The following is a 57,671-nucleotide window of genomic DNA, read 5'->3' as shown; positions in this document are numbered from 1 at the left end:
AAACCAGAAAAAAAAGGTTTACTATAATGCTAAGGGACAAATGGTTTATGGTAGACAGAAAATTAACAATCATTGGTATAATTTTGATGTGAAAACAGGTGCTTTAAAATAAAATAGTAATTTAACCGAAATAATATTTTGGGCGCTTAAAAAATGGATTTCCAGGTAATTTAAAAAGGTCATTTAAATAGTAAATAAGGGATTGAAGCAAAATTAATACTTTGCTCCAATCCCTTATTTTATTAGGACAAACTACAATAACATCGGATTTATTTCGATTGTTAGGATATTTTTAGTAACTATTTGATTTTTAAGGGAGCAAGCTGTTCCTCAATTTCACTAAGAGATGCATCAGCTTGAATAAGCGCAGCAGCTGTGTAGGCTCCTTCGATAAAAGCTGTGTCATATAGATGGACGTTTTTGTCTGACATGTCGATTGCTAGTTCTAGGTTCATCTTTGAGCTGCCAATATCATAGAATGCAAGTAGTTCAGATGCTTCGTTTTCCTCGATAGCAGCTAAAATTTTTTCCATGCTAGTTCCGATGTCGTTGTCATTGGTTCCACCAGCATCCGTCAAAGAAATATCTGGGCCCGCTTGAATAAGCAGTTTAGGCAATCCTTGTGCGACTTCAGGAACGTGAGATACAAGAATAATTCCTAATTTTTTCATAATGTTCCCTCCGTTTCCAACAGTGCAGTGAATAAATAACCACTTGAAACAGCTCCTGGATCTAGATGACCGATCGAACGCTCACCTAAATACGAGGCACGGCCCTTTCGTGCTAACATGTCTTTAGTTGAAGCGATAGCGTCATCGATTACTTGTTGAGTGATGGTATCATTTTGTGCAACCGGTGACCAGACATCGATCATGGTTTTATCGCCTTCAGTTGCCCCTCCACGTTTTTTAATCCCTGCTAGTGCCACATCTATAAGTTGGTTGATGTCTTGTGTATCACTGCTTTTTTTTGCCATTTCTAAGAAAGCAGTTCCGTATAAGGGTCCTGAAGCTCCGCCAACTTTGCTAATCAGGCCCATCGCAATAGTTTTAAGGACAGTTTTTAAATCAGGATCTTGAAGTTGGGCTAGGCCCTGTTTAACACCTTCAACACCGCGCATCATATTGTTTCCATGATCACCGTCGCCGATTGGAGTATCTAACTCGCTAAGGTAATCTTTATTTTGTTCTATCTTGAGATAGAATTTATTCATCCATTCTTGTGTGTTTTCAGCTGTCAGCATATTATCTCTCCTTTACCAGGCAATTGTTTCAACAGGATAGTTAAGGTACTTCAACCACGTGCTGTCTGCCAATTCAAAAACTGTCAGTGAAATTCCAGCCATCTCAATCGAGGTCATATAATTTCCAACTTTCATAAAAACAGGTTTGATATTCTGAGTCTCAAGTTGGTCTAATAAATCATGGCTGAAGATATATTGTTCCATTAATGGAGTTGCCCCCATTCCATTGATTAAAACAGCATATTGATGTTTTGGATCTAAATGCTGCTCCTGATTGATTTTAGCTAATAATTCTGAGACCAATTTTTTTGAGCTTTTGATCTTCTCTCGACGATATCCCGGTTCACTATGAATGCCGACACCATATTCAATTTCGTCATCGGCCAATGTAAAACCTGGTTTGCCGACTTCAGGAACTGTTGCAGCTGAAAGAGCAACAGCAATTGTACTGATGTGAGGTAAGGCTGCTTTGGCGAGCTTCTCAATTTCATCTAAACTGGCTCCTTGATCTGCTGCCGCGCCTACCAGCTTGTGCATTAGAACAGTACCTGCAACTCCTCGACGTCCCTGTGTGTAGAGGCTGTCTTCAACAGCAATGTCATCATTAACAATAATCGACTTAATTTTAATGTCGTCTAATTCCGCCATATCTTTGGCCATATCAAAGTTCATAACATCGCCTGAATAATTTTTAATGACAAGAAAAACTCCTTTTCCATGATCTGCTGCTTTAATAGCAGCATATATTTGGTCTGGAGTCGGGGAAGTGAAAACTTGTCCCGCAACGGCGGCACTTAACATACCCTTTCCTACGAAGCCAGCATGTGAAGGCTCATGACCGCTGCCGCCGCCACTGACGATTCCCACCTTACCTATCATAGAGTCTTTGTCACTCCTGACCATCGCTTCTGATCCAGGGATTCTTTCAAGATATTGCGGGTACGCTCTAACCAATCCGTCTACCATTTCTGGAACAGCATTTTGAGGCTCATTAATGATCTTTTTCACTGATTTCACGTTCCTTTCCATTACAATCTCAATTCTATCTGAATACGATTACATTGTAAAAGAATGTTACTTGAAAATATGAATCCATAAAAATATTTTAGTAGAGTGAGTGCTTTGAGATTATATTTGCATTCATCCAAAAAGCAAGTACTTGCTTTTTGGAGAGGAGAGAGTATAAACTAGCTGATATAGAAAAGTGAGGGGTTTTTATGATGAATATATTAGATAACGAAATACTTAATAGGATCGACAAGACACAAATGAAAATAAAAGAAAGTAATTTAGATGCATATGTAGTTACCGATCCAGAAGATATATGGTATTTGACCAACATTAATTATAGCCCTGAACAGAGGCCATTCCTGTTTCTACTGTTTCCTGATCAAAAACCGTTATTTATTGTTCCAAAACTAGAAGAAACGCACGTTGAAGTTCCATACTTTACCTATAATATCGATACCTACTTTGATGTGACATCAGAAAAAGGACATAATTGGTATGAGGTGCTTGCAAATGTGCTTGAAGGAAAAAAGAGGGTTGGTATTGAAAATAATGCACAGCTTTTTATTACACAGGAAGAACCAAATATTAATTGGATTTCAAAAACTATAATAAAAGAATTACGCGCAGTCAAAAGCGCTTATGAATTAAACAAAATAAAATTTACTGCTAAACAATGTAGCGATGTTCTCTGTCAGACCTTGGATATGGTTAAAACAGGTACAGCGATTGCGGAAGCTTATATGCTGCCGTACAAGATGAAACAAGACATTATTCAAAATAATTTCAGTATAACTAATAGAATAACTAATTGTGTGTGGAATGCTGATTATAGCTATATGCCGCATAGTATTCCAGACTTAGATTCAATTGTAAAAGCTGGACCTAATATTGATATCTCTATTTTTAGGATAGCCGGTTATGCAGCGGAATGTGAAAGAACATTTTTTACAGAGGAACCAACAAGTGAAGAAGCAGAACATTTCCAGCAGATGATGGCTGCTAGAAAATTGATGCTAAGCATGATTCACCCAGGAGTTGAAGCGGCTGAGATTGAAAGGAAAGTTCTGAATTGTTTGAAGGAGTATGGAGTGAACGATAAGGTTCTTCATCGCCCAGGGCATGGTATAGGACTCAATAATCATGAAGAACCAACCTTATCATTGGGAAACAGCACTAAACTTAAAGAAAACATGGTGATCTCAGTAGAACCCGGAATCTATTTCAATAACCATGGGGGATATCGTCATTCTGATACTGTCAGGGTGACCAAAGATGGATATGAATTTTATACGAAAGCTCCGGATAAATTGGATGATTTAATATTGAAATAGGATTAGTGTTTCTAGTTCTTCAGTACTGACAGTTAGTTAGAAATAGAGATGAAAAAAACGGCTGGTGCAATTTTTATTGCTAATAGGCTGTTTTTTTAGTAACAGTGAAGAAAGAATTTTAGAAAAAAAGAATGTGAAAAAAGCTCAGTGATAAATCAAATAATATAAAATCTTTAATATTTACTAAGAAATCTGCATTTTTAAAGAAAAATTTGCGAAGTTTGTGTAATGGCGCTATATTTTTAAGGGTGGAGAGATTTATTAATTTATGCTCAAAGCAAGATGGGGCTAATTATATTTAAGAAACAAAATAACTGCTTGTCTCCCTTGGAGAATGAGTAAAAGATCTGGTTCTAAAATGCCCGTCAGTATTAATACTCTAATGAGCCACTGGACTGTCAGATAACAGAGTGACTTCTTGCCTAGTAAAATGGAGGATACTATGGGAAAAGAAAGTACAAGAATTAAACTAATCAAAGCCTTTACCCAATTGCTGGTTGAAAATGGGTATCAGGCGGCTACTACAAGCAAGACGGCAAAACTTGCAGGGGTTAACGAAGGATCCATCTTTAGGATTTTTAAAAATAAACGTGGGTTACTGCAGGCTTTAATTGATCAGTGTATGCAAGATATAAAGTTATTGCAGCATGCCGATATTGCAAAAATGACAATTGAAGAATGCCTCCAAAAAAGTGCTCAGCAATATCAGGCGTTCATGATAAAGCATCAAGCACTAGTGGTAGTTGGAGTAAAGGAATCACTGGAATTAAGAGAAGTGGGCGAAGCAATCGAGAAAGTGTCAGCACATTTCAAGGAGGTAATTGAAAAAATTTTGATGGAGAAAGCAGAATCCGGCTGTCTTTCTAAAAAGATAAACCCTAAAATTCAAGCAAATAATTTTATATGGTTGAACTTTGGTTATTTTATAACAAATAAGAGGTTTAATTATACTGAATCGAGAGGAATTGAAGAAAACGAGGATATGATTTTGAAGGAACATGTTCTTGAGTATATAAAGGGAATAGTTTAAGATAGTCAGCGACAGGAAAGAGGCTGGAACAAAAATGTTCCAGCCTCTTGTACTACCTTGCAATAGTCGTATTAATATATTTTAGCGGTCCACTCTTTTCGCTGTATTCACATTTTTTGAAATCTTAAAATGCAGTTGGTGTTAATTCAGTGGGTATTTGTGAAACGACGTTTCAATAAAAATTTATAAGCAAAAGTAAACTTCTTTTTCTCTTAGTTTAAAAAAACAATTTGCTGGCAGCCATAACAACAAGCATAAGAATGCATGAACAAATAAAGGCTGCGGCGAAGGCATTGCGGCCACGGTGGATTATAGTGTCAAAATTAACGTTCATCCCTAAAGCTGCCATCGCCATGCCTAGGACGATATAGGCAAGTTTGACCAACAGAGCTAATACACTGGTTGGTATAGGAAGAAAAGATCCAAGAATACTGGTGAGAATGAATCCGGCCATAAACCAAGGTATGGGTAACTTGGCTTTAGCTCCCTCAGAGTTAGACTGTGGATGTTTTTTTTGATACCAAATACCGATCAGTAAAGCAACAGGAGCTAGTAGCAGAACTCTTGAGAGCTTAGTAATGATGGCAGCATCCAGTCCCACTGGCCCCGCTGCGCTGCCGGCTGCAACTGCATGCGCTATCTCGTGCAAGGAGCCGCCGGTGAAAACGCCAAATTGAGTTGGAGTCATATGCAAAAACGGTTTTAAACCGATTTCGATTAATGTAAAAATAGTTCCAAGTATCGCTACAGTTGCGACTGCCAGTACTTCGTTTTCTTGCTGCTGTTTTTCTTTGTCTTTAGAAACCTTAATTTGAGGCGAAACGCCCATAACGGCAGCCGCTCCGCAGACACCTGACCCAGTCGCAGTTAAGATAGCCAGCTCACGTTCGACCCCCATCTTTCTTGAAACCCAATAAGTTAGGAAAATCATTCCAGTTACTATACATATTGCTAGCAAAATCGATTTAACGCCAGCTTGTGCTAATTGAACAAGGTTTAGTTTAAAACCAAGTAGAATAATACCTAAGCGCAAAAATTTATTTGAAATAAAGCCTGATTCGGATCTGGCTTGTTTAATTAGAGTTGGCTGAATTTGCAGAATAATTCCTAACAGCATCGATAATACCAAAGCACCAACAAGAGATAAATAAGGCAATTGTGCTAAAAATGATCCGATAATAGCACAAATAAGTGTTATGAAAAATGAAATCCAAAAGCCGGATTTTCTTAATTTGTTAATGATTGACAAAACGTAACCTCCTTGAAGTAATAATTAGAGTATAACTAATTTTTTGAATAAGAAAAAATAATGATTTATTATTGAATTATAATTTATACTTATATAAAAGGAGGAGTGACTTTGTTAGATCAATTATATTTAACTTTTTTAGTTTTGACGCGAACGCATTCATATACCAAGACCGCTGAAAAGTTGTATATTTCCCAACCTGCTGTAACACAGCAGATTCAGCGTTTAGAGGAAAAATTAGGCTTGAAGCTTGTTCATTATCATCGGCCTAATTTAAAAATTACGCCAGCTGGAGAAGAGTTAGCAGACTTTTTGCAAAGAACTAGCGTGCAATCACAACAGTTACTTGAACGGATTCAGACACCGAATAAGTTTCAAGAAGTTAATTTCAGTACAACTCGTTCACTTAGTGAGTTTTTAGCGCCACAATTGATAGAGGAGATTGCAGCGCGCGGTGAATTTAGAAAAATAAGCTGTCATGTTGGAAATACAGAACAAGCGCTAACAGCAGTAAGAACTGGGAAAAGTCAATTTGCATTGGTTGAAGGCAATTTTGATAAGAAAAAATTTGGATATAAGATAATTAGATCAGAGCCTTTCATAGCTGTTGTTTCAAAGAAACATCCGTTAACAAGGTATAAAAGTCTCACATGGAGTGATCTTGTGAAGACGCCTCTTCTTGTTAGGGAAGAAGGATCAGGTTCGCGCGAAATACTAGCAAGCCTTGCACGAGCAGAGAATGTTAGTTTGAGTGATTTTGAACATTTGATAGTTATTTCTGAGCCACTTTTAATTAAACGCTTGTTGTTAGACGGAATTGGTATAAGTTTTCTATATCGTTCACTGGTAGCAGATCAATTGAAAAATAGTCAGTTAGTGGAGTTGCCAATGCTTGACAATGGACAGACAGCGCACGATTTATACCTAATATATGCAAGAGACAGTTACTTCAAGAAGGATTATGAAGAGTGGATAAGCGTATTAAAATAAGCAAAATATATTTAAAAGAACTCGGTCAAAAGTTAAATTTGATCGAGTTCTCTTATTAGTTCCGTTTAAACTTTGGATTACGCATAGAAAAAAATACTGTATTTGTAATCTCACTTTAGTATTCAAGTTTTACCGACTTATGACATCTTTTGCCTGTTATCGTAAGACTTTAAAATTATAGATTATTTGCAGAGTAGTTCGTAACACTAAAGATTACCCTTTCAGGTTCAATTGTATTTTTTTATTGATCTCCAATAGAATGGTAGGAATAAACATTGCCATGAGACTAATAGTCCATTGAAAAGGGGACAGTTGTACTAGACCAAATGAACTTTGTAATGGTGGGATCAATGCAACCAGAACAATGATTGCTGCAGCAATCAGCAAAGCAATATTCAAAGCATGGTTTGACTTGATTGACGCTAATGTTAAAGGTTCACGGGTTTTAATCGGGTAGATATCGATCATAGAGCCCATGGACAATGTTAAGAACAACATTGTCGCGCCAACTGGAGAGTTATTGTCAGTCAAAATGAAACGCCCAAGAGCGTATATTGATAAGGTTAGAACCGTATAGATCATTGAACGGATAAACATACGTGAGCCGACACCGTTACTGAAAATACTTTGATTACTTGGAATAGGTGATTGACGCATAGCACCTGCTTCTCCTTGTTCACGTGAAAGATAAAATCCTGGGATCCCGTCAGCTAAAACATTTATCAGTAATAATTGTTCTGCGATCAGTGGGACACCCCATCCGAAAAGAACACTGCCAACCATTAGAAAGATTTGTGCAAAATTAACACTGACCAAAAACTCGATGGCTTTTAAAACGTTTTGATATATTGTACGTCCAGAAGAAACGGCCGCGATAATCGTTGCAAAGTTATCATCAGTTAGGATCAAATCTGAGGCTCCCTTTGCGACCTCGGTCCCCGTGATGCCCATAGCTATTCCTACATCTGCGGCTTTAAGAGCAGGTGCATCGTTAACACCGTCACCAGTCATGGCAACAACTTTACCCTGTTGTTGCCAAGCTTTGACAATTCTAATTTTATCTTCAGGCGAAACTCTTGCAAAAACACTAGCTTTGTCTATTTTCTGGTTCAGTGTTTTGTCGTCCCATTTTGTCAGATCTGCTCCACTTACAGCAAGATCTCCTTTTTGATAAATTCCAATTTGAGTAGCAATCGCACGTGCCGTTGTTTTGTGATCACCAGTAATCATGATGGTCTTAATACCAGCGCTTTTGGCTTGACGAACAGCTTTTTTTGCTTCCGGACGTGGAGGATCGATTAATCCGATAATACCGGCAAAGGTCAGCTTCTCTTCGAGATCTTCAATGGGCTTTTGAGGCTCTTCTTCAAATTCACGATACGCGACACCTAAAACACGCAAGGCGTCATTTGCAAATTCGTCATGGATTTTATTTATTTTCTGTTTGTCGGAGTCGGGGAGAGTAATTGGAAGTTTATCTAGAGCACCTTTTACGATTAAGAGAAAATGTCCATTTTTTAATTTGTGCAGAGTAGACATTGTTTTTCTTTCTGATGAAAAAGGCCTTTCGGAAATTCGAGGCGCATCTTGTTCAAAATGCTCGCGTGAAAGATGATGCTGGTGCAGTAGTCGAATGATAGCAAGCTCGGTTGCATCGCCTTCAATATGATCTTCCTCGACAACAGCGTTGGTATCCAACGCGAAAAGACGCATTAATTTGGTTGCTGAATCACTAAGTGGGTGCTTGACTTTTATATTTTCAGGTCTGTTATTAAATGACCAGAGGCGCGTAATTGTCATTTTATTTTGTGTTAATGTTCCTGTTTTATCAGATGCAATAACGTCGACGCTTCCGAGAGTTTCAACTGAATTCAACCTGCGAATAATTGCATTGCGCTTCGCCATGTTCTGAACACCGACTGAAAGACTGATCGTGACAATGACGGGTAAAGTTTCTGGGACTGCAGCAACTGCCAAAGAGACACCAATCATTAAATTATCCATCACATTGCCTAACTCATGCAATGTGCTGAGAAAGAAAATAAAAATACCGCTGACGATAGCAATAAAAGTCATGATAAGAGAAAGACGAGAGAGCCGCCGCTGTAAGACTGTCTTATGCCTCTTAGTAGAATTAAGCAGGTCTGCAATTTTTCCAATTTCAGTTTTCATTCCGACTGCTGAGACGATCATGGTTCCAGTTCCGTGTGTAACTAAAGTTCCTGAAAAAGCTTTGTTTACTTGATCACCAATGGAATCGGGAACTGTTTCTGGAGCTTTTGTCGTCTTTTCAACTGGCTCACTTTCTCCTGTCAGTATTGCTTCATCAATGTTTAAAGCATTCAGTTTTTTTAATTCTCCATCTGCGGGTACTTGGTCCCCAGCATTTAAAGTAATAATGTCACCAACGACAACATCGGAAATAGCAATTTTCTGCGTTGTCCCCCCACGAATGACGTTCGCAGTAGGCTCACTCATGTCTCTAAGTGCAGCTAACGATTTTTCGGCACTGTGTTCTTGATACAAGCCAATCAGGACATTTAAAACAACGATTGATCCGATCACAATTGGTTTAGTCCAGCCTCCGTCATATGAAATTGCCATATATGCCGACAATGCCACTGCAAACAACAGAATAAGTGAAGTTATCTCGGTCAATTGAAGGAAAAGTTTTTTCAAAATACTTTCTTTTTTGGCATCTTGTAAAATATTTCTTCCGAATTTTTCACGGTTTTCTGAAACTTGTGCAGAGGTGAGCCCCTTTTCTAGATTTTCCGTTTGTTTTGGTTCAGGAGTTGCCATTTTCTCACTTCCCTATCTTTTTTATAGTAGTTTTTAAATTTTGAGAAAAATACGACTAGAAACAATATGCTCAAATTTAGTGTAACAAAAAATGTATTTTTTTTTAAATATATGAACTTTTGACAATATAATTCTTATGTCAGAGAAATCTTTCGGTATTTTTAAATGATATGAAATTCAACAATTTAAGCGCTTAAAAAAATAGAATAACGTTTAGAAAAAGAGTATTATGGCGGTGTAGATAGTAAGCATTATACAAGTGGGAGTGATGATAGAATGATCCAGAGGAAGATAGAAACAGATGCTGTTGCTTCCAGCAAGGGAAAAGAACTTTTTGAATTGCTGGGATCTTCTATGCAAGGCCTGACTGAAGCAGAAGTGGAGAGGCGTTTAGATTATTTCGGACCTAACGAAATACAGCAGACTAAGAAACGATCGCAACTACGAATTTTTGCGAAAAATTTTGTTAGTTTAATGGCTCTTTTATTATGGGTCAGTGGAGCAATCGCGCTTTTTGCGGGAATGCCAGAACTTGGCATTGCCATTTGGCTCGTGAATATCATTAACGGACTCTTCAGTTTTTGGCAGGAATACGCTGCCCAAAAAGCGACAAACTCATTGAAAAAAATGTTACCGACATACACGACCGTAATCAGAAATAATAATAGTCAGCAGATAGATGCAAAAAAGCTTGTTCCAGGGGATATTTTCCTAGTTCAAGCAGGAAATAGCATTTCAGCTGATGCAAGAATTCTTTCGTCTGAAGCCTTAGAGATTGATGAATCAGCTTTAACTGGAGAATCTGAAACTGTAAGCAAGAGTAAAAATTATCTAAAAACAGAGGGACAGTTCGGACAAAATAACATTATTTATGCTGGAACGACTGTTGCAAGAGGAACGGCGACCGTCATAGCTTTTCATACAGGAATGGCTACAGAGTTCGGGAAGATCACCAACTTGACACAAAAACAGGGAAAGTCGAAATCGCCACTGCAGGTGGAATTAAACCGTTTGACTAAGCAAATATCAGTGATAGCAATTATAATCGGGTTGATTTTTTTTCTGGCGGCTGTTTTTTTTGTGCATTACCCGTGGAATAAATCGTTCGTTTTTGCATTGGGAATGATTGTAGCTTTTATACCAGAAGGGCTATTGCCGACTGTTACACTATCATTAGCACAAGGCGTGCAGCGAATGTCCAAAAAACATGCGCTTGTTAAAGAATTAAGCAGTGTTGAAACATTAGGTGAAACAAGTGTCATTGCTTCGGATAAGACTGGAACTCTAACACAGAATCAGATGACAATTAATCATTTGTGGCTCTTAGATGATAATTTTAAAGTTACTGGCGAAGGATATAGTAATAATGGACAGATTCAAAAGGAAAAACAAAAAGTCGATATTGAGAAGCATCCAGATCTGAAATTATTATTAACTATCTCCGCATTAAATAATGATTCGAAATTGGAGAAGACTGTAGACGAGAAAACAAAAGTCATTGGAACACCAACTGAAGCGGCCCATATAATAGTCGCTGAAAAAGCTGGTATCGAAATTGAGCGGCTTGTTGAAGAACAACCGCGTCTTAAAGAATTGCCGTTCGATTCAAACCGGAAGTTAATGACGACAATTCATTCGGTTAATGGCAAGAAAATTGCCTATGTGAAAGGTGCTCTGAGCAGCATTATGCAGCGCGCAAATAAAATTCGTGTTAATGGGGAAGTCCATGTCTTAAACAATGAAGACCGCAAATTAATTGAGGCAGCGAACAAACATTATGCATCAATGGGGCTCCGTTCATTGGCACTCGCATATCATGAATTGACGGAACATGAGGTGCAAATGAATGATCAGACGGTTATTGAAAATAATCTGGTTTTTATTGGCTTAACGGTTATGGCAGATCCACCCCGACCAGAAGTTTATGCTGCAATAAAGAAATGCCATGATGCAAAGATTCGTGTCATTATGGTAACAGGTGATAGCGCACTGACAGCTAAGAGTGTGGCTCTTAAGATCGGAATGGTCAGTGAAAAGGTACGAGTGATAACAGGTGAAGAACTTGAAAAAATGGATGATCAAACTTTGCGTGATGAGATCAAACAAGAAGTTATTTTTGCGCGCGTTGCACCTGAACACAAGTATCGAATAGTTAAGGCGTGCCAAGCCAATGGTGATATTGTTGCATCGACCGGTGACGGAGTAAACGATGCTCCTGCTCTGAAGCAGGCTGACATAGGTATTGCGATGGGGGTTACGGGGACAGATGTTGCTAAAGATGCAGCTGACATGATATTGACTGATGATAATTTTGCTTCGATCGTTGCAGCTGTTGAAGAAGGTCGGACAGTCTATAGCAACATTCAAAAATTTTTACTGTATATTCTAAATTCAAATGTTCCTGAAGCAATTCCATCTGTTTTGTTTCTTTTTTCACGAGGAATGATCCCGCTGCCGTTGACGGTCATGCAAATTTTAACCGTTGATCTAGGGACCGATATGCTGCCAGCATTAGGACTGGGAGCTGAAAAAAGCGAACCAGGCGTCATGGAACAGCCGCCACGTGCACGAGATAGCCATTTGCTTTCACATTCAGTTATTTGGAAGGCTTTCGCATGGTATGGAGCCGGCGCGGCATTGATTTCAACATTTGCATATTTTTTTGTAAATTATTTACATGGGTATACGATTTCAAATCTTGCGGAACACGGTGCAGTTTATGTTCAAGCGACAACAATGACTTTAGCAGCAATTGTATTTTGCCAAGTGGCTGCAGCAATCAACTGCCGAACGAAGAAAACGTCCGTTTTGACAATTGGTTTTTTCAGTAATAGACATATTATTTGGGGGATTGTCAGCGAAATTATTTTATTAGCGTTGTTGATATATGTTCCAGTTTTGCAAGGGTTGTTCAACACGATTTCTATTGGTTTTGTTGAGTGGATCTTTTTAGTTTCAATTCCAATTCCGCTCGTTTTGATTGAAGAGACGAGAAAGTATTTTGTCCGGCGTAAGGTGAAGAAAGAGGAAAACGTTAATATTTGAGGTGCTTTGTATTCAAATGTGTTTTACTAAAAGATAGAAGTAATAGATGTGTTGGAAATCTGGAATACTTGAGTGAAAATATATTTAGTCAGATTTTTTGGGTGTGTCAATGCAGATCTGCTTTTGAATTTATGGGCCGTGGTGAAATTTTGTTTTGCCATAGCCCATTTTTATATCGAACAAAAATTTAATTTACAAAATCATAAATTGTAGTGTAATATTGATAAAGTTGAGCTTAGTCAACAAGATGGAGTATGGTATATCCTTGAAAACCTCCATAAAAAAACAAAGGAGATCTACACATGAAAAACATACATCATTCACGCACTTCAAATGAGCTTGCGGGCGTAACGGAATTAGGTAGTAATGAAACACATTATTCCAGTGATTACGATCCGTCAGTCCTCGAAACATTTGTCAACAAACATCCCCAAAATGATTATTTGGTGACCTTTGATGGTTACGAATTTACAAGTTTGTGTCCTAAAACGGGGCAGCCAGATTTTGCTAACGTCTTTATTTCATATATTCCTACAGAAAAAATGGTTGAAAGTAAAAGTCTTAAATTATATCTTTTTAGTTTCAGAAATCACGGAGATTTTCATGAAGACTGCATGAATATTATTCTCGATGACTTATATAAACTGATGAATCCAAAATACATTGAAGTTTTGGGACTATTTACGCCTCGTGGGGGGATTTCAATCTATCCTTTTGTAAACCGTGTTAACCCAGACTTTGAGACTGAAGAATTACGCAACTTAGCATTTCAGCGAAAGCTAAATTTTTTAGGTAACATTCAAAATTATGGGCGCGCAATTCGCTAGGGGGGGCGTTTTTATTATGGGACAAGTAGTTTTATTATCTGGTGGAATGGACTCTGCCACGTGCCTAGCACTTGCTATCAAAAAATATGGAGTTGAGCACGTTATTACGTTGGCTTTTACATATGGTCAAAAACATGACTTAGAGATTATCAATGCACGTCAAGTCGCACGCTTTTTTGGTGTCAAATTGTTGGAAGCGGCTGTTGATCGTAAAATATTTACCGGCTCAGATTCTACATTGCTTAAGGGCAATGGAGCTATTGAAGAAAAAAGTTATTCTGAGATTATGCGAGAAAAAGGTGCCAAAATTGTTGATACTTATGTTCCCTTTCGAAATGGTCTAATGCTCTCACAAGCTGCTGCACTTGCATATAGCAGTCATCTGGATGAGGTTGCATATGGAGCTCACGCTGATGATGCGGCAGGGAATGCTTATCCAGATTGTTCACCAGCTTTTTATGAGTCGATGCGTGCTGCAATTGTTGCTGGAACAGATGGAAAGGTAACAATGACTGCGCCCTTGATAGAGCTGACTAAAGCCGGCGTTGTTAGCCTTGGTCACCAGCTTGGAGTACCGTTTGAGTTGACTCGTTCATGCTATGAGGGCCGTGAGTATGCTTGTGGAAAATGTGGAACTTGTCGAGATAGGATTAGTGCTTTTAAACAAAACGGTTTGAAAGACCCAATTAAATATGAACAAACTCCTGATTGGAATGCTTAGAACTTATTCAAAATACGAAAAGGAAATTCAATAAAATGGAAAATAAGAATATTAAATTACTAACAATTAATGCGGTTTTAGCAGCTATTTATGTTTTGCTAACAATGCTTTTTGCCAGTTTTTCTTTTGGGGCTATTCAAATTAGAATTGCAACTGCTCTCTACCAACTGGTTGCGTACGATAAAAAGTATTTTTGGGGAATGGTTTTAGGTGTAACGATTGCCAATCTTTTGTTTAGTCCTCTTGGACTGCTAGATATTTTGGTTGGATGGGGTGTCACGGGCCTCGGACTGGCTCTCGCTATTTTGATCAATAGGAAAGTCAAGAAACTAGCTGTTCGTTCTCTGGTTGTGGGACTATGTGTGTCCTTTGGAATGATTTTTGTTGCTCTAGAATTGGTTTATGTTTCAAAAGCACCATTTCTGATTACTTACGTTTATCTGATAGCCGGACAAGCAGTTTCACAAATTATCGGTTATGTGCTGTTCGGTATTATTAATACTAAGATCAGCTTAAAACGTTTAATTGAGCAATAATGACAATTTAAAGAAATTTTACAATTAAAGACATTGGTGAAAATGAGTTTTCGAAGTTAAACGAATAATGTTTAAAAAGACGGAATTAAGGGAAATAAATTTCTTGATTCCTTTTTTCTAACTAATTTTTCAAGCTTGCATAATGTTCTGTATTCAGTTTAAAATTGAATTAGTATTTAGAAAACGTTTCCGTTGAAAACGAAGGGAATGATGTAAGATGGTCATGGATGCACTAGGGATGTCTGAAGCGCTCCGGGATGGTAAAATCGACCGATTAGAACTTATCAAGGAAAGTTATCAAAAAATAGATCAGCTAAATGGTAAATTGAACGCTGTAATTCAAAGACGTGATGAGCGTGCACTACGAGAAGCAGAAAAATTTGTTGATAAAGGACAGCCCTTTGCAGGTATTCCATTGTTATTAAAGGGACTCGGGCAAAATCTTGCAGGGGAGCCGGATACTAATGGAGCACGTCTGTTGAAAAATAATTATGCACAAGAAACAGATAACTTTGTTAATCGTCTTCAAAAAGCTGGTTTTATTGTTATTGGTCAGACCAATGTCCCAGAGTTTGGCTTTAAAAACATTACTGATCCCACTTTATATGGAGCAGCACATAATCCATGGAATTTGCAATATTCGCCTGGTGGATCATCGGGTGGATCAGCTAGCGCAGTAGCTGCCGGAATTGTTCCAATAGCTGCGGGAAATGATGGTGGAGGTTCAATAAGAATACCTGCTTCTTTCTCGGGATTGATTGGTTTGAAACCCACTCGGGGACGCGTTCCGGTTGGGCCGACATCTTGGCGTGGGTGGCAAGGTGCAGCAATCAACTTTGCATTAACTAAGTCAATACGAGATACAGCTGCTTTATTAGATGCTTTGCAGATTGTTCAACCAGCAGCACCCTTTCAAACTCCATTATTCAAGCCTGGATTTTTGGCACGAATTGAGCAACCCTTTAAACGAAAACTAAGAGTGGCGTACAGTATTGAATCACCTGTTGGCTCAACTGTAAGCCAGGAGGCTAAAGCAGCTGTTTTAGAAGTAGTCACTTTTTTGAATAGTCTGGGAATTCAAACCAATGAAATCGAAAATCCCTTAAACGGTCCTGAATTGATGCAAAGTTACTACATTGTCAATGCTGGAGAAACGGCAAGCATGTTTCAAAAAATTGAGCAGAAAATAGGACGTAAAGTAACATCTGCAGATATGGAGCTTACAACGTGGGCTATTTACCAAGCGGGATTGCTGTTGAGTGCAAAAGATTATAGTAAGACATTAAGTTTATGGGATGAGGCCAGCGCTGTAATGGATCGATTGTATGAGAGTTATGATGCATATTTGACACCGACAACGGCTTATATAGCACCCAAAATCAATGCAGAGTTAATTACAGTGAAAAGTTTAAAAAAAATGCGGCACGTGACAGAATTAAATAAAGACGAACGGCTAAACTTGATCTCTGAGTTTTTCGAAAGAAGTTTAAAGTTGACACCATTTACTCAACAAGCAAATATGACTGGACAGCCTGCGATCAGCTTACCGACCTTTGTGTCTAAAAAAGGACTGCCGTTGGGAGTTCAATTTATTGGCCGTAAAGGGGATGAAGCTACTTTAATGCAGTTGGGACGGTTATTTGAAAGAAACCATATGTTTAAAATGTTAGACGAATGAATGCTAAAAAAAATATTTAGTATGGAATATCCCATACTAAATTGGAAATAATATATTAAAGGCTGGGTTAAAAGATATTTTGATCCAGCCATTTTAAGCGTGAAGCTTTTTAGCGCGAGCAATGAACGCTATTTGGAATTACTGAGATTGCGGGAAATTTACTAATTTTTACTGCAACCCCTAGTTACGATGTTAATTAAATTCGTGAAAGTTTGCTTAGAGTCTTCACAAGGTTTGTGTAACCTCTTCTGGCTGTTTAGGATTTTCTTTAATAAAACATTCCAAAAACCACCAGTTGAAAAGGTCATAATATAGTTTATTTCAGTTTGGGTGCCTTGTATATGCCAAGAAACTTGAAACATGGTATAAATTTTTGCTGATTGGGGTGTCCACATAATCAATAAACGATTGCATAAATTGCTTTTTATCAGCAAACGCAGGTTTTCTTTTTCAGGCCACCAAAAATTAAAAAAGTTTTTAAGATAGTTTCAAAAGAAGTGTTTGATATTTCAATTTTTTCTAATTATTTCAGATAACGGTTGATTGTATTATGGCAATAATAGTCAACTAGATTATCCTTACTTTTAAAAGAACGGTAAAAAGTACGTCTGGCTAGTTGGGCTTCGGCAGCAATTGCTGAAAATAAATATTTGAAAGATATGTATGATGGGAATAGGAATCTTAGTGAAGCATCTCAGAAAATCGCAAAAAAAAATGCAGTGCTAAGTCAGGAAGCTCTAAGCAGTTTTATGACTGTTGTTAAAAATAATACAGAGATGTCATCAATGGAATCTCAGTAGATGGAAAAAGCTATGCTTGAGATAGTCGTTGGACAGTCTAAAATAACGCAGACTACTGGACTCTTTGCTCAAAGCGAAGAATTAAAAACAGCATTCCAGTATATCCAACATACAAAAAATGCTAAAATAACACATACATTTAGTGAGACATACATCTTTGCAGCAACTTTTGTGCTGCTCTGCTCACCGATTGCGTTATGGTCAGAGGAGAGAAAAATCCAAAAAACTAATTTTATATAAACGGATTTACATTGTAAAAAGTTTTTTGAGAGATTTGCCAATCGTCGAAAGTTGAGAGTGTCACCTAGAAATCGCACATATATTTTTGAATTGGTTGTGAGTAACTTAGAGGTAAACGGGAAAACTTGGACAGTGGAACAAGTTGATTCATATAATTTTAGATCAATAGAGAAATTGGATCAAAAATTAACTTTTGATCCAATTTCTCTATTGATTACACATAAACACGTTCCATAAAGTAAAATTCTTCGTCTAACCTCGAATTAATTACTCATAGCAAAAAAACATGTTATATTCATAATTTCATACTAGTACTCAATTTTTATCGACTTAGGGAAAATGCTCTGTTTTAGGGTCAATCAAGTCGCTAAATGATATTTTCTAAAAATTTATTTTCCTATTTTATCAGTCTGACTAAATGTATTTTAATAAAAAACTCTGTACTAGTTCAACTCAAAGTGTACCTGTTTTCCTTCTATCCGGAGGCTTAGGTTTTTACTTGGGTCAGGATCAAAAAGGCCTAGATCGATAATAGTACTTTCGGGGGTCTTTTTAATTTGCTTTAAGCGTGAATGTAGCCCTTTTTTAATTTCTTTAAAAGTTTGTGAATAGTAAGTTGCTTTTTTTGCTGCAACTGACAGGGTAAACCCTTCATTTTGAAAAAAATTTATAGTGTATATTTGAAAAACGGCATCAAACCTAAATTGATTTTTTTTGCGTTCTCCACAAGCTTGAATATATCCCTTCTGGTTCCAGTAGCGTAATTTATTTTGAGGGACATCCGTGATAGATGCAAGTTCCGGAATGCCCAAATAGAATTTACTGTCTTCTAGTATTGTTTTTACGAAATCATGAAAATCAATTACCTCTGTCGGCTTTATCTGTTTATCCATAATAGCCTCCTTTGCTAAATATCTTTAATAACATTATAAATAAAAATAATAACATTGTAAACTAACTTTACATAAGTGTTATAAAAAGTTATAATTCAAAGTGCACTTTTGATAAGTGAGTATAGTAACGAAAGAAGGAATAAATTTGTCTGATGTAAAAGAAAATAAAAATAAAGAGTACAATCTTTTTTTGTTAGTGGCTATTTTGCTAATCGGTACTTTTTGTACGGTTTTGAATCAAACCATTTTAGCAACAGCTTTACCGACCTTAATGAAGGCTTTCGATGTTTCAACATCTACAGTTCAATGGCTGACGACTGGTTTTTTGATGGTCAATGGAGTTATGATACCTGTTTCAGCCTGGCTGTCGACACGTTTTAATACGAAGTGGTTATATATTGTAGCAATGAGTATTTTTGAAATTGGGACGATAACTGCATGGACAGCTCCAACATTTGGCTTTTTGCTTGCAGGACGGCTGATCCAGGCCGTCGGTGTCGGAATATCAATGCCTCTTCTGCAAAATATTATGCTCTCTGTTTTCCCAGCAAATAAACGTGGGGTCGCAATGGGTATGGCCGGAGTCGTTATTGGTGTAGCACCGGCTATCGGGCCGACCCTTTCTGGTTTTGTAATTGATACATGGCATTGGCGTGATTTGTTTGGGATGATTATCCCAATTGTTGCCATTGTAATCATAATGTCGTTCTTCTACATGAAGCCCGTGCTTAAGACAAGCAAGTCTAGTTTAGATTGGGTATCACTGACACTTTCAACAGTTGGTTTTGGCTCTCTTTTATATGGTTTCTCATCTGTTGGAGATAATGGGTGGACTTCTGCCATTGTGCTTTCAGCGTTAGCAATTGGTGCAGTATTTATTGTGTTATTTGTCTGGCGCCAGTTAAAGATTGAAAAACCATTTCTTGAGTTACGTGTTTTTTCATCAGCTGAGTTTACGATTGCCACAGTGTTAAGCTCAGTGGTGATGGTTGCAATGGTTGGAGTTGAAATGATAATTCCGATGTATTTGCAGATGATTCATGGAATGAGTGCTTTTCATTCAGGCCTGCTGCTTTTGCCAGGTGCACTTATGATGGCGGTTATGAGTCCTATTACAGGGAAAACTTTCGATCGTCTTGGCGCGCGTAGGCTAGCAATTTTGGGCCTGTTCCTTTTAACAATCGGAACAATACCGTTTGTTTTGATTACTAAGCAAACACCAACATTGTATATTGTTTTGTTATATGCACTGAGAATGTTTGGAATATCAATGGTAATGATGCCCGCAACTACAGCAGGAATGAACGCTTTGCCTATTGAACTTATATCTCATGGAACGGCTGTTAATAATACGGTTCGTCAAGTGGCAAGTTCAATTGGAACGGCGATTCTGGTCTCGGTTTTATCAAATACGACGAAGGGGCAAATGCCTGGAAAACATTTGTTGCATTCTGCACCCTTAGAATACAAAGTAAAGGCAATCAATGCAACGATGACGGGATATCATGCGGCATTTTGGATTGCAGTTGGTTTCAGTATTGTTGGTTTTGGACTGGCATTCTTTTTAAGTGATAAAAAAAGAACGAAGAAAGAAATTTTAAAGAATAAAAGGGGGGAAGCCTAATGATTATTTTTGCATTAATCTTTGGTGCGATCGCTATCTTCACAAGCTTTATTTATATTGAAAAAGTACTCCCCAGACTGCTATGTACATTTATTTCAGGAGTTATATTAGTCGGATCAATTGGGGGCATTGTTGGCAATTACTACGATCACTTTGGAATGCATAAAGTAACAGAAACAACTATACAAAAAATTTATTCAGCAGATACTACTGGTAAAATGAATATGATCCTTTTTCAACCCATTGGAACTGCGGGCAAAGAGAATGTTTACATTTTTACAAGACATGAAAATGCTAAAAAGGTTAGCCACACTAAGGCTAATGAGTATACTTCAAATAAAATCACACTTACTAAGGGCAGTGAAGCAACTTTAAAGACAACAAAGGTCCGTTGGCAATATAAATCTAATGCATATAAGTTCTGGTTTGGCATTGCCAACAATAATAATAAGTTGATAAAAAGGACGAATCGTTTTTATATTCCGAAGAATTGGTTTGTACTGTCAACGCAACAAGCTAAAGAATTGAAGAAAAAAATGTCTAGCAGCAGTTTTCAAGCTAAGGCTAAGGAAGAGGCAGCAGCCTATGTTGAAAGTAAAATAAAGGCTGCAATTGTGCAAGATCCGAGCCTGATGACTGATAAGAATAGACAAAAAAAATTGACTCAACAACTTGCAGCAGAATATCAAGCAAAATTGCTCAAGGAAACAGTTTCTAAAATAAAATAGTTTAGTATGTTGCAAAATAAATAGATAATAAAAAGCTTTGAGATCTAACTATTGTTGAAAATAGTTAGGTCTCAAAGTTTTTTTAATATGCTATATAATCATCTAATTTTTGAACATTACTGATAATAATGCGGCGATTGTTTTTGGAACTATTTCCAAATTCGATAACCTTTTCTTCTTTTAGTTTGCGCATCATCCGGCTAACGCTAGTATGATTAGCAATACCGCAAAAACCTGCGATATCTTCATTTGTAACATTAAAATCAATCATGATTTTCGAACTTTCGGGCAATGGTTGCCCAAATTTAAATGCCATATCACGCAAGAAACTAGCTAAAGCTCCCAGTTTGCCATTCATTGTTAAACGCTGTAAACGCGATGAACTTTCGGACAAACGGTGACGATAGTATTGTTTAACATAGTTTTGTAAGCGAAAATTTGAATTTACATATTTCCAAAATTTAACTCGATTTATTTGATAAAACGTTGCTTCGCTAGATTCAATTCTCACGTTGAAAGGTTGTTCGTCATACTGTAATGCTTCATCATGAAGCAGAGAGATCACATCTGGTTGGTTGATATATGAAATGTTAAATTCACGACCATCCTGCAAGATAACAGAGGTTTTTATGATGCCTTCTTTCAGGATAAAAACACTCGCAGCTTTCAAGCCGTGAAAGGTTAGGTAAGTGTGATAACTTTTTGTAATTGTGGAAATTTGTTTATTTTTCAGAAAACTTACTAGGTAATTTATATCTTTATTCGGCAAAAAAATAACCTCTCTTTCTAGTCTTTTGTAATAGCTATATTACCCTGTAGTTATATATTCCTCTCTTAATGTTTATTTGCGTTAACAAATGATAACGAAATAAGATACTATCCATTGATTATGGACTTTAGTATGAATGATTGTCAATGAAAACCTGAAACATAGGGACTATGATACTTTCTGTTAGCAAAATTAATTGAAAGAGGATGAATATTTGTGGTAGAGATTAATCTTCCATATGATCGAGGCTTTGTAACGGCTAAAATTGAAGATAAAAATTTTGCTGGATCCCTCGTATCAAAAGCAGCAACATATAAAGCTGAGTTTTCAGAAAACCAATTGGTAGAAAACTCATTAGATAACCCAATTGGAAGCCCAACGCTTGAAAGTCTTGCGCAGGGAAAGAAAAATATTGTAATTATCAGTTCAGATCATACTAGACCGGTGCCTTCACATATCATAACGCCTATCCTATTACGTCGTTTACGCAGTGCAGCACCAGAAGCAAGGATTCGAATCTTGATTGCGACTGGTTTTCATCGCCCATCAACCCATGAAGAATTGGTGAATAAGTATGGAAAAGAAATAGTTGAACATGAAGAGATTGTTATGCATATGTCCCAAAAAGATGAAGATATGGTGAAAATTGGAAAGCTGCCTTCCGGCGGGGATTTGATTATTAACAAAGTTGCCGAAGAAGCTGATTTATTAATTTCAGAAGGCTTTATTGAATCACACTTTTTTGCTGGCTTTTCTGGTGGACGCAAGTCTGTTTTACCAGGTATTTCTTCATACAAGACAATTATGGCAAATCATTCGGGTGAATTTATTAATGATGCCCATTCTAGAACAGGTAACCTGCACCACAATTTAATACATCAAGACATGGTTTATGCCGCAAAGACAGCAGGTTTAAAATTTATTCTAAATGTGGTTTTAGATGAAGACAAGCATATTATTGGTTCTTTTGCAGGCGATTTGGAAAAAGCACATAAAAAAGGAACCGATTTTGTTGGTGACCTTGCGGGTGTAAAAGCAATTAAAAGTGATATTGCGATTTCAACTAATGGCGGTTTCCCGCTCGATCAGAATATTTATCAAGCAGTTAAAGGTATGACTGCAGCAGAAGCAACAAATAAACAAAACGGTACGATCATAATGGTTGCAGGTTGTCGTGATGGTCATGGTGGTGAAGGATTTTACCATAATTTAGCAGATGTTGAAGATCCAAAAGAATTTTTAGATGCAGCAATCAATACACCACGCTTGGAAACTGTACCAGATCAATGGACCTCTCAAATTCTTGCTAGAATTTTGACGAACCATTATGTCATTATGGTTTCAGACCTAGTTGATCCTAAACTTGTGACGAATATGCATATGAAATTAGCAACATCGATTGATCAAGCTTTGGAAATGGCATTTGAACGTGAAGGAAAAGATGCTAAGGTAACCGTTATTCCAGACGGCCTTGGTGTAGTTGTAAAGGATAACTAATATGGAACAACAACAATTACTGAAAGTTTTGCAAGATGTTGCAAACCAAACTCTAACACCAGCGGCGGCAGTCGGAAAATTAGGTAATGATGGTTTTGAAGAATTAGATTATGCAAAAATCGATACGACACGAGCGCAAAGAACTGGATACCCAGAAGTTATTTATGGTTCAGGTAAGTCAGCTCAACAGATCATAGGTATCGTAAAAGCAATGAAAGAACGTCAAAAATCAATTCTAGCGACTCGAGTTGATTCTCAAAAAGCTGATGTGGTTACTCAAGCATTGCCTTTTTTAAAGTATGATGCTACTTCTCAAACTTTAACTTCCCAAGATAAAGAGAGTGTGAAGATCGGAAATATTGCGATCGTCACAGCTGGAACATCAGATATAAAAGTTGCAGAGGAAGCAGCCATTACTGCTGAAATTTTTGGTAATCAAGTTACGCGAATATATGATGTCGGTGTTGCTGGCATTCATCGTTTATTTGCAAAACTTGAGCTTATCAGACAAGCTAATGTGGTGATCGTAATTGCTGGAATGGAAGGCGCATTGACAAGTGTTGTTGGAGGGCTGGTAGATCATCCCGTTATCGCAGTACCAACCAGTATTGGGTACGGAAGCAATTTAGGCGGGATGACACCGCTGCTAACAATGCTTAACAGTTGTTCATCAGGAATAAGTGTCGTAAATATTGATAATGGTTTTGGCGCAGCCTATAACGCTAGTATGATCAATCGATTGATAAGTAAGGAGCATATATGAAAACCTTAGTTTTAGATGCTTTTTCTGGTATTAGTGGTGACATGTTTTTGGGAGCAATGTTTGATTTAGGTCTATCCCAAGCAGAATTTGAAGAACAATTGAATAAATTGAAGGTCAAAGGATACCAGATAACAATTAAGCGGACGGCACGTTCCAGTATTACAGGAACAGACTTTGATGTTGTTTTAGATGGAAACTTGCCTAAGGATCATGGCTTTGATGAACACGAACAACATCATCATCACGGTCGTAATTTCATGATGATCAAACAATTGATAATACAAAGCGAGTTAAAGACCGCAGTTAAAGAAAGAGCCATCAAGATGTTTGAACAAATTGCACTTGCTGAAGCGAAGGTGCATGGAAAGAAGCTGGAAGACGTTCATTTTCATGAGGTCGGGGCTTTGGACTCCATTGTCGATATTGTTGGTGCAGCAATTGCTTTTGATATGTTGCAGATCGATAAGCTGATTGTTAATAATTTGTCTGACGGTGTAGGAACAATCAAGATTGCGCATGGGGTAGTGCCAGTACCAGTACCTGCTGTTATGGAAATGCAGTTAAACACTGCGATTCCTATTCAGAAGAGATTTGACGTCCATACGGAATTGATAACTCCAACAGGAATGGCAATTGTCAAGTGTATGGCAAGTGAGTTCAATGCTTCTATTTTAAATAGTGTGCTTGAAAAAACGGGGTACGGATTTGGTAAACGAGAGACAGGAAGTCTAAATGCTTTGCGTGCCAGTTTATACAACTCTAAGCTTAGCCAGCAGCAGGTCGATAAAACGAATGATAGTGTATTGTTGTTAGAAACAAATTTAGATGATGCTACTGGGCAGCAATTATCACTTACGATTAAAAAAGCACTTGATTTAGGTGCTAAAGATGCTTGGGCAGAACCAATTATAATGAAAAAGGGCAGACCAGCTTATAAGTTATGTTTGTTGACAGCGCCAGAGCAGCAAGACTTTTTTGTTAAATTTTTGTTTAGCAATACCCCAGCGATAGGGCTACGGATTCAACTCATGCACCGAGAGATTATGGAAAGAAAAATTGAACAGGTGCAGACTGTGTATGGCAAAGTCGGAATAAAAAAGCTGAGTTATCACGGAGTAAGTAAAGTTTCTATCGAACATGACGATATCGTAAAACAGTCGCAGAAAACAAAAGAAAGTTCTGAGAAAATCAGATTGGCTGTTCTACAAGAAATTGAAAATAAGGGAGAGTAACATAATGACAACGTTTATAGAAAAAGAAGAAAAATTACAAGCTATTTTAACTGATTATCATAAAGTAATCGTAGGATTTTCTGGTGGAATTGATTCTACTGTTGTTTTGAAGGAAGCTGTCGATATTTTGGGCAAGGAAAATGTTTTAGCAGTTGTTGCAAATTCAGAACTTTTTTCTGATGAAGAATACAATAAAGCTGTGACTTTAGCTCAAGAATTGGATGTTAATGTACAAGGCATCGAATTAGATTATTTAGCTAATGAAAATATCAGTAATAACACACCTGAATCATGGTACTACATGAAGAAAATCTTTTATAAAGCACTTAACAAGATAGCAGCTGATTTTAATGCAGATGCTGTTTTAGATGGTATGATCATGGATGATAATAACGATTTTCGTCCTGGTTTAAGAGCTAGAGATGAAGAAAAGGCAGTATCTGTTTTGCAAACTGCCGACATTTACAAAATAGATGTCCGTGAGATAGCTAAGAAATTAGAATTGAACAACTGGAACAAGGTCGCTTCCTGTTCTGTTTCTTCTCGTTTCCCATATTATACGAAATTAACTAGTGAGAAGATCGAAAAGGTTATGGCTGCGGAAGCATACTTACGAGCTTTAGGTTTCCCTACAGTACGTGTTAGAGTTCATGGAACAGTAGCACGCGTTGAAGTGCCAGCAACTGCTTTTAATGACTTCATGCTTTCACGAAAAGAAATTAATAATAAACTTTTGAAGTTGGGTTATGAATTTGTGACACTTGACTTAAGTGGTTTTGAGAGTGGAAGAATGAATGAAGTTCTTTCAGAAAATACTAAGAAGAAAGTATTGGTGGGATAGTAAAAAATGGATTATTCATTATTAACTCGTTGTTTTGCAGAATTTTTCGGAACAGCAATAATGGTTGCGCTTGGTAATGGTTCTGTTGCGAATGTTGAACTAAAAGGAACGAAAGGCTTTCATGGTGGTTGGGTTTTAATTGGTTTTGGGTACGGAATAGGTGTTATGATTCCTGCTTTGATGTTTGCAACTGTTTCAGGTGCACAAATAAACCCCGCCTTCACGGTCGCTCTTGCTGTAACCGGTAGTTTCCCTTGGGGGGAAGTAATCCCTTATCTTGTTGCACAGCTTTTAGGAGCTATTTTTGGTCAATTAATGATAGTTATTGCCTATAAACCATACTATGAAAAAACAACAAATCCAGAAGCAATTTTGGGAACATTTTCGACAATCGATGCTGTTAACAGCAAATTTAACGGCTTTGTAAATGAATTTATAGGAACATTTCTTTTGGTCTTTGGCGCTTTAAGTATAACTGCAGATAAGGTTGATTCGCGCGCTGATTTCATCGGATTAGGTTTCTTAGTCATGTGTTTGGTTGTTTCATTCGGTGGTCCTACAGGCCCTGCACTGAATCCAGCACGTGATATTGGTCCAAGATTGCTGCATGCTGTTTTACCATTTAAGTACAAAGGAAGCTCACAATTTAGTTACAGCTGGGTTCCGATCGTTGCTCCAATTTTGGGAGCAGTTGTGGCAGCCGCAATTCATAAGGCTTTGTTCTGATAGTCAGTAAATAATAACCTAGTTGATAGATAGCATGATATTAAACGACAAAGATGGTTGCAATTAATTTTTACCCAATTTAAATATTTCATATTATAAGGGTAGAGAACTATATAAGTTCTTTACAAAAATAAAGCGGAATATCAAAAATCTTTTTTGATTTTTGATATTCTGCTTTTTTATTTGAATATAATGTTTTAGATCGTTAATAGCTAGGGGGGTGAGTCGCTTTTTGTTCTTGCCTCAAATGAAGATATACAGCGAAATTGGCTGGCTTTTTTGCTTTAGCAGGTAAAGAAAATCAATTTTATCAAATGGTCCAAATTGGAGAAATTTTTGACTGTCTTTTTTATAAAGCGGTTAATTGTGATAAAGTACTTATTAGTAGGTGTTACATTTGAACTGCTGAAAAAGGAAGATTATGCACTTTAAAGTTAAAAAAAATGTAATTAAAGGGGGAAACATCTAGTGTCACTTTTTATTGATAGAAACAAGTTCAAAAAATATATGTTAAATGAGGTTCCAGGGATTTTGTATGATGAAAAAAACGTTTTGCTTTCGTTAAACACCGTTAAGTCAGCGCCAAAGATGAATTGCATCTATGTGAGCCATGATTTTTTCTTTGCAGCACAATATCAGAGCAATTTTGATACTTTTGCTAAAGGATTTTCTTTAAATAAAAACCAAATTCAACATATGTACTTAAAAGACAAAATGATGTCAACGCAGTTAATTATTGAAACTAATGAAAAATTGAAAGATGGAAATCAAATTGTGTTGAAAATGAACCTGCCTAAATTAAATCGGACACCTTGGCATATCAAAAATCTCAAGAGAATTCGAACACAGTTGGAGATGGTTAAATAGGGGGAAAAAATTTGAAACGAATTGAAAAAGTATACAATCATCTTTTAAACGTTTGGCAGAAAGCTGATAAGGAGAGAATACTAAAACAGCAAGGAAGTTCAGCAACTGAATTGGCTCAAGCAATGGGGTTAACACGTTCGAATGTTTCACTTGAATTAAATAGACTAGTAAGAGCAGGAAAGGTTTTAAAAGTCAAAACTTTTCCGGTTCATTATCTTCCAGTAGAAAGTGTGGAAAAAAAACTGGCTGTTCATACGTTTAGTTATTTTGAAACTTCAAGTTTGAAAGAATTGCTAAAGACACAAGCAGATCAAAATGAAATTGGTCAGAGAGTGGAAGAGGGAAAATCCTCTGGTAGTCACAGTTTTTCACAAACAGCAGCTAGCAAAGCAAAAAATCCTTTATTAAAAATGATTGGATATAAAGGTAGTTTAAGAAAAGCAACCTCACAAGCTGAAGCCGCAATCATGTATCCACCACATGGATTGCATATGATGCTTTTAGGTCAAACAGGTGCTGGGAAAACATATTTTGCGAACAAGATATATGAATATGCCAGATATAAAAAGCTCCTAAAAGAAGATGCTCCGCTTATTTCCTTCAACTGTGCGGATTATTATAATAACCCGCAACTGCTCATGTCGACACTGTTTGGACATGCTAAGGGAGCTTACACTGGCGCGGCAGAAGCTGAAAAGGGTTTAGTCGAACAGGCTGATAATGGAGTATTGTTACTTGATGAAGTTCATCGGCTTCCTCCAGAAGGTCAGGAAATGTTATTCTATTTTATCGATAATGGAACTTTTAACAGACTGGGAGAGAATCAGAAACGTCGACGTGCAAATGTTTTGATTATCTGTGCGACAACAGAAGATCCGGATTCTTCAATGCTGAAGACTTTTTTGCGAAGGATTCCGATGACCATTTCAATTCCAGCGCTTGAAGAGCGCCCATTAAGCGAGCGGGTAGAGTTAGCAAAGTTTCTTTTTCAAAGGGAAGCTGAACGAATCAAAAAGAATTTGAGTGTTAGAATCGATGTTTTCATTGCCTTATTGACAGAAGTCAATTATGGCAATGTTGGTCAATTGAAGTCGCAAGTACAGTTGACCTGCGCACAAGCTTTTCTAAACAATATTGGTTCAAAAGATGATGTCAGTGTACAGTTGCGTGATTTACCTGAAGGATTGCGGCAAGTCTGGCTTTCAAATTCAGCGAAAGAACGAAGAAAAGCTAATATTTCTGAATATTTAGACACTAATACTGTTTTCTATGTGGATAAAACGCTGCAACCTGATGAAAAAGATAATATTTATGAATTGATTGAAAATAAAGTGAAGGCGCTGGCAGCCGAAGGGGTACCGGAAAATGATATTCAGCAATATATCATGGTGGATATGCATTTGCACATTAAGAATTTCTTCAAACAAAATGTTAGCGATGATAATTTATCCAAATTTGTTGATCGAAGGATTCCGCAGTTTGTTGAACATTTAAAACAAATTGCAGAAGAACAACTACACTGTCAATTTGATCGACGATTTGTTTACTATTTAAGTATGCATATTGATGCTTTCTTTAAACGCGGTAATAAAACAGATCTTCTGATGAAAAATGAAGTTAATAAAATAAAGCAAACACATGAACCAGAATATCGAGTAGCACAAATTTTTCAAAAAGAAATCAGCAAAACATTTGCTGTTAAGATGCCCGATATGGAAGTTATTTATTTAACAATGCTCCTAACTTCGATCAAATCAATGTCCGAAGGCAAGAAAGTTGGAATTTTGGTGGCCGCGCATGGTAATTCAACGGCTTCTTCAATGGTTAAAGTTGCAACTGATCTTTTAGGAGATGCCAACATTGCGGCTTTGAACATGCCCTTAACGGTTTCGCCAACTGAGATTTTAGATAGTCTTGCTGAATTAACCAAAAAACTTAATCAAGGCAAGGGTGTGTTGTTACTTGTTGATATGGGTTCATTGGCGATGTTTAATCACAGGTTAGAGAAAATGACAGGAGTTCCGCTTAGGACACTGCCTAATGTTACAACGTCACTTGTTTTGGATGCATTGCGCAAAGTAAATTACTTAGATATGGATCTTGGCACAATTTATGTTTCGATTAAACAGGACATGTCACAAATGATAGCGCAGCTGGCCCCGACTACATCTGGTCAAAAGAAAGCTATTGTTTCAATTTGCATGACAGGTAGTGGGACAGCCAAAAAGTTAAAACAGATTATAAGTGAGATCGTTTCTAAAACAACTTCAGAACAAATAAAAATTTTTACTATTTCTGCTTTGAAAATGGCTGAAGAAATCCCGAAAATCGCTAATGAATACGAAATAATAGCGGCTGTTGGAACTAAACAGCCCAGTGTGGCGATTCCTTATATTTCATTAGAGGATTTGATTGCTGGAAATGGTGAAAAACAACTGGTCGCATTAATGGATCCCAACGTTAAGTTGCCAGAGTCGACAATTGATAAGAACATAGTTGTTTCAAATATGTGTGAAGATGTTTTACGTACACATTTGGTATATCTTAATCCTTTTTTAGTGTGCCAAATGTTGGTTGATTGGTTGAATAAGTTACAAAATAAAATGCAGGAGGATTTCTCCAATAGCCGCCAGATAAAATGTATTGTTCATACAGCGTTTGCTCTTGAACGTGTTTTAAGAGAAAACACGGCAAAATACACTGAAGTACCCAGTTGTGCAGTGAAAGATGCGTTTCCGATAATAGAAGAAACTCTGAATTCAAGTATAAGTTCGCTTAAAATAAAGCTTCCAGAAGACGAACTTTATTTCATCACTGAAACTGTTTTAAATTATTAATAACCTGTATTAAAAGCAAAATAATTGTATTAAAACAAGCCGAATCTGTTCTGCTTTTTATAGAACAGGTTTGGCTTGTTTCAGTAAAAAGGGTTATCGAATTGGGATTCTTGTAAGGGTTTTAGATAATTGGCATGAGTTTTGCTATGTATAAAGTGTAAATGATTTTGGAGGAGGATTGATTATGGTAAAACTTATTATTTCAGGACATGGAGAAATTTCAACGGGAATTGTCAGTGCCGTTAATATGATTTTTGGCGAAAATGATAATGTTGTTGCAGTTCCTTTCAAAAAAGGAGAAGGATTGGAGGATATAAAAGAGCATTATGAAACTACGCTAAAAAAATTTCCAGCAGAAAGTGAGTTTCTTTTCTTGGTAGATCTTTTCGGTGGAAGCCCATACAATGCGGCCATTCAGTTAGCATATGGAAATGAGAACATCGATATTGCTACAGGGGTAAATCTGCCTATGGTTCTCGAAGCTTTGGGGATGGTTGAAACAAACTCTTTGAGAGAAATTATAAGGCATCTAAAGGAGGCAGTTCCAGAAAGTTTCAAAATTTTTTCAGAACAGACACAGAAATTAACGGATCAAGAAGATAATGAGGAGGATGATTTATTATGAAAATTACGGTAACTAGAATCGATGATAGATATATTCATGGGCAAGTTTTAACAAAGTGGATTAAGCTGCTTCCAGCAGAAAGAATAATTGTTGTTAGTGATGAAGTTGCAGAAGACCCTATGCGAAAAACATTGGTTTTGTCTGTTGCTCCCTCAAATGTGAAAGCGAATGCTGTTACACCTGAGAAAATGGGACGAGTTTTCCAAAATCCAAAATATGCGGAAACAACGGCAATGCTTCTTTTCGGTAATCCAGGTGAAATAGTTGAAGCGATTGAAAACGGAGTCGATATTAAAACGGTCAATGTTGGTGGAATGCGGTTTGATCCTAAGAAGACTCAAATTACTGAATCGGTCAGCGTTGCTCCTGAGGATGTTGAAGCATTTAAAAAACTCAGTGATATGGGGGTAAAACTAGAATTGCGGCAATTACCGGGAGATTCTAGTCAAGATTTCGCAAAAATTTTGAAACAAAAAATTTAATTTTCCAAAGGAGGAATTGTTGTGAATATCATACAGATTATTTTAATATTACTTGTCGCTGGGATTGCTGGAATGGGTTCTGTTCTTGATGAAGCCCAGACTCATCGTCCCCTAGTTGCTTGTACATTAATCGGACTTATTCTAGGAGATGTGAAAACAGGTATTATTTTGGGCGGAACACTTGAAATGATGGCTTTGGGTTGGATGAATGTTGGATTGGCAATGGCACCTGATACAGCCTTAGCATCTGTTATTTCAACTTTGTTGGTAATTAACACACATACAAGTATTGGTGAAGGAATTGCGATTGCTGTTCCACTGGCAGCAGCTGGACAAGCATTGACGATTTTTGTAAGAACAATTGTAGTTTTCTTTGTTCATAAAGGTGATGACTATGCTCAAAAAGGAAATTATCGTGCCATTGAGTGGATGCATGTTATCGCTCTAGGATTGCAGGCGTTGCGCGTTATGATACCGACGGGGATTGTTTTGGCACTTAGCACGTCGGCAGTTGAAGGAGTTCTTAAATCAATTCCGACTGTCATTACCGGCGGACTGCAGATAGGCGGAGGAATAATTGTTGTAGTTGGATACGCAATGGTAATTAACATGATGGATGTCCCTGAATTGAAGCCATTCTTCTATCTAGGATTCTTATTCGCTGCATTTACCAAATTTAACTTGGTAGGTTTTGGGGGTCTAGGCTTGATTCTCGCATTATTATATCTCCAACTTGAATATAGCGGCAAAAACAATGGTTCTCAAGCTGCCGTTGCCAGTGCAGGATCTAATCGGCAAAGCAATAACTCTGCTGATGATGATCTAGATGACGATTTGGATGATTAGGAGGATTTTAAAATGCAAACAACACAAACTGGAAAAAATAAAGTTGCACTGACCAATAAGGACCTCAATAGTATGTTTTTTCGTTCATTGTTTCTGTTAGGTTCTTTTAACTTCGAACGTGCACAAAATATGGGATTTTGTTTTGTAATGATCCCAGCAATCAAAAGGTTATATAAACCAGGTAAAGAGCGTAATGAAGCTCTTGCACGGCACATGGAATGGTTTAACACTCACCCATGGTTAACAGCTCCTATTTTTGGGGTAACGGCCGCCATGGAAGAAGAAAAGGCAAATACCGGCAAGGTAGATGAAACAGCAATTGCGGCTATGAAGATCGGATTGATGGGCCCTTTGGCTGGGGTCGGCGATCCTTTATTCTGGGGGACATCTCGTCCAGTGCTTGCAGCTTTAGGAGCAGGGATTGCGATGACAGGCAGTATTATCGGACCTCTTCTGTTTTTTGTATTAATCAATGCAATCCGACTTACATGTAAGTGGTATTTCCTGCGATATGGTTATACTAAAGGTAGTGAGATTATCCAGGATATGGCTGGGGGCCGTATCAAGAAATTAACGGAAGGTGCCTCGATTGTTGGTCTTTTTGTTATGGGAGCATTGGTTTCAAAATGGACAACGATTAATATTCCTATTGTAGCCACCAAAATTAATGGGAAGACACAAACAGTTCAAGACATTTTAGATTCAGTTATGCCTGGTATGCTTGCCTTAATACTGACGCTCTTTGTTTCATGGCTGTTGAAGAAGGGAGTCAATCCTCTTTTAATAATTTTTGCAATCTTCGGATTAGGTATTTTAGGAAAATGGCTAGGATTTTTAGGTTAAGCTAGAGTCGATTATTATAAAGCTGAGCGTAATTGGGTGTAGTAAAAATTACTCTCAGTTTTTTTTATAGTAAATTGAATGGTATTGGGGGGATTGTTTATGGGAAACAGTGTGAAATTAGTGATAAGCGATATTGATGGGACACTTTTAAACGCGAAGCATAACATAACCGGTGAATTAAAAAAGGCGGTAAAACGGGTCAGTGCTAACAATATACCGGTTGTTTTAGCATCCGCACGTGCTCCGCAAGGTATGTATCCTATTGCTAAAAAACTAGCAATACAGTCTAATCCACTTGTAAGTTATAATGGAGCCTATATTTTGAAAATGCACGAACAGAATGAATTGCAATCACTTAAAAGCCATCCTATGAAAAAGGAGGCTGTTATCAGAATAGTTGAGACAGTTAAAAAAAAATTTACTGAGATTTCGATAAACATTTATGCAAAAAACAATTGGTTTGTTGAAAAGGATGATATTTGGATAAAGATTGAGAGCAGTATCACTAAGTTGATGCCAACTAAAGTCCATTTTGACAGTTTATCCAAAGATGAGACAATCGAAGTTCATAAACTTCTTTTGATAGGAGAAAAAGATGAAATTCAAGAATTAGTTGCTTACTTGAAGATACTGCAACTTGAAGGAGTAACATTTTATTTGTCAAAGGAAAACTATTTAGAGATAGTTGCTGCTAATGTCTCAAAGGAGACTGCTGTTAAAGAGTTAGCGGGATACTATCGAATAAGTACAAAGGAAATTTTAACTATCGGTGATCAATTCAATGATATTCCAATGTTGAAGTTGGCAGGTGTAGGTGTAGCGATGGGAAATGCTCCTGAAGAAGTAAAAAAAGCCGCAACATTTGTAACGACTAGTAACAATAATGATGGAGCTGCCAAAGCACTGATAGATCACGTCTTATGAGTATTGTAAAATATATTTGGTTATAATTCTGATAAAGATCAAATGCCAAATCGGCCGCCATGAACGTTGGCAACATTTGAAGTGATTATAAAAGCTTCAGGATCAATAAGGTGGATCCTTCTGACGAGTGTTCCATAGCTTTGATCATCGACAACGACCATTAAGATTGCTTTTTGGTTGGCACTATAACCACCATGAACATCAAAAACAGTTAGACTGTGGTCCTCTTTTAGAATCATTTCTTGAATTTCCTCTAATTTTGTTTGGCTCATAATATGAAGCTGATATTTATGATCGAGTCCAGCTTCGATATAACGCATAATAAATGACGTAATCACCAAGGAGAATGCCGCTAGGAAAAATGCATTAAGCCCCGCAACGAAAACATTAAAGAAGGTTACAAGCAGATCAATAGCTAAAAGCGATAATGGGGCATTGATATGAAAGTGCTTTTTTAAGATCATCGGGGGAACAGTTGTCCCACCGCTTGAAGCCCCAATGCGATATAGAGTCGCGATTCCAACCGCAAAAGTTGCTCCTCCAATGATAACAGCCAGTAAAGAATCAGAAACAATTTTGAAACTGGGAGTAATATACATTAAGATAGGCAAGAGGAAGCTTCCAAGTGTTATGTTGCGAACGACCTGTTTATCAAGAAAAATTGCTGCGAAAACAATCATGATAACATTAATAATTAGAACGGATAAAGCTCGGTTGAAACCAAAGGCAGCATCAAGTAAAATAGCAATCCCAGTTGCACCGCCTGCAGCAATATTAATGGGTGCATAAAAAAAATTGATTGAAATCACAATGATTTCTAAGGCAATTATAAGAATTAAGGTACGAATATATGATTTGTGAATTAGTTTCTTTTTCATCAATAACTCCCTTTATTAATATTAATTAGTGGGTCTACCCTTAATTTTAGCAAACGTTGGCATTTTATTCTAGGAATAAACGATTCAAGTTGATAACGGGAGGATAATTTTCGTTAGAATTAGGTGCTAAATAAAAAAACTAATTGACACTTCAAAAAAGAAATGTTAGGATACGATAAATAGTAAATTAGATGTTGATGAGAAAAGTAGGCGGATTTCTGTTGTGGAAAGAGAGCTCTGGTTGGTGAAAATGAGCGAATGGAATATGTTGAAGATGAACTCGGAGTCATAATCAGCGGTGTAAGCCAAAGATTCGTCAGGACACGATATAGTCCCAGACATTATTTGTGTCGTTGAGACCGAGATCAGCAATGGCTTGGTGAAGTTGGGTGGTACCGCGTTATGACGTCCCTGCAATATTGAATAATATTGCAGGGATTTTTTTGTTTCATCAATTCTAGTATTGTTGTTGATACTAGTTTGTTAATTAATTAAGGGGGAATTTCATATGAGTAAAGCAGAACTAGGTTTTGAAACATTACAGGTGCACGCGGGACAAACTGTTGACGAAACGGGTGCAAGAGCTGTACCGATCTATCAAACGACATCATATGTTTTTAAAGATGCGAAGCAGGCGGCAGATCGGTTCAGTCTTAAGGAACCTGGGAACATTTATAGCCGACTGACTAATCCGACAACTGCAGTTGTTGATGCACGTGTTGCGGCATTGGAACATGGAACAAGCGGAGTGACACTTGCGACAGGCGCAGCCGCTGTTACTGCAGCGATTACTAATATTGCTGGACAAGGAGATGAAATAGTTGCTGCCAGCACACTATATGGCGGTACTTATAATCTGTTCAATGTTACTTTACCTAAATTAGGGATAAAAACGCACTTTGTTCATTCCGATGATCCAGCTAATTTTGCGAATGCGATAAATCAACATACAAAGGCAATTTATTTAGAAACAATTGGCAATCCAGATATTAACTTAGCGGATGTAGAAGCGATTGCTAAGATAGCGCACGAGAACGGTTTGCTTGTCCTTGTGGATAATACTTTTGCCTCACCCTACTTATATCGGCCGCTTGAACACGGCGCTGACATTGTGATTGAATCTGCTACGAAGTTTATTGGCGGGCATGGAACTGCAATGGGTGGCATAATTGTCGAGAATGGAAAATTTGACTATAAAAAAAGTGGGCGTTACCCAAGCTTTACCACTCCAAATGATCAATACAACGGACTGGTTTTTGCAGAACTCGAGGGTGGGGCTTTCACGACGAAGGTACGTGCTGAGAGTCTTCGTGATACAGGCGCTGCTATTAGCCCGTTTAATTCATTCTTATTGCTTCAGGGCCTTGAGAGTCTTTCCTTACGTGTGGAACGGCATGTTTCTAATACAAGAAAAATTATTGCTTTTCTGAATGATCATCCTAAAGTTGCGTGGATAAAATATCCAGAATTGGAAGAAAACCCATATCATAAGTTAGCCGAACGCGATTTTCCAAATGGTGTTGGTTCCATTTTCACGTTAGGCCTGGTTGGGGGTGAGACAGCAGGCAAAAGCCTAATTGAACATTTAAAACTATTTTCTCTGTTGGCGAATGTTGGTGACGCAAAATCATTGATTATCCATCCTGCGTCAACGACACATGCACAATTAAATGAAGAAGAGTTGAAAGAAACTGGAATCACACCTGATTTGATCAGGATCTCTGTTGGAATCGAAAATGCGGATGATTTAATTGCTGATCTAGAACAAGCATTGGAACAAGTTTAAACTTGTAATTGAGAAAAAATAATTTAAAAATTGCTGCTTGTGATTAGGCCTGTATAATAGACGTAGAAGGTAACTTGGCCTTTAACAATAAAAACTTAATCTGTTTTAGAAATTAAGAAGGTGCCCTGTTAGGATTTTCTTAATTAATGTTTAGGAGGAGAAAATATGAGCAACGCAGCAATGGCAATTCAGGTTTTACCCCAGGAAATAGATACCACCAAACTATTAAAAATTGTTGATGCAGCAATTGCCGAGATTGATGCTAGTGGACTGTCTTATGAAGTGGGTTCTTTTGAAACAACGATCGAAGGAGATCTAGACGAGTTGATTGCATTGATACCAGCTATTCAGCAAGCATGTGTAGCTGCTGGAGCAGAGATGATCAGTAATTATATTAAACTCAGCTATGCACCGAAGAAACATTTGCTAACGACTGACGAAAAATTGCACAAATATCGTAAATAATGCTTAAATTACCAAAAAGTAGGGCAGAGTATTAATTGGAATGACTATTACGATGACATGAGATTGAATGTAGAAGATCGTTTTCAATGACAAAAGACGGGGCCCCTAGTTAGCCTGAACATGTATCTCAGGCTAACTAGGGGCCCCGTTTATTATTACTTTGGTGTAAAAATAGAAGGGTTATGTGGAGAATTCTGGATTAGTTAATTTTAGGCATTGCTGCAATTAGACGTGCAATATTTTCAGAAGTTTGAGCGACGTCTTTACTGCCGTCAGCAAATGCTTGTTTTAAGCTTTTGGCGCCAGTAACAGTAGCGAAAATTGCATCAATCGCTTCTTTCTGATACAAAGTATCAATATCTTTGCCAACATTTCCAGCAAGTACGATTACTGGAGCATTTGGAGAAACCTTTTTAGTTGCAAGGGCGACTCCATAGGGGGTTTTCCCAAACTTAGTTTGGAAGTCAATTCCACCTTCACCAGTAAAAACAAAGTCAGCATTTTGAGACTTTTCTCTCAATCGGCTGTATTCAACGACAATGTCGATCCCTCTGGACATTTTGGCGTTAGTGAAGGCAAGCAAACCAGCACCAAGTCCACCAGCTGCACCAGCACCTGGAAATTCGGCCAAGTCCTTCCCAAGTTCTTTTTTTATAACAATAGCGTAGTGCTGCAGATTTAAATCTAATTTTTTAACCATTTCAGGTGTTGCGCCTTTTTGCGGTCCAAAAACAACAGAAGCTCCATTTGGGCCGATTAGGGGATTAACCACATCAGATGCAATTAAAATTTCTGTGTCGGCTAGACGTTTATCTAACTGACGAAGGTCGATATGATACAATTTATCAAGTTCACCGCCTCCAAAAGAAAGCTGATGCCCATTAATATCAAGGAGTTTGATTCCGATAGCCTGTGCCATCCCAGCTCCTCCGTCGTTTGTAGCACTTCCACCAATACCTAGAATTATTTTTGACACTCCATGATCTAAAGCATCAATAATAAGTTCACCCGTTCCATAAGTTGTCGCCTTTAATGGATTTTGAGTTTTAGAATCAATATACCCGATTCCGCTAGCTTGTGCCATTTCAAGCACAGCAGTCTTTTTATTGCCGAGAAGACCATATGTGGCTATAACTTTATTTCCAAGCGGTCCGATAACTTCTTTTTTTAAAAGTTTGCCATCAGTTGCATCGACTAATGATTGGACAGTACCTTCGCCACCGTCTGCCATAGGAACCAGCTCGTACTCCGCTGATGGAAAGACCTTTTTAATTCCGCTGGCAATTGAGTCTGCGACCTCTTTTGCGGTCATGCTGCCTTTAAATGAGTCAGGTGCAATTACAAATTTCATAGTTAAACCTCCAATATTTTTGATATGATCATAGTTTTAAGAAACCATACATAATAGTTGCAACAACCATAGCTGTTGCCCCAACAATTGCCTCGTATAATATAGCACGTGAACGTTCTTTAATATTCATATGCATTGCATTTGCAGTAACATGAAAATAATTGCCATGAGGTAATTGATCAATAACAATGCCACCGGTGTGAATCATGGTAGCTGCTGCCAAAGGAGTCACACCAAAACCGAGGATGGCTTTTGAGAAAGAGCCGGTTGCGAGGATAACTCCGGTTGAAGTTGAAGCAGATGCTGCTGCCATTAGGATACCAGATATGGGTGCCAGCAAAACTCCGGAAACATGTCCCATGTTAATAAGGTCGATGATTTTAGCTGGAAGGTTCGAAGACGTGATTGTAGCACCAATTGTCCCCGCTCCTATTAAAATCAAAACAACATCTGTCATGCGATCAATACCAGACTTAGCATAGTTTTTAATTTGTTTTCCATGACCCATTGCCAGAGCCCCAGTAATTGCTGCAATCGGTAGGACATACATTGCGTCAAGATTCAACTTAGTCAAAAATGCAATATGAAAAATAGATCCTATCGGATTTAGAAGCAGGAGCACAATTGCAAGGACAGGTGTTACTAGAGATGATTTTAAAGAAGGAAATTTTTTCACAGTAGTACCAGTAGTTAGATTTTCTAAGTCAGAATCAAGAATGGCAGAACCCTTGCGCTTAAGTAAGCTAGCTATGAGAACTGTTACGAGTAAGGCAAATAGAGCAGGGATGAAATCAGCGATCATGACTTGACTTAGTTCCAGATTAAACCCCTTTGCAGCTGCAATCGTATTGGGATTTGGAGAAATGATATTCCCTGCTTTGCCGCCGCCTGACAATGCAACTAACAATGCCAGCTTTGAAATATGCATTTTTTTACCAACCTCAAGTGCAATCGGAGCAACAATCAAAACTGCAACGGGTATAAAAACCCCGACAGCGGTAATCACCATCGTTGCTAAAGCAAGTGATAAAATAGCAAAGCGGTCGCCAAGTTTGGTAACAATTGTTCTGGCTAAAGTGTCTGCAGCACCTGATTCCATCATAACGCCTGCAAGCATCCCTGCTGCCAAAACACGAAGAACTGTACCCATAACACTTTGCGAGCCTTTTATCAAAATATCTAATGTCTGAACAAGGTTTGCTCCCCCTAGCAATGAGCCGACAATAGCTCCCAAGATAAGTGAGTAGACGGGGTTAAGTCTTCTAAGTATTAATATAATAGCAATCGCTAAACCAGCTAAAGCCGCCCACCACGAGATAACCAATGATGAATCCATAAAAAATATTCCTCCTTTTTAATTGTGAAAAAATTATAAAGCACATGAATATAATTCTAGAGTTTTGTGTGCCAAATTACAATGTTTTCTAGTTAAAAATGGTAATTATGAGTTATTTTTTTCAACTAATCTAATAAACTTACTATTTTTAAATTGAAAAACATAATTTATTCTTATTAAAGTGCACATATTCATTGTTAATTGAAGGGTTTAAGCATAGTTAAACTTTGGGAAGAGATAGCGACATATTAATTGAATAAATAAAGAAAATTCTATAAGATAGAGTGTATACCGAATGTTTGTTCCACTCTCTATCAGAGATATTGTTGGGGAGTAAGGATAGTTTCAAGGATACGGGCAGCTGATTGTCTTTTTACGAGGCAGTGGCTGTTTTTATAATGTCTTTCCTAACTTTATGAGAAGCAAGAACACTATAACAACTTTTTTAGTTAACTAAATACTAAAAGAGCGATTCTTCGATGATCATGGATATTTATGGGAGACAAGTTCATTAAAACGCGGTGTGTAAATTTAATCAATACACACATTTGCAGCGTTTCGGAGGTAGTAGATTATGGAAATACTAAAACCTTATCTAAAGAATAATATTAGTTCAATAATCGGGGCGGTTATTACTGTCGTGGTACTGGCTGTAAGTTCGCTATGGCAGCCTAGACTTTTACAGAACATCATGAAAGCAATAATTTCAGATGATACAACTGCTGTTAAAAATTATGGGGTACAACTCATTGTGCTAGCAGTTATAGGTATTATTGCAGGGATTATCTGTACATACTTTTCTGCAAAAATTGCTCAATCTGTAACGACCGATTTACGAGCAGATGTATATAATAAAATTCAAACTTTTTCTTTTGGAAACATCGAAAAGTTTTCCTCTGGAAGTTTGGTTGTGAGATTAATAAATGATATGAATCAAGTATTGAATTTAATCATGACTGTTTTTATGCAGCTTTTTCGAATTCCAATTTTGTTTGTGGGGGCTTTTGTGCTAGGTATTATGACAATTCCACGGCTTTGGTGGATTGAAGTTTTAATGATTGTTTGTATTTTGGCACTTTCAGGAATTGTTTTTTCAAAGATGGGGCGCTTTTTTGCAAAATTCCAAAAATGGATGGATCGATTGAATACAATTGCGCAGGAATCAATGCAGGGAATTAGGGTTGTAAAGTCCTTTAATCAAGAAGAAAATGAAATAACTAAATTCACTACTTCATCTGATAGTATTCAAGGGTTGCATCTTAGCATAGGGTATTTATTTTCACTGATGATCCCAGCATTTACACTCATTTCAAATCTTATGATTCTGCTGGCTATTTATTTTGTTGGAATAGGAGTGACAGATCACCCGAGTGATTTAGCAGCGATAGCATCATTTATTTCATATCTGATGCAGTTAATGTTTGCTATTATTATTGGCGCAATGACTATGATGATGTCCTCTCGTGGATTGATATCCTTAGGAAGAATTAAGGAGGTTCTGGAGACCAATCCTGATGTTAACTATAAAAAAGACGTTCCCAAGAAAGATTTGGATGGTAGTGTAGAATTTAAAAACGTTTCTTTTTCTTATCCGAATTCCAAGGAACCTTCTTTACACAATATTAGTTTTAAGGTAAAGTCTGGTGAAACAATCGGAATTGTTGGTGCCACTGGATCTGGCAAAACATCGATGGCACAGTTGATACCACGTCTGTACGATCCAACGAAAGGCACGGTTTATGTAGGGGACAGTAACTTAAGAGAAGTAGATGAGGCTTCCTTGCGTAGAACAGTCAGCTATGTTTTGCAGCGAGCAATTCTTTTTTCTGGAACGATTGCTGAAAATCTTAGGCAAGGGAAAAGGGATGCATCTGAGGAGGAATTACGGTGGGCTGCTGAGGTTTCACAGGCTGCCGAATTTATTGATCGTTATGAAGATGGATTTGAACATAAAATTGAGGAACGGTCAGCTAACCTGTCTGGTGGACAAAAGCAACGATTGTCAATAGCGCGCGGACTTATCGGGAAACCAAAGATACTGATACTAGATGATTCAACGTCGGCGTTAGATGCAAAATCCGAGAAAAAAGTTCAAGAAGCACTAGAGCGAGATTTGAAGGGAACAACAGTTTTTATAATCGCTGAGAAAATTGCTTCTGTCCTGCAAGCAGACAAAATACTGGTTTTAGATAATGGCGAGCTAGTTGCAGCGGGAAAACATAAAGAACTATTACAAACCTCGCCAATTTATAAAGAAATATATGATGCGCAGGTTTCGATCGACAATAAGAAGCGGGGTGAGTAGTGGATGAGTGATATAAAAAAGTCTTTAGATTATTTTGCAGTCAATTTAAAAAAATATTGGAAGGGTCTGCTTCTGGTTGTTGTTTTGACAATCATCTCAACTTGGTTTCAGGTTAAAGCACCAACTTACATGGGAAATGCGATTACGGAATTGAGCAAATACCTCACTAAGTATTTAAATCCAGCTACACGTTCGCAGGCATCTTTAAATTATTTTTACAACGCATTATGGGCACTACTGCTCTTTAACGTTATGAATGTGGTAACGATGCTGATTTCCAGCTTGTGGACATCACGTATTAATGCCCTATCTACTAATCAAATGCGTATTGGGCTGTTTAGCAAATTACAAAAGATGACAGTTCGTTATTTTGATCGTCATCAAGATGGCAAAATTTTGTCATTGTTTACTTCTGATCTGGATAATATCTTCAATGCAATGAATCAAGCTATTTTTGAATTAATATCTCAAGCGGCGCTTTATGTAGGAACAATTTGGATTATGTTTTCTTTAAATGTGAAAATGGCACTAGCGACTGTTGCATCAACTCCGTTGGTTATTATTGTAGCCCTATTTATTGTTAGAAAGGCCCGTCATAATATTGACTTGCAGCAGGAAGAAATTGGGAAATTAAATGGATATATCAATGAACAAATCAATGGTGAAAAAATTATTATAACAAATGGCTTGCAACAACAATCGTTGACAGGGTTTAAGGAAAAAAATGAAAAAGTCCGTAAAGCGACCTTTAAGGGCCAATTGTACTCAGGTTTATTATTTCCTCTCATGCAAGGTTTATCGCTTTTAAATCTTGCAATCGTAATTGCCTTTGGATCATGGATGGTAGTGAATGATAATATTGAAAAAGCTGTTGGTCTTGGTTTGATTGTCATGTTTGTTCAATATTCCCAGCAATATTTTCAACCAATTACACAGATCACTTCAATGTTCTCAATGTTGCAATTAGCATTGACGGGTGCTAAGAGGCTTGCCGATGTACATGCACAACCGGAAGAAAAAATTAACTCTGCTGGAAGAAAATTAACTGAGATCAAAAAAGGTGTAGAGTTAAAAAATATTCATTTTGGATATGATGAAAATAAAGAAATTTTGCATGGATTAAATATTCAAGTTGAGAAGGGTAAAATGATCGCACTAGTTGGTCCCACCGGTTCAGGAAAAACGACAGTTATGAATTTGTTAAATCGTTTCTATGATATTGCTGATGGAGAAATTCTGTTTGATGGTAATGATATCAATGAGTTGAATCTTAAGTCACTGCGGAAAAATGTCGGAATTGTGCTCCAGGATTCAGTTTTATTCACGGGTACGATTATTGAAAATATTAAATTCGGCAAACCCGAGGCAACCTATGAAGAGATGGTATCGGCGGCTAAACAGGCACATATCCACGAGTTTATTGTTTCATTACCTGAAGGGTATGAGACAAAGATAAGCGATGCTGATTCATTATTTTCAACAGGACAAAAACAGCTGATTAGTATTGCTAGAACGATTTTGACTAACCCTCCATTTTTGATTTTGGATGAAGCCACATCTAATGTTGATATGGTAACAGAAGAAAAAATTCAAAAAGCAATGGACAACGTTATCGCCGGGAGGACCAGTTTTGTTATTGCTCACCGATTAAAGACAATTATTAAAGCCGATGATATTATTGTTCTTAAAGATGGCAATATTATCGAAGAAGGCAATCATCAGCAGCTATTGAAGGAAAAAGGGTTTTATTATGAACTTTATACCAATCAAATGGTATTTGAGTAAATGCTGATTATATGGAGGAATGTGTGTGACGCGGGTGCTGAGAGTTTTTGGGAGTCAGCGAATAACATTTGGCTTTAATCATTTGCTCTGTGCGGCAAGTGCAACGGGCGGAGACGATTGATTTTGATACCTGTTGCTGCGGAAAATTAAATTACAACAAAAAGAGGTCTGTGACAAGTTTTATATTGTTGTCACGGGCCCTTTTATCGTAATAAAGCTGATGCTATGAGATTTAAATAAAAAGTTTAATTTTTTTAAGTTTTATAAAGGCTGTTTTTTTGCTAGTATTATCTTGTTGCGGAAAAGTTATGTATTGTATTACTAGAGTGATGAGTATGTGTATTCATTATTCAATTAGAATATGATTAAGGGAGAAGAAGATGAAGCACTATAGAATTTGGCGTTTGAATCTTGGTTGGCAGATTTTAATCGGATTAATTTTGGGTATCGTACTTGGAATTGTTTTCTATGAGAATCAAACAGCCACCACAGCTATGCAAAATATTGGGACGATGTTTATTAGCTTGATACAGATGATCGTTTTACCAATTGTTGTTTCTTGTTTGATAGTAGGGATTGCTAATATGGGAGATATCAAGAAATTAGGTCGAGTCGGAGGTAAGACTTTAATTTATTTTGAACTTATGACGACCATTGCGATTATTTTGGGCCTAATCATTGGTAATATATTTCATCCAGGCGATTACATAAATGTACACCAATTACACGGACAGAGCATCAGTCAATATGTTGAAACTGCTAAAACAGCTAAACATAGCGGTATTTGGTCGATTTTTATGGGCATAATACCAACGAATATTTTCAAAGCACTAAGTTCGGGCGATATGCTTCCAATTATTTTTTTCTCAGTTTTCTTTGGCTTGGGAACCGCTGCAATTGGAGAAAAAGGAACTATTATTCTTGATTTTTTTCGGGCAATTTCGGAGGTAATGTTTAAAGTCACAAACTGGGTCATGAAGTCTGCTCCGATTGGTGTATGTGCATTAATTGGAGCAACAGTTGCTCAAATGGGCATTAATGCTTTAGCGCCGTTAGGATACTTTATCGTACTAGCATATGCAACGATGGCTATTTTCATCATAGTTGTTATGGGATTAGTCGCAAAAATGTTCCAGTTGAATATCTGGAATTTACTGCATGTTATCAAAGATGAGATGGTTTTAGCCTTTTCAACAGCAAGTTCTGAAGCCGTCTTGCCTAAGATTATTGATAAAATGGATAAGTTTGGTGTCAGTCAAGGAATTGTTTCTTTTGTCGTTCCAACTGGATACACTTTTAATTTGGATGGATCTGCAATTTATCAATCATTGGCTGCTCTCTTTTTGGCACAGGCATATGGGATACATCTCTCTATCGGCCAGCAAATAACTTTAGCGGTAGTTTTAATGATTACTTCAAAAGGAATGGCGGGAGTTCCAGGGGCCTCATTCGTGGTCTTGTTAGCAACTGTGTCCTCTATAGGTGTGCCTATGCAGGGATTAACGTTCATTGCAGGTATTGATCGCCTAGTGGATATGGGTCGAACGGTTGTTAATGTTGCAGGTAATTCCTTGGCCGCTGTGATTATAGGTAAGTCAGAAAAAGAATTTGATGAAGAGAAAAGTCAGAAGTACCTAACTGCATTAAAGGCTTCGAAATAAATTTTTTTGACTACAGTATTATAGGGTAAAAAAACAACTAGTCAGAGCAGAAATTCAATGTGAGTCGGTAAAGTTTAGGGACTAACATGGGATTACGAACATCGCATGTTTTTTGTTGTGAGTGATTTGAAGTTAGGCAAAAAATTTGACTTATGGGACGTATTTATAAGGGGAAAATAAAAGAACTAGATCAAAACTTAACTTTTGAGCTGGTTCTTTTTTTTATGAGAATTAGTTTTCACTCTTGAAAAGCAAAACTTAAAATTTCAATTTTTTTGGTCCTTAGCGTATGAATTAAATATTTTTTTGTGCTAATATGTTATTTGTTAGTATTGAAAATAATTATCATTATGGTGGGCATTAATTTATATTATTGCCGAAAGGAAGGATTATAAAATTGAAAAAGCACCAAAAGGGGATGCTTGGTCCTGTTTTAGTGATTATTGTATTGGTTGGTGCCGGAACGTACATTGGTGGCTTGACACTTACAGGGAATCTACAAAAACTTCCATTTGTAAGCGATATTGATAGTTCTATAGACGGGAGTTCGTCAAACGAAACCAAGGAACCAAAAAAAGTTAACTTTGTTAAACTTGATGTCCCATTGCTTAATCAATTGGATGATCCCACTCTTTACAACGGATGCGAGGTTACATCTTTAGCGATGCTGCTAAATTACTATGGCGTTGATGTTACGAAAAACGAGCTGGGTGAAAAAATAAAGACTGTTCCGATGGACTATGATAATGGGCAGCATGGTAATCCAAATGTCGGTTTCGTCGGTGATGTTACAGGGGCAGATCCAGGATTAGGTGTGTATCATGGACCGATCACGGATTTGGCTAAGAAATATTCTGACAAGGTCAGAGACATCACTGGGCAAAGCTTTGATAACGTTATTCAAGAATTGGAAAAAGGCCACCCGGTTTGGACGATTACAACAGCTTCTTTTGCAGCAGTTGATGATTTTCAAGATTGGGATACACCACAAGGAAAAATTAAAATAACATTTTCAGAACATAGCGTAGTGATTACAGGATTTGATAGAAAAAACAACTTGATTTATATTAACAATCCGTATGGGAAGAAAAATCAGGCGGTTAGTTGGAGCGATTTTGAAGAAGCTTATGATCAAATGGGAAAACAAGCAGTTTATATTAATACTGATAAATAGATATAAATCTTAAGCCATAGATAAAAATTCGTCAGGTTTGGGTTCATGCGTGAGGCTGCTTAAGAGAACAGGTCTAGTTTGGAATGAACAAATGAATAATTTTAAATTAGATGGAAGCTACTTCAAAAAGATGCTTAAAAATAAGAGAATAAAACTTTAAAAAAGCGGTTCTACAATATCTGTTGTTCGTAATAGTTTTGATCTATTATTGATGACAGTTTTTTTGTATATTATTATCAAACACAAAAAAGCGGACATTTCCTACCCATTCATTAAAACCAGCCACGACGAAGCTGCCAGAGAAAGTCAAGGTTATCGTTACGAACATGAATTATATCTATCCCCAACTTACTAAAATAGTGCTTCCAAACGCAATCGTGGTCGTGAATAAATTTCACATCATTAATGCCCTCGATCGGGTGTTTATCAAAAACAGAATCAGACTGATGAAACAATTTGCTTCTTCTCCCCGTGAATTTCGCGGGCTTAAACGCTACTGGAAATCATTGCTGGTACCTTCTGAACAGCTAGACTTTGAACATTTTCATAAATGGACCAATTTTCCTTACTGGATCGCTGCTACAGATGTCGTTCATAATCTGTTATCTCTTGATTCCGAACTTAAACAAATTTATGAAGTCCTAAATCATGTCCGAACAGCTATTCAACACAAAGGCTGGAATAACTACAATACCGCCTGCTGGAAAGCTGAAGGCTTTTCTGAGGAAATGAACAGTACCATTGAAATGCTTTAAACCAACCCATCATGAGGGAAAATCCATAATACCTTTATTACACAGTATTCAAACGGTCCTTTAGAAGGATTTAATAATAAAAGCAAAGCAATCAAACGCGCCAACTTTGGGTATCGCAACTTCTTTAGATTTAGAATTCGGGTACTATATTACTTTTAAGATTAATACAAAAAGAGCCCTAATCACAAAGTGTTTAGAACTCTAGTATTTGTATTCACCAACAACAGTTGACGAAAAGAAAAAAAACTCCAAACCAGATAATTGTCTAGTTTGGAGTTTTTCATCATATTTAAGGAATTGGCAACTGATTTTAAGCTAAATCTTAATACCAGCCATTCTCTTCCCAATGTTTTTGAGCGTTTGCCCATGTACCATAACGACTTTGAACATATTGTGCAGCTACACGTTCTTGGTTAGCTGCTGAATAATCACCATTCAAATATGATTTTGATAATTGGTACTTACCAATATACTGACCGTTTGTTGCTGAGTAATTGTTACCTGATTCGTGAGAACCAATCCAATTCTTAGCAGCTTCTTCTGAAGAGCTAGAAGTTGTTGTAGAAGAAGTTGTGCTTGTCTGTTGTGCAGTTTGTGATTGACTGCTTTGAGATGTTTGTTGTGAACTAGCAGCAGATGTCTGTACTTGACTGCTTTGAGCTTGTTGTGAACTAGCAGCGGATGTCTGTGCCTGGCTGCTTTGAGTTTGTTGCGAGCTAGCAGCAGATGTCTGTGCTTGGCTTTTTTGAGTCTGTTGTGAACTAGCAGCAGATGTTTGTTTTTGTGTATTAACGCTTGAACTTTGAGCTTGTTGTGACTTAGCAGCTGGTGCTTGTGGTGTCACAGTGCTTGAAGAAGCTTGTGTAGTATTGCTTGAACTTCCACCAACTTCAATTTGTTGACCAACAAAGATTAAGTCAACGTTTGATAAGCTATTTGCTTTTTCAATTGCAGAAACCGTTGTGTTATTTGCTGATGCGATATGAGAAACTGTATCCCCAGCTTTGACAGTAACAGTATCAGCGTTTGCAGCGATGGTGCCAGCTGTTAAAATTCCTGTTATAGTTGCAGCTGACAATAAAATTTTCTTGATATCCATATTTATATATTCACTCCTGTGATTTTTGCCAATGTGGTATTTACCACAATTTCCTTCGACCACGTTTGATCGATTCAACAGTGATTAGTATAACTGGTGAATATAACAGCAAAGTAGCAGTCAAATTACTATTTCTTGGTTTTTCGTAATATTTTTTCATATTTGTAATATTTCGTAATATTTTTACTAAGGGTTTAATAAAGGCAAAAAGAGGTAACCCTTGATTTAACAACAATAAAGCGATTTTTGAATTAAAAAAGTTAATATGACAAAAACAGTGTTTTCAGTACCAAAAAAGTTCTTTTTTTTTCGAAAAAAAAGGGAAAAAGTCTAAAAAAACATTTGACAGAGTAAATTCAAGGCAAAAAAACAAGAAATATGACAAAAAACAGACCGTTTTGAAATAATTAATACCGTAATTTGTCATAAATAGGGTGTGTAACTCTGCTTTACATAGAAAATTGGACTAAGAAGATATAACATATTAGTTTTTACTTAGTTGCTGAAAGCGAGAATAAAATATTATATAATTTAAAGTGAAGGAAAGTGGAGGTGCGTCAATTGGGTAAAATACTATTAGTGAATGCAGGAAGTTCTTCGGTGAAGTGGAAGTTGTTTGAACCTTCTAATGAGGAAATGATTGCAAAGGGTCTGGTTGAACGAATTAATATGCCAGGTTCAATCTTTGAGGTTAAGTATGGATCAAAGACTTATTCTAAAACTATTGACAGTCTTTCTTATGAGCATGCGGCTACGATGATTTTTGAAAAACTCATGGATCTAAAAATTATCGCACAGCTAACTGAAATAGATGGCATCGGACACCGAGTGGTAGCAGGTGGACAAGTTTTTAAGCATGCGGTAAAAATGACAAAAGATAAACTGGAGCGTTTAAAAGGGCTGAGCGATTTTGCACCATTGCACAATCCCATGGAAATCGAATATATTGAAATTATGCAAAAGGTATTGCCAATGATATCGCAGTACGCTGTTTTTGATAGCCAGTTTTTTACGTCCCTTCCAGAAATGAATGCTATCTATAGTATTCCATATGAATATACGAAAAAATTTGGGATTAGAAGGTATGGTGAGCATGGTATAAGCCATGATTACATTTCTAAGCGTGCAGCCGCACTGTTAGAAATGCCATTATCTTCACTTAAGATGATAACTTTACATTTAGGCAGCGGGGCTTCCGTAGCAGCTGAAAAAGATGGAAAGGCGTTTGATACATCGATGGGTTTTACCCCTTTGACCGGATTGACTATGGGAACTAGAGCAGGTGATACCGATCCATCAATAATTCCATATTTAATGAAGAAACTGGATTTAACAGTTGAACAAACACTGGAAATGCTGAATAGTGAATCGGGACTCCTTGGGCTTTCTGGGATCTCTCCAGATATGCGTGATTATGCTGATCATAAAGATGATCCGCGTGTTGAGCTGACTGTTGATATTTTTATTAATAGAATAGTTAAGTATGTTGGCAGCTACTTCGCAGAACTTGGAGGTTTGGATGTGTTGGTTTTTGCGGGGGGAATTGGCGAAAATAATCCTAAATTGAGGAGTGAAATAATTGGCAAACTGGCAGCGCTTGGTTTGAAAATCGACGCTCAATTAAATGAAGCAGGAGAAGAGGGTATTATTTCTAGTGTTGATTCGAAGACTAAGATAATGCTGGTACCGACTAATGAAGAATTATCAATGGTTAGACAGATCAAGAAAATTCTAGAATGATTTAATGTATTTCTAAATTAGAAAAGTAAGCATCAAGTAGACTAATAAAACTGATGCTTACTTTTTTTACGAACAAAAGGGCATGTTATAATCATTTGCGAATGAACGTTTGATTGAATGTGGGGGATAAAAAATGAGATTTTTACATACGGCTGATTGGCATATTGGAAAGAAACTGCATGGCTTTGATCTAATGGAAGAACAGAATAATGCTTTTGAACAGGTAAAAAAAATTGCGTTGGAGCAAAAAGTCGATGCAATTGTAATAGCTGGTGATCTTTATGACCGAGCTTTACCAAACGAAGCAGCAGTCGAGGAAATGAACCAGATGATTATTGAGTTGAATTTAAAATTAAAAAAACCGATTTTAGCGATCAGTGGAAATCATGACTCTGCAACGAGACTGAATACGGGACACGATTGGTTTAAAACAACACAGTATTTTTTAAACACGAATTTGGCAGATGCACTTCATCCAATTGAGTTTGAGGATACGCAGTTTTTTTTACTGCCATATTTTCAACCCTATCAAGCCCGCAATTTATTTGAAGATACAGAATTAATTGATGTAAAAGTAGCACTCAAGCGAATAATTAAAGAAATGAAAACTAAATTTGATCCCAAAAAGAAACATGTTTTAACAGCACATTTTTTTGTTACAGGAAGCTCTAAAACTGATTCAGAAACTAAAGTAGAAGTAGGCGGATTGAATGCAGTCCCAACAGATTTACTGCAAGATTTTGATTATGTTGCGTTGGGACATTTGCATGATAAGGATGCTTTAAGGGAAGATAGAATAAGATATAGTGGTTCACTGCTTAAATTCTCCGTTTCTGAGGCAACAATCCAAAAAGGCGTCTGGATAGTTGACACTGACCCTTTTAAATGTACTTTTATGCCGATCATACAGCCGCGAGATATTATTGTATTAACTAAGTCATATCAGGAATTGATTTCGCCAGAAATGGTTAATCAAATTCCATCTGAAGCCTATGTTGCGATCAGGTTAACAGATAAAGCGATTATTCCCGATATTATGAATAATCTGCGCAACTATTATCCACGAATCATAAGCTTGGAGCGTGCTTATGGTAGAGAAAAAAACGCAGCTGAAGAAGAAAGTATTGACCTGAACTTAGGGCCTATGGAGTTGCTGACTAACTTTTTTAATGAGATCACCGACGAAGAAATTTCTTCTAAACAGAAGAAGTGGGCTGCTCAGAGTTTAAACAGTCTTGAGAAGGAGACAAATTTATGAAGCCTTTGAGATTGGAAATGGAAAATTTTGGACCATACGAAAAACAAATAATTGATTTCGAATCATTTGAAGAGTCACCGTTGTTCTTGATTAGTGGTAAAACCGGTAGTGGTAAAACAACGCTTTTTGATGCGATGTGCTTCGCATTATTTGGCAAAACGTCTGGCATGGATCGACAACCAGAACAAATGCGTTCAGATTTTGCCGAAGCGACAGAAGTAACAAGTGTTAGGCTAAAATTGGAGCATCATGGGAAAATATATAGTATTATGCGCCAACCAAAACAATTTTTAGCAAAAAAACGTGGAAAAGGGATACGTGAAAGCAATACTAAAGTCGAACTTGCTTTTAAAATGGACGACGGTAAAGAAAAAGTATTGACTAAAGTGTCAGTTGTCAATCTTTTTTTGAAAGACTTACTACATTTAACAGCGGAACAGTTCACACAAATCATTTTGTTACCGCAAGGAAAATTCAGACGCTTTCTTACGGCAAATAGTAATGATAAAGAAAATTTATTGCGCGAACTCTTCGGAACCTTTTTTTATCGTCAATGGTCGGAAGACGTTCAAAAACGAGCAAAAAAAGTTATTCGGGCAAATGAAGAACAGGATCAGGCTATCAAAACGCTACAATCTCAAATTAAAGGACTTGAAAACCGCGATATAGGACAATGGCTTACAGAAATGAACGGGCGGATAAGTGATGAGGAACTTAAAGTTCAAAAAGGAAATCTGGATGTAAAACAACAAGAAGAAGTTATCGAAAAAATGGTTTCAGACTATCATGAAAAATGTCAACTGCACGAAGATCTAATTAAAATAAAGGAATTAAAAAAACGACATGATTCTTTCAATACTCAAGTAGTTCATATTAATAATCTGAGAGAAAAATTATTGAAGCTAGAATGGGTCGAAAAAAACAAGGATTTGTTTTCTAGTTTGGACCATTCGCAACATAAAAGTATAAAATTAGAAAAAATGATAGACGACATGCAGAAAAAATTATTCCAGAGTAAAAAGGTAAGCATTGAAAAGAAAAAAGAACAAGCGTCACTACAACGGGATGCAGAGAAAACAAACAAGTTGCGTGTGTCATTGATGAAGGGGAAAGAGCAGGCAGAACTTTTTAAACGCGTATCAGTTTGGAGCGCAAAACTTACTAAGTCAGCAACAAAGCTGCACGAAGAAAGTAAAAAATTGGAAAATGCACAAAATGAGTGTATATCTATAGAAGAAACTATCAAAAAAGAAGAAGAAAAGCTGAAAAAAAGAGAAACAGTAAATACTGGGGAAGTACTGCTTCAGCAAGAGACAACCAAGCTTGCTGAGCGCCAGAAACATCTAGAGGATCTAGACGAAATACATGCGGAATTGTTGCGAAAAGAAGCAGAGTTGTTTACACTCAAAAACAATTTGGAAAAATCGAATATAAACTATAAGTGTGCACAGAATCTTTACACACAATTAGCCAATGATTTTGCTTTGACACAGATTCAGCGGCTAAGCCAGCATTTGAAACCAGATACTCCCTGTCCGGTGTGTGGTTCTCGCAACCATCCACTGCCTGCAAAAGTAGATGAAACAAAAGAAATTGCAGAGTCAGAGGTCGAAGAAGCAGAAGAAAATGCAAAGAAATCAGCTGGCATTTATCATTCCTATAAAGGGGAATATCAAGCTAAAAAAAACCAATACAGTATAGAAGAGACAAAATACCAAGAACAGTCCAAAAGAACGATAAAAGAAATAATCGGTTTTTCTGAGGTTGAAGGGGGACTAGCTGCTGTAACTAGCAAACTTGAACAGCAAAGAAGAGACTTACTTCAACAAGAGAAAAAACTTCAAAATGAGCAACGTGAAATTGCTCTAGCAACTCAGAAGATCAAACTCATGCAAAAGAAGAAACAGCAGTTTCAAGCGGAAAAAGAGCAAGCGAAAATTAATGTTCATGAGTTCACCATCATGTATGCACAAGCGGATACAGCGGTTAAACAATTAACTGAGCAACTACCAGCAAATTTTGAAAATTTGGAAGAATTACAGATTAATCTGAAACAACAACAGACTGAAATATCAGAGTACGATGCTCAGGTCAGTGAAATACAAAAAGAAGTTGAACGGACTACATTAGAAATTACGGCTTTTGAAACAGATATCAAGAATTATCGGAAACAGCTGGAAGATGAAGGGAAAGTTAAGAACCAGTTGTCTGCTAAGCTAGAGCTTTCAATTCAAAATAGTGGTTTTAAATTTGAAATTGACGAAAATTTTTTGCGAGAAACTTTAAAAGAATTAAGTAAAATAACGGAGTATCGTTTTGAAATAAAGGAATATGAAGAAAGACTATTGACTATAAAAACACGAATTAAGCAGTTGACGGAACGAACACAAAACCTTGAAGATCCTAAACTTGATGAAATGGAAAAGAAATTGACAATCGAAAGGGAAAAAAGAGATAGACTTGTCGATGTGGTTGCAAAAGATAAGCAAATTTATTATGAAGATAAAAGTATTTGTGAACGGGTATCTTATTTATGGAATGATCAGCAGAGAAAACTAAAAGAATTAGCTTCCTGGAATCAGTTGGCTGAAGTCATGAATGGGAAAGGAAAATTAAAATTAAGCCTTGAGCGTTATGTTTTGAGAAGTTATCTATCTAAAGTATTATTAATCGCAAACAATCATTTAGCAAGACTGTCTCAGGGACGGTATGTATTCAAATTAGATAGGAACAATGGAACATACGCAACTGACACAGGTCTTGAAATTAATGTTTTTGATGATAATAGTGGCAAGGTGAGGAGTGTGCATACCTTATCGGGTGGCGAGAGCTTTATCGCCGCTCTAGCGCTGTCCTTAGCTTTGGGAGAGGTGCTGCAGAATGTCAATGGTGGGGCGAACATTGAAGCTCTCTTTATCGATGAGGGATTTGGTTCCTTAGATGAAGATGCTTTAGAAACAGCGCTCGAAGCTTTACAAACGATTGAAGGAAGCAATAGGTTGTTTGGAATAATCAGTCACGTTGGTATTTTGCGAGATAAAATACCAGATCAAATGCGTGTTTTATCTAATAATGGTCGCAGCAACATCGTTTATAAACACTATTTTTAAAATTTATTAGCTGGTATTTATTGTATTTTATTACATTTAAATAAAATTGAGTTTTAATTATAGACAGGTTTGATTTTTTTAGAGTATAATACTATTCGAGAATGATTATCAATTGCGGTGTGAAATGTATGGGAGGATTGTAAGTGATGGTGCAAGAGCAAAAAACGTTGTTAGCTGCGGCTGACAAATTGAAGGAATATAAAATAAAAAACACACCTCAGAGACAAGTAATATTATCTTACTTGATGACATCGCATGATCATCCATCGATTGAGATGATTTTTAACTACGTGAGAGGCAATGGTTTCAGTGTTAGCCTCGCAACTGTATATAATACGCTACAATTGCTGATCGATAATAATTTGATTATTGAGATAGCTGCGGATAGCGGTGGTCATATGCGTTATGATTATTTTGAGATTCCTCATTATCATGTGATTTGTGTGAATTGCAATAAGATAGTAGATGTTTTTGATGATAAATACAAAAAGAATGAAGAAAATGCACAACTCGAAACTGGATTTCAAGTTTTCAACAGTCAGTATGAAGTTTATGGAGTGTGTCCAGAGTGTCAAAAGAAGTTAGCACAAGAGGCTTAGTTGACTTTCAAACAAGAATAAGGTAGACTGGCTACCAGTAACAGTGATGAAGCAGACTAGTAGGGAGTTAGTCAATTTTTAAGAGACTTGATGGGTGCTGTAAATCAAGATAAACTAATGCCTGAATTACACTGTGGAGCTGACAATGGTTCATCTCAATATCGATGGATTGAGCTGACTGATTCTGGTCAATATGGGTGGTACCGCGGAATTGATTATTCGTCCCTAATACTTTTTTAAGTATTAGGGATTTTTTATTTTGTTACTAAATAAAGCAGGAGGCATATTATGAATATTATTGATGAGTTGAAATGGCGTGGAGCAGTTAATCAAACTTCTGATGAGGAAGGATTAAAGAAGTTAACGGAAGATAAATCAATTGGCATTTATTGTGGGGTGGATCCGACTGGTGATAGTCTTCATATTGGACATTTGATTCCTTTTATAATGCTTAAAAGATTTCAAATGGCCGGACATCGTGCACATATTTTGATTGGTGGGGGAACTGGCTCTATTGGTGATCCGTCCGGAAAAAAGGCAGAACGAGTTTTACAGTCGATGGAACAGGTGCACCATAATGAACAGAGTCTAACTGGTCAAATGAAACATTTATTTGGTAGAGATAATATTACGATAGTAAATAATTATGATTGGTTGTCACAGATAGATTTACTAACTTTCTTACGAGATTATGGTAAGCTTTTTAATGTTAATACAATGCTCAATAAAGAAGTCGTGGCTAGTCGGCTTGAAGTAGGTATTTCCTTTACAGAGTTCACATATCAGATACTGCAATCAATTGATTTTTATCATCTTTACAAACATAATGATGTTCAACTTCAGATTGGTGGTGGAGACCAATGGGGAAATATCACAGCTGGCATTGATATGATCCATAAATTAGAAGGAAATGACGCAAAAGTTTTTGCACTGACAATTCCGTTGATGCTTAAAGCTGATGGAACAAAATTTGGTAAGACAGAGGGCGGAGCAGTTTGGCTTGACCCAGAAAAAACAACTCCTTATGAATTTTATCAATTCTGGTTGAATCAAGATGATAGGGATGTTGTGAAGTATTTGAAGTACTTTACATTCTTAAGTCGTAATGAAATAGATAAACTTGCTGAGAAGTTAAAAGATGAGCCGGAAAAAAGGGAAGCACAACGAAGATTGGCAGAAGAGGTAACTTCCTTTGTGCATGGAGAAGAAGCAGTCGAACAGGCAGAACATATTTCAAAAGCACTTTTTTCTGGTGACGTTAAAGATCTTACGGCTGCTGAGATTGAACAGGGATTTAAAAATATGCCAACGGTTGAAATTACGTCTGAACCAGAAAATATTGTTGATTGGTTAGTAAATACTGAGATTGAAAAGTCTAAGCGCCAGGCAAGAGAAGATATAACGAATGGTGCTATCTATATTAATGGAGAACGTATACGAGATTTGAAATTTGAAATCGATCCAGAAAGTGCTTTTGGTGGAAAGTTTGTCATTGCGCGTAGAGGCAAAAAACGGTATTTCTTGGCTAAGGTTACTGACTAATACATTTAGGAACATAATTGTGATATTAGTTTTGCAAAGCATCGTTTTTGATTAATTTGGTTTTGAACTTGCGAGTGAATCAGACTATGTTTAACTCCTTAATTATTTCTCAGTTAAAAAAATATTTTTTTGAAACAGGGTGATTGCTGAAAAACGCAATTAGTCTGGGAGAGTCTGGGTCCAAAAACTTAAGTTTTTGGACCCAGACTCTTTTTCACGTCTTCAATATTTGTATTAACGTACCTAGGAGGTGCTGATAGCTGTTATATTCTCACGCTTTTTTGTAGTGATGCATATTAAATGAAAATTATCAGTTCATTAAAAGAAATTTTAAGAATAGAATTGGCCTTTAGAATAATTAGGTGAATTTTTGGGGTGGAGAGAAATGAAAAAAATTTCTGTGCAGTATAGTGAGTGGCAGGGAAGAAAAAAACTGCGCCTTTCTAATTTAGAAGATTTGTATAAAAGTAATTATCCGAACAAAGTTATCTAAGTTATTATTTTTTTGAAGGAATTAATGAATGAAAAAGTTATTAATTCTTTTCTATAGAATTAATTATTCGTGTTTTTTAGTGAGATTTAAGAGAGTCAATTATTTTAAAATATAATTTCAAATTATGCTTGACCTTTGTGAAATACGGGCGTATAGTAATAAATGTTGTTGATTGAGTCAGCAACGCCAATGAAAAAAGTTGTTGACATAGTGTTGAACAAGCGGTATACTTACGAAGCTAGCTGTTATCTAAAAAGCTAGTGAGTTAACGATTGATATTGTAGATCTTTGAAAACTGAACAAAGTTTCGACGAATCAAATGTGTAGGGTCTCC

General features: G+C 37.0%; 48 protein-coding genes, 2 pseudogenes and 1 other annotated feature (1 of these 51 running past the window's edge). Of the genes and pseudogenes, 38 read left to right on the top strand and 12 right to left on the bottom strand.

From position 1 onward, the window contains the following. Window positions 1–112, top strand: a pseudogene (locus FC19_RS09455) (GH25 family lysozyme) (its annotated part extends 446 nt beyond the left edge of the window); the annotation flags it as partial. A 187-nt stretch (window positions 113–299) separates the two neighbouring features. On the opposite strand, the gene dhaM reads toward FC19_RS09455, so the two are convergent. The 3 genes from dhaM to dhaK are packed head-to-tail and all read right to left on the bottom strand — an operon-like array spanning window position 300 to window position 2,251. Beyond that, on the bottom strand, window positions 300–671 hold the full coding sequence (dhaM, locus tag FC19_RS09450) for a dihydroxyacetone kinase phosphoryl donor subunit DhaM (RefSeq protein WP_057876726.1): 372 nt from the start codon (window positions 669–671) through the stop codon (window positions 300–302). Further along, window positions 668–1,243, bottom strand: a complete 576-nt coding sequence (gene dhaL / locus FC19_RS09445) for a dihydroxyacetone kinase subunit DhaL (RefSeq protein WP_057876725.1) — start codon at window positions 1,241–1,243, stop codon at window positions 668–670. Before dhaL ends, dhaM begins: the two co-directional genes overlap by 4 nt. A gap of 12 nt (window positions 1,244–1,255) precedes the next feature. After that, window positions 1,256–2,251, bottom strand: coding sequence for a dihydroxyacetone kinase subunit DhaK (gene dhaK / locus FC19_RS09440; protein WP_057876724.1), 996 nt, complete (start codon window positions 2,249–2,251; stop codon window positions 1,256–1,258). Window positions 2,252–2,460: 209 nt separating this feature from the next. Here dhaK and FC19_RS09435 point away from each other — a divergent pair, with 209 nt between their 5' ends. Continuing rightward, window positions 2,461–3,585 (top strand): M24 family metallopeptidase, encoded by a 1,125-nt coding sequence (locus FC19_RS09435; protein WP_235809367.1) that lies wholly within the window; start codon window positions 2,461–2,463, stop codon window positions 3,583–3,585. 442 nt (window positions 3,586–4,027) lie between these two features. Next, window positions 4,028–4,615 carry a TetR/AcrR family transcriptional regulator gene (locus FC19_RS09430; protein ID WP_057876722.1) on the top strand — a complete coding sequence of 196 codons (588 nt, stop codon included), beginning with the start codon at window positions 4,028–4,030 and terminating at the stop codon, window positions 4,613–4,615. Between the two features lie 217 nt (window positions 4,616–4,832). Here the strand turns inward: FC19_RS09430 and FC19_RS09425 are convergent, their stop codons facing one another. Next, entirely contained in the window at window positions 4,833–5,864 is a 1,032-nt protein-coding gene (locus FC19_RS09425; protein WP_235809366.1) for a YeiH family protein, read from the bottom strand. A gap of 105 nt (window positions 5,865–5,969) precedes the next feature. On the opposite strand from FC19_RS09425, the gene FC19_RS09420 reads away from it, so the two are divergent. After that, window positions 5,970–6,854 (top strand): LysR family transcriptional regulator, encoded by an 885-nt coding sequence (locus FC19_RS09420; protein WP_235809365.1) that lies wholly within the window; start codon window positions 5,970–5,972, stop codon window positions 6,852–6,854. A gap of 213 nt (window positions 6,855–7,067) precedes the next feature. On the opposite strand, the gene FC19_RS09415 is transcribed toward FC19_RS09420, so the two are convergent. After that, window positions 7,068–9,656, bottom strand: coding sequence for a cation-translocating P-type ATPase (locus tag FC19_RS09415; protein ID WP_057876720.1), 2,589 nt, complete (start codon window positions 9,654–9,656; stop codon window positions 7,068–7,070). 276 nt (window positions 9,657–9,932) lie between these two features. Here FC19_RS09415 and FC19_RS09410 point away from each other — a divergent pair, with 276 nt between their 5' ends. The 5 genes from FC19_RS09410 to FC19_RS09390 all read left to right on the top strand — a co-directional run bounded on the left by FC19_RS09410 (window position 9,933) and on the right by FC19_RS09390 (window position 16,463). Further along, window positions 9,933–12,701 (top strand): cation-translocating P-type ATPase, encoded by a 2,769-nt coding sequence (locus FC19_RS09410; RefSeq protein WP_057876719.1) that lies wholly within the window; start codon window positions 9,933–9,935, stop codon window positions 12,699–12,701. Window positions 12,702–13,003: 302 nt separating this feature from the next. Next, the gene (queF, locus tag FC19_RS09405; RefSeq protein ID WP_057876718.1) at window positions 13,004–13,528 is read left to right on the top strand and encodes a preQ(1) synthase; all 525 of its coding nucleotides are present in this window, start codon (window positions 13,004–13,006) and stop codon (window positions 13,526–13,528) included. 16 nt (window positions 13,529–13,544) lie between these two features. Next, entirely contained in the window at window positions 13,545–14,249 is a 705-nt protein-coding gene (queC, locus tag FC19_RS09400; RefSeq protein WP_057876717.1) for a 7-cyano-7-deazaguanine synthase QueC, read from the top strand. 35 nt (window positions 14,250–14,284) lie between these two features. Then, entirely contained in the window at window positions 14,285–14,785 is a 501-nt protein-coding gene (locus FC19_RS09395) for a QueT transporter family protein (RefSeq protein WP_057876716.1), read from the top strand. 217 nt (window positions 14,786–15,002) lie between these two features. Next, complete coding sequence (locus FC19_RS09390; protein ID WP_057876715.1) at window positions 15,003–16,463, top strand: amidase; 1,461 nt, start codon at window positions 15,003–15,005, stop codon at window positions 16,461–16,463. Between the two features lie 523 nt (window positions 16,464–16,986). Here FC19_RS09390 and FC19_RS12010 read toward each other — a convergent pair. After that, window positions 16,987–17,097, bottom strand: a complete 111-nt coding sequence (locus FC19_RS12010) for a TetR family transcriptional regulator (RefSeq protein WP_420805506.1) — start codon at window positions 17,095–17,097, stop codon at window positions 16,987–16,989. 16 nt (window positions 17,098–17,113) lie between these two features. On the opposite strand from FC19_RS12010, the gene FC19_RS11695 reads away from it, so the two are divergent. The 3 genes from FC19_RS11695 to FC19_RS11690 are packed head-to-tail and all read left to right on the top strand — an operon-like array spanning window position 17,114 to window position 17,740. Continuing rightward, a complete protein-coding gene (locus tag FC19_RS11695) occupies window positions 17,114–17,263 on the top strand; it encodes a hypothetical protein (protein ID WP_157061306.1) in 150 nt (49 codons plus the stop codon). Next, complete coding sequence (locus FC19_RS09385; RefSeq protein ID WP_057876714.1) at window positions 17,264–17,503, top strand: hypothetical protein; 240 nt, start codon at window positions 17,264–17,266, stop codon at window positions 17,501–17,503. A 57-nt stretch (window positions 17,504–17,560) separates the two neighbouring features. Continuing rightward, window positions 17,561–17,740 (top strand): hypothetical protein, encoded by a 180-nt coding sequence (locus FC19_RS11690; RefSeq protein WP_201782323.1) that lies wholly within the window; start codon window positions 17,561–17,563, stop codon window positions 17,738–17,740. A gap of 206 nt (window positions 17,741–17,946) precedes the next feature. Here the strand turns inward: FC19_RS11690 and FC19_RS09380 are convergent, their stop codons facing one another. Next, on the bottom strand, window positions 17,947–18,396 hold the full coding sequence (locus FC19_RS09380; protein WP_057876713.1) for a MerR family transcriptional regulator: 450 nt from the start codon (window positions 18,394–18,396) through the stop codon (window positions 17,947–17,949). A gap of 145 nt (window positions 18,397–18,541) precedes the next feature. Here FC19_RS09380 and FC19_RS09375 point away from each other — a divergent pair, with 145 nt between their 5' ends. Continuing rightward, a complete protein-coding gene (locus FC19_RS09375; RefSeq protein ID WP_057876712.1) occupies window positions 18,542–20,020 on the top strand; it encodes an MDR family MFS transporter in 1,479 nt (492 codons plus the stop codon). Next, window positions 20,020–20,748 (top strand): DUF4811 domain-containing protein, encoded by a 729-nt coding sequence (locus FC19_RS09370; protein WP_057876711.1) that lies wholly within the window; start codon window positions 20,020–20,022, stop codon window positions 20,746–20,748. Before FC19_RS09375 ends, FC19_RS09370 begins: the two co-directional genes overlap by 1 nt. Window positions 20,749–20,830: 82 nt before the next feature. Here FC19_RS09370 and FC19_RS09365 read toward each other — a convergent pair whose 3' ends face one another. Next, window positions 20,831–21,517, bottom strand: coding sequence for a Crp/Fnr family transcriptional regulator (locus FC19_RS09365; protein WP_057876710.1), 687 nt, complete (start codon window positions 21,515–21,517; stop codon window positions 20,831–20,833). 216 nt (window positions 21,518–21,733) lie between these two features. On the opposite strand from FC19_RS09365, the gene larA reads away from it, so the two are divergent. From larA to FC19_RS09305, 12 genes are all read left to right on the top strand, one after another. Beyond that, window positions 21,734–23,014, top strand: a complete 1,281-nt coding sequence (larA, locus tag FC19_RS09360) for a nickel-dependent lactate racemase (RefSeq protein WP_057876709.1) — start codon at window positions 21,734–21,736, stop codon at window positions 23,012–23,014. A 1-nt stretch (window position 23,015) separates the two neighbouring features. Then, window positions 23,016–23,777 carry a nickel pincer cofactor biosynthesis protein LarB gene (gene larB, locus FC19_RS09355; RefSeq protein ID WP_057876708.1) on the top strand — a complete coding sequence of 254 codons (762 nt, stop codon included), beginning with the start codon at window positions 23,016–23,018 and terminating at the stop codon, window positions 23,775–23,777. Beyond that, window positions 23,774–25,009 carry a nickel pincer cofactor biosynthesis protein LarC gene (gene larC, locus FC19_RS09350; RefSeq protein ID WP_057876707.1) on the top strand — a complete coding sequence of 412 codons (1,236 nt, stop codon included), beginning with the start codon at window positions 23,774–23,776 and terminating at the stop codon, window positions 25,007–25,009. The genes larB and larC overlap by 4 nt, the downstream gene beginning before the upstream one ends. Window positions 25,010–25,013: 4 nt before the next feature. Continuing rightward, window positions 25,014–25,850, top strand: coding sequence for an ATP-dependent sacrificial sulfur transferase LarE (larE, locus tag FC19_RS09345; protein WP_057876706.1), 837 nt, complete (start codon window positions 25,014–25,016; stop codon window positions 25,848–25,850). A 6-nt stretch (window positions 25,851–25,856) separates the two neighbouring features. After that, window positions 25,857–26,576 (top strand): MIP/aquaporin family protein, encoded by a 720-nt coding sequence (locus FC19_RS09340; protein ID WP_057876705.1) that lies wholly within the window; start codon window positions 25,857–25,859, stop codon window positions 26,574–26,576. A gap of 468 nt (window positions 26,577–27,044) precedes the next feature. Beyond that, entirely contained in the window at window positions 27,045–27,443 is a 399-nt protein-coding gene (locus FC19_RS09335; protein ID WP_057876704.1) for a hypothetical protein, read from the top strand. A gap of 11 nt (window positions 27,444–27,454) precedes the next feature. Further along, a complete protein-coding gene (locus FC19_RS09330) occupies window positions 27,455–30,280 on the top strand; it encodes a sigma-54-dependent transcriptional regulator (RefSeq protein ID WP_057876703.1) in 2,826 nt (941 codons plus the stop codon). Window positions 30,281–30,464: 184 nt separating this feature from the next. After that, window positions 30,465–30,905, top strand: a complete 441-nt coding sequence (locus tag FC19_RS09325) for a mannose/fructose/sorbose PTS transporter subunit IIA (RefSeq protein ID WP_057876702.1) — start codon at window positions 30,465–30,467, stop codon at window positions 30,903–30,905. After that, window positions 30,902–31,387, top strand: a complete 486-nt coding sequence (locus FC19_RS09320) for a PTS sugar transporter subunit IIB (RefSeq protein ID WP_057876701.1) — start codon at window positions 30,902–30,904, stop codon at window positions 31,385–31,387. The genes FC19_RS09325 and FC19_RS09320 overlap by 4 nt, the downstream gene beginning before the upstream one ends. A 21-nt stretch (window positions 31,388–31,408) precedes the next feature. Beyond that, entirely contained in the window at window positions 31,409–32,233 is an 825-nt protein-coding gene (locus tag FC19_RS09315) for a PTS mannose/fructose/sorbose transporter subunit IIC (protein WP_057876700.1), read from the top strand. 12 nt (window positions 32,234–32,245) lie between these two features. After that, window positions 32,246–33,076, top strand: coding sequence for a PTS system mannose/fructose/sorbose family transporter subunit IID (locus tag FC19_RS09310; protein ID WP_057876699.1), 831 nt, complete (start codon window positions 32,246–32,248; stop codon window positions 33,074–33,076). 99 nt (window positions 33,077–33,175) lie between these two features. Then, entirely contained in the window at window positions 33,176–34,000 is an 825-nt protein-coding gene (locus tag FC19_RS09305) for a Cof-type HAD-IIB family hydrolase (RefSeq protein WP_057876698.1), read from the top strand. A 38-nt stretch (window positions 34,001–34,038) separates the two neighbouring features. Here FC19_RS09305 and FC19_RS09300 read toward each other — a convergent pair whose 3' ends face one another. Beyond that, on the bottom strand, window positions 34,039–34,878 hold the full coding sequence (locus tag FC19_RS09300) for a YitT family protein (RefSeq protein WP_057876697.1): 840 nt from the start codon (window positions 34,876–34,878) through the stop codon (window positions 34,039–34,041). 508 nt (window positions 34,879–35,386) lie between these two features. On the opposite strand from FC19_RS09300, the gene FC19_RS09295 reads away from it, so the two are divergent. Next, window positions 35,387–36,664 (top strand): O-acetylhomoserine aminocarboxypropyltransferase/cysteine synthase family protein, encoded by a 1,278-nt coding sequence (locus FC19_RS09295; protein WP_057876696.1) that lies wholly within the window; start codon window positions 35,387–35,389, stop codon window positions 36,662–36,664. A gap of 165 nt (window positions 36,665–36,829) precedes the next feature. Beyond that, window positions 36,830–37,129 carry a thiamine-binding protein gene (locus tag FC19_RS09290; protein ID WP_057876695.1) on the top strand — a complete coding sequence of 100 codons (300 nt, stop codon included), beginning with the start codon at window positions 36,830–36,832 and terminating at the stop codon, window positions 37,127–37,129. Between the two features lie 199 nt (window positions 37,130–37,328). Here FC19_RS09290 and FC19_RS09285 read toward each other — a convergent pair whose 3' ends face one another. Together FC19_RS09285 and FC19_RS09280 are read right to left on the bottom strand one after the other, a co-directional pair. Next, window positions 37,329–38,480: a glycerate kinase family protein gene (locus FC19_RS09285; protein WP_057876694.1), complete on the bottom strand. Its 1,152-nt coding sequence runs from the start codon at window positions 38,478–38,480 to the stop codon at window positions 37,329–37,331. A 28-nt stretch (window positions 38,481–38,508) separates the two neighbouring features. Then, window positions 38,509–39,816, bottom strand: coding sequence for a GntP family permease (locus tag FC19_RS09280; RefSeq protein WP_057876693.1), 1,308 nt, complete (start codon window positions 39,814–39,816; stop codon window positions 38,509–38,511). 574 nt (window positions 39,817–40,390) lie between these two features. Here FC19_RS09280 and FC19_RS09275 point away from each other — a divergent pair. The 5 genes and pseudogenes from FC19_RS09275 (at window position 40,391) to FC19_RS09255 (ending at window position 47,655) form a co-directional block, all read left to right on the top strand. Then, window positions 40,391–42,121, top strand: coding sequence for an ABC transporter ATP-binding protein (locus FC19_RS09275; RefSeq protein WP_057876692.1), 1,731 nt, complete (start codon window positions 40,391–40,393; stop codon window positions 42,119–42,121). A 3-nt stretch (window positions 42,122–42,124) separates the two neighbouring features. Further along, complete coding sequence (locus tag FC19_RS09270) at window positions 42,125–43,906, top strand: ABC transporter ATP-binding protein (RefSeq protein WP_057876691.1); 1,782 nt, start codon at window positions 42,125–42,127, stop codon at window positions 43,904–43,906. A 380-nt stretch (window positions 43,907–44,286) separates the two neighbouring features. Continuing rightward, window positions 44,287–45,567 (top strand): dicarboxylate/amino acid:cation symporter, encoded by a 1,281-nt coding sequence (locus FC19_RS09265; protein WP_057876690.1) that lies wholly within the window; start codon window positions 44,287–44,289, stop codon window positions 45,565–45,567. A gap of 418 nt (window positions 45,568–45,985) precedes the next feature. Beyond that, entirely contained in the window at window positions 45,986–46,741 is a 756-nt protein-coding gene (locus tag FC19_RS09260; RefSeq protein WP_057876727.1) for a C39 family peptidase, read from the top strand. A 326-nt stretch (window positions 46,742–47,067) separates the two neighbouring features. Then, window positions 47,068–47,655, top strand: a pseudogene (locus tag FC19_RS09255) (transposase). 163 nt (window positions 47,656–47,818) lie between these two features. Here the strand turns inward: FC19_RS09255 and apf are convergent. Then, the gene (gene apf, locus FC19_RS09250; protein ID WP_057876689.1) at window positions 47,819–48,595 is read right to left on the bottom strand and encodes an aggregation-promoting factor; all 777 of its coding nucleotides are present in this window, start codon (window positions 48,593–48,595) and stop codon (window positions 47,819–47,821) included. Between the two features lie 561 nt (window positions 48,596–49,156). On the opposite strand from apf, the gene FC19_RS09245 reads away from it, so the two are divergent. From FC19_RS09245 to tyrS, 5 genes are all read left to right on the top strand, one after another. Next, on the top strand, window positions 49,157–50,335 hold the full coding sequence (locus tag FC19_RS09245) for an acetate/propionate family kinase (RefSeq protein ID WP_057876688.1): 1,179 nt from the start codon (window positions 49,157–49,159) through the stop codon (window positions 50,333–50,335). A 133-nt stretch (window positions 50,336–50,468) separates the two neighbouring features. Continuing rightward, window positions 50,469–51,593 carry an exonuclease SbcCD subunit D gene (locus FC19_RS09240; protein WP_057876687.1) on the top strand — a complete coding sequence of 375 codons (1,125 nt, stop codon included), beginning with the start codon at window positions 50,469–50,471 and terminating at the stop codon, window positions 51,591–51,593. Further along, a complete protein-coding gene (locus tag FC19_RS09235) occupies window positions 51,590–54,703 on the top strand; it encodes an AAA family ATPase (RefSeq protein ID WP_057876686.1) in 3,114 nt (1,037 codons plus the stop codon). Before FC19_RS09240 ends, FC19_RS09235 begins: the two co-directional genes overlap by 4 nt. 146 nt (window positions 54,704–54,849) lie before the next feature. After that, window positions 54,850–55,302, top strand: a complete 453-nt coding sequence (locus tag FC19_RS09230; RefSeq protein ID WP_057876685.1) for a Fur family transcriptional regulator — start codon at window positions 54,850–54,852, stop codon at window positions 55,300–55,302. A gap of 37 nt (window positions 55,303–55,339) precedes the next feature. Beyond that, window positions 55,340–55,532, top strand: a binding site (T-box leader). A gap of 58 nt (window positions 55,533–55,590) precedes the next feature. Then, the gene (gene tyrS, locus FC19_RS09225) at window positions 55,591–56,844 is read left to right on the top strand and encodes a tyrosine--tRNA ligase (protein WP_057876684.1); all 1,254 of its coding nucleotides are present in this window, start codon (window positions 55,591–55,593) and stop codon (window positions 56,842–56,844) included. Window positions 56,845–57,671 lie beyond the last annotated feature (827 nt).

It is taken from the genome of Liquorilactobacillus aquaticus DSM 21051 (assembly GCF_001436755.1).
In the GTDB taxonomy this organism is placed as follows: Bacteria; Bacillota; Bacilli; order Lactobacillales; family Lactobacillaceae; genus Liquorilactobacillus; species Liquorilactobacillus aquaticus.
Note: the sequence above shows the minus strand (reverse complement) of the source record. Positions and strands in the feature narration are given on the sequence as shown.

What these genes read in the sequence shown, in the direction of transcription:
- dhaM (WP_057876726.1), bottom strand. Translation starts at nt 671, where the DNA reads ATGAAAAAATTAGGAATTATTCTTGTATCTCACGTTCCTGAAGTCGCA.
- dhaL (WP_057876725.1), bottom strand. Translation starts at nt 1,243, where the DNA reads ATGCTGACAGCTGAAAACACACAAGAATGGATGAATAAATTCTATCTC.
- FC19_RS09435 (WP_235809367.1), top strand. Translation starts at nt 2,461, where the DNA reads ATGATGAATATATTAGATAACGAAATACTTAATAGGATCGACAAGACA.
- FC19_RS09430 (WP_057876722.1), top strand. Translation starts at nt 4,028, where the DNA reads ATGGGAAAAGAAAGTACAAGAATTAAACTAATCAAAGCCTTTACCCAA.
- FC19_RS09415 (WP_057876720.1), bottom strand. Translation starts at nt 9,656, where the DNA reads ATGGCAACTCCTGAACCAAAACAAACGGAAAATCTAGAAAAGGGGCTC.
- FC19_RS09410 (WP_057876719.1), top strand. Translation starts at nt 9,933, where the DNA reads ATGATCCAGAGGAAGATAGAAACAGATGCTGTTGCTTCCAGCAAGGGA.
- queF (WP_057876718.1), top strand. Translation starts at nt 13,004, where the DNA reads ATGAAAAACATACATCATTCACGCACTTCAAATGAGCTTGCGGGCGTA.
- queC (WP_057876717.1), top strand. Translation starts at nt 13,545, where the DNA reads ATGGGACAAGTAGTTTTATTATCTGGTGGAATGGACTCTGCCACGTGC.
- FC19_RS09395 (WP_057876716.1), top strand. Translation starts at nt 14,285, where the DNA reads ATGGAAAATAAGAATATTAAATTACTAACAATTAATGCGGTTTTAGCA.
- FC19_RS09390 (WP_057876715.1), top strand. Translation starts at nt 15,003, where the DNA reads ATGGTCATGGATGCACTAGGGATGTCTGAAGCGCTCCGGGATGGTAAA.
- FC19_RS09385 (WP_057876714.1), top strand. Translation starts at nt 17,264, where the DNA reads ATGGAAAAAGCTATGCTTGAGATAGTCGTTGGACAGTCTAAAATAACG.
- FC19_RS09380 (WP_057876713.1), bottom strand. Translation starts at nt 18,396, where the DNA reads ATGGATAAACAGATAAAGCCGACAGAGGTAATTGATTTTCATGATTTC.
- FC19_RS09370 (WP_057876711.1), top strand. Translation starts at nt 20,020, where the DNA reads ATGATTATTTTTGCATTAATCTTTGGTGCGATCGCTATCTTCACAAGC.
- larB (WP_057876708.1), top strand. Translation starts at nt 23,016, where the DNA reads ATGGAACAACAACAATTACTGAAAGTTTTGCAAGATGTTGCAAACCAA.
- larC (WP_057876707.1), top strand. Translation starts at nt 23,774, where the DNA reads ATGAAAACCTTAGTTTTAGATGCTTTTTCTGGTATTAGTGGTGACATG.
- larE (WP_057876706.1), top strand. Translation starts at nt 25,014, where the DNA reads ATGACAACGTTTATAGAAAAAGAAGAAAAATTACAAGCTATTTTAACT.
- FC19_RS09340 (WP_057876705.1), top strand. Translation starts at nt 25,857, where the DNA reads ATGGATTATTCATTATTAACTCGTTGTTTTGCAGAATTTTTCGGAACA.
- FC19_RS09325 (WP_057876702.1), top strand. Translation starts at nt 30,465, where the DNA reads ATGGTAAAACTTATTATTTCAGGACATGGAGAAATTTCAACGGGAATT.
- FC19_RS09320 (WP_057876701.1), top strand. Translation starts at nt 30,902, where the DNA reads ATGAAAATTACGGTAACTAGAATCGATGATAGATATATTCATGGGCAA.
- FC19_RS09310 (WP_057876699.1), top strand. Translation starts at nt 32,246, where the DNA reads ATGCAAACAACACAAACTGGAAAAAATAAAGTTGCACTGACCAATAAG.
- FC19_RS09305 (WP_057876698.1), top strand. Translation starts at nt 33,176, where the DNA reads ATGGGAAACAGTGTGAAATTAGTGATAAGCGATATTGATGGGACACTT.
- FC19_RS09300 (WP_057876697.1), bottom strand. Translation starts at nt 34,878, where the DNA reads ATGAAAAAGAAACTAATTCACAAATCATATATTCGTACCTTAATTCTT.
- FC19_RS09295 (WP_057876696.1), top strand. Translation starts at nt 35,387, where the DNA reads ATGAGTAAAGCAGAACTAGGTTTTGAAACATTACAGGTGCACGCGGGA.
- FC19_RS09290 (WP_057876695.1), top strand. Translation starts at nt 36,830, where the DNA reads ATGAGCAACGCAGCAATGGCAATTCAGGTTTTACCCCAGGAAATAGAT.
- FC19_RS09285 (WP_057876694.1), bottom strand. Translation starts at nt 38,480, where the DNA reads ATGAAATTTGTAATTGCACCTGACTCATTTAAAGGCAGCATGACCGCA.
- FC19_RS09280 (WP_057876693.1), bottom strand. Translation starts at nt 39,816, where the DNA reads ATGGATTCATCATTGGTTATCTCGTGGTGGGCGGCTTTAGCTGGTTTA.
- FC19_RS09275 (WP_057876692.1), top strand. Translation starts at nt 40,391, where the DNA reads ATGGAAATACTAAAACCTTATCTAAAGAATAATATTAGTTCAATAATC.
- FC19_RS09270 (WP_057876691.1), top strand. Translation starts at nt 42,125, where the DNA reads ATGAGTGATATAAAAAAGTCTTTAGATTATTTTGCAGTCAATTTAAAA.
- FC19_RS09265 (WP_057876690.1), top strand. Translation starts at nt 44,287, where the DNA reads ATGAAGCACTATAGAATTTGGCGTTTGAATCTTGGTTGGCAGATTTTA.
- FC19_RS09260 (WP_057876727.1), top strand. Translation starts at nt 45,986, where the DNA reads ATGCTTGGTCCTGTTTTAGTGATTATTGTATTGGTTGGTGCCGGAACG.
- apf (WP_057876689.1), bottom strand. Translation starts at nt 48,595, where the DNA reads ATGGATATCAAGAAAATTTTATTGTCAGCTGCAACTATAACAGGAATT.
- FC19_RS09240 (WP_057876687.1), top strand. Translation starts at nt 50,469, where the DNA reads ATGAGATTTTTACATACGGCTGATTGGCATATTGGAAAGAAACTGCAT.
- FC19_RS09235 (WP_057876686.1), top strand. Translation starts at nt 51,590, where the DNA reads ATGAAGCCTTTGAGATTGGAAATGGAAAATTTTGGACCATACGAAAAA.
- FC19_RS09230 (WP_057876685.1), top strand. Translation starts at nt 54,850, where the DNA reads ATGGTGCAAGAGCAAAAAACGTTGTTAGCTGCGGCTGACAAATTGAAG.
- tyrS (WP_057876684.1), top strand. Translation starts at nt 55,591, where the DNA reads ATGAATATTATTGATGAGTTGAAATGGCGTGGAGCAGTTAATCAAACT.